Source organism: Variovorax sp. J22R115 (genome assembly GCF_030317005.1).
Taxonomy (GTDB): domain Bacteria; phylum Pseudomonadota; class Gammaproteobacteria; order Burkholderiales; family Burkholderiaceae_C; genus Variovorax.
On the sequence record NZ_JASZYM010000012.1, the window covers coordinates 1 to 57,671 of the forward strand.

Genomic DNA, 57,671 nt, shown 5'->3' on the forward strand with positions numbered 1-57,671 from the left:
CATGCGCGCTGCTGACCATCAGTTCCAGCAGAGCCTCGTCGTCGGCGTCATGGACAAGCAGGGCGCGCCCGGCGTGAAGTTCGACGTCGAAGGCTCCGGCTACGGCTTCCGCGTCGTGAAGACGATCCCGGCCAGCCGCGCAGAAATGCCCACCAGCTGCAGGATGAGCCGTCCGGACTGACGCCGCGAAAAGAGCAACCGGCTCCCTTGCGGAGCCTGGATCAAGTGACGAAGATGCGTCGAATCCCCCCGCCGGCACGGGGCTCGAGGAGACCATCTCATGAGCATCGACGCAGCAGAGAAGCAACGCCTCGACGAAGCGCAGGCGAACGGGGCGGCCTGGAAGAAATGGGGCCCGTACCTCAGCGAGCGGCAATGGGGAACGGTGCGCGAGGACTACAGCGAGAACGGCGACGCCTGGAACTACTTCTCCCACGATCAGGCCCGCTCGCGCGCCTACCGCTGGGGTGAGGACGGCCTGGGTGGCATCAGCGACGACCACCAGGTGCTGTGCTTCGCGCTGGCGCTGTGGAACGGACGCGACCCGATCCTGAAGGAGCGCGCCTTCGGACTGGCCAACAGCGAGGGCAACCACGGCGAGGACGTCAAGGAGTACTACTTCTACCTCGACTCGACGCCCACGCACTCGTACATGAAGTACCTGTACAAGTATCCACAGGCGGCCTATCCCTACGGCGACATCGTCTCCGCCAATCGCAGCCGCGGCAAGCACGATGCGGAGTACGAGTTGCTGGACACCGGCGTGTTCGACGACAACCGCTATTTCGACGTCTTCGTCGAATACGCGAAAGCCGCGCCGGACGACATGCTGGTGCGGATCACGGTCTTCAACCGCGGCCCGGAAGCGGCGTCGCTGCATCTGCTGCCGACGCTGTGGTTCCGCAACACCTGGTCGCAGCCGGGTGGAGGGTCCAAGCCGATCCTGGAGCGCGTGGGTTCCACAGGGGCTTCGGTCCGCGCCCGCCATACCGATCCGCTGTTCCTGGAATCACTGGGCAGCTACGACCTGCATTGCGACGCCGACGTGCCGCTGCTCTTCACCGAGAACGAAACCAACAACGCCCGGCTGTTCGGCGGGACCAACGCCTCCGCCTTCGTGAAGGACGGCATTCACAACTTCATCGTGCACGGCGACAGCGAGGCGATCAACCCGGCGCAGCAAGGCACCAAGGTGGCCGCGCACTACCAGCTCGACGTCTCTGCCGGGCAGTCCCAGATGGTCAGGCTGCGCCTGAAGGCGATCGAGGGCGGCGTCCCGGTCAGCCCCTTCGGGGACTTCGATGCCGTCTTCGCGGCCCGGCTCCAGGAGGCCGACGCGTTCTACGCCTCGGTGACGCCGCCCGCCATCCGCGATGACCCCGACCGCGCGAACGTCATGCGCCAGGCGCTGGCCGGCATGCTGTGGACCAAGCAGTACTTCTACTACGACCTCGACCTCTGGCTCGACGAGCATGGCGCAGGCACCCAACTGCCGCTGTCGGAGCGCCGCCGGGTGCGCAACAGCGAGTGGGGGCACATGTTCAACGACGACATCATCTCGATGCCCGACAAGTGGGAGTACCCCTGGTACGCCGCGTGGGACCTGGCCTTTCACATGATCCCGCTGGGCATGGTCGACCCCGACTTCGCCAAGCAGCAGCTCGACCTGATGCTGCGCAACGACTACCTGCATCCGAACGGCCAGCTTCCCGCCTACGAATGGAACTTCGGCGACGTCAATCCGCCCGTGCACGCCTGGGCGACGATGCAGCTCTACCTCGTCGACAAGGAGCGCCGGGGAGGGCAGGGGGACATCGAGTTCCTCAAGTACGCCTTCTCCAAGCTGCTGGTCAACTTCACCTGGTGGGTCAACCGCAAGGACCGCACCGGCGCCAATGTCTTCGAGGGCGGCTTCCTCGGGCTCGACAACATCGGCGTGTTCGACCGCTCGTCGCCGCTGCCCACGGGCGGCTACCTGGACCAGGCCGACGGGACCGCCTGGATGGTGTTCTTCAGCCAGCAGATGCTGCGCATCGCCGTCGAACTGGCGCTGGAGGAGCCGCTGTACGAGGAATTCGTCGAGAAGTTCTTCCAGCACACGCTGTTCATCGCCGGGGCGATGGACCGCGTCGGTGACCGGCACGACGAGATGTGGGACGAGGAGGATGGATTTTTCTACGACGTGCTGCGTCTCCCTGACGGCAACGCCACGCGCCTGAAGGTGCGCTCCATCGTCGGCCTGCTGCCGCTGGCCGCGGTGGCCGTGTTCGAAGAGGACATCCTCCAGAAGCTGCCGAAGTTCGGCGAACGCGCGCGGCTGTTCCTGGCGCGCCACCCCGAACTCGCGGCCAGCATGCATCTGCCGCAGGAGCCTGGCGTGGCCAACCGCCGCATGCTGGCCATCGTCGACGAGCAGAAGCTGCGACGCATCCTCGCGCGCATGCTCGACGAGAACGAGTTCTTCGGCCCGCATGGCATTCGCGCGCTGTCGCGCATCCATCTGGAGCACCCTTACGTCTTCGAGCACGCAGGGCAGTCGTACCGCGTGGCGTACGTGCCGGGCGATTCCGACTCGGGCATGTTCGGCGGCAATTCCAACTGGCGCGGGCCGGTCTGGATGCCGATCAACTTCCTGCTGTACACCTCGCTGCTGCGCCTGTACGCCTACTTCGGCGAGGACTTCAAGGTCGAGTGCCCCACTGGCTCGGGACAAATGATGACCCTGCTCGAAGTAGCGAGGGAACTCGGCGAGCGCCTGAGCCGGATCTTCCTGCGAGACAGCGGCGGCGGCCGGCCGGCGTACGGCATGGCGTCGAAGTTCCGCGACGACCCTCACTGGCGCGACCTGTTGCAGTTCTTCGAGTACTTCCACGGCGATACCGGGGCCGGTATCGGCGCCAGCCACCAGACCGGCTGGACCGGCTGCGTGGCCCGTGTCATTCAGCTCAACGCCGTGCTGACCCGGGACCTGCTGCTGATGCCGGGCGCAGAGGCCGCGGCAGCGCGGGCGTTGCATGGCAGGCAAGGTCCCGGATTCGAGACCCGGCGGTGATCGCCGTGCCCGAGTCACGCTATCCGGTGCTCTACCAGATCAACACGCGGGTCTGGCTGACCGCGTTGTCGCGTTCGCTCGGGCGTCGGGCGACGCTGGACGACATCGCCGACGCCGAACTGGATCGACTGGCGGAGATGGGTTTCGACTGGATCTGGCTGCTGAGCGTCTGGCAGACGGGGGAGGCCGCGCAACGTATCTCGCGCAGCAATCCGTCGTGGCGGCGCGAATTCGAGCACACGCTGCCCGACTTGCAGGAAGAGGACATCGCGGGCTCGGGCTTCGCGATCACCGGCTACCGCGTGCACGACGACCTGGGTGGCGATGCGGCATTGGCGCGATTGCGCGTGCGCATGCGCGAACGAGGGCTGCGCCTGATGCTCGACTTCGTGCCGAACCACATGGCGCCCGACCATCCGTGGACGGACGCGCACCCTGACTATTTCGTGCACGGCACGGAAGCCGATCTGGCGCGTTCGCCACGGAACTTCACCCGGGTGGAGGCGAGAAACGGACCGCTGCTGCTCGCCTACGGCCGGGACCCGTATTTCGACGGCTGGCCCGACACGCTGCAACTCGACTACGGCAACCCTGCGTTGCAGGCCGCGATGATCGGCGAGCTGGTACGCATCGCCGGCCAGTGCGACGGCGTGCGCTGCGACATGGCCATGCTCGTGCTGCCTGAAGTGTTCGAGCGCACCTGGGGCATTCGGGCTGAACCGTTCTGGCCGAAGGCGATCGGCACGGTGCGGCGCACGCATCCCGCGTTCCTGTTCATGGCCGAGGTCTACTGGGACATGGAATGGACCCTGCAGCAGCAGGGCTTTGACTACACCTACGACAAGCGCCTGTACGACCGCCTGCACGAGCAGCGCGCGCGCCCCGTGCGCGAACATTTGTGCGCGGACATGGCCTATCAGGACAGGCTGGCTCGCTTTCTGGAGAACCACGACGAGCCGCGCGCGGCATCGACCTTCACGCCCGAAATCCATGCCGCCGCCGCGGTGCTGACTTTCCTTTCGCCCGGGCTGCGCTTCTTCCACCAGGGGCAGTTCGAGGGGCGGCGAATCCGGATCTCGCCGCACCTGATCCGCGCGCCGGATGAAGCCGTGGACGCCGCGCTCCAGCAGTTCTACGAGCGGCTGCTCGCCGTGCTGCGCCTGCCGATCGTGCGCAACGGCAGTTGGTCCCTGCTGGGCTGCGCGCCGGCATGGGTCGACAACCCCACGGCGGACAACTTCATCGCTTTCCGTTGGGAAGACGCCGCGCAGCAACGGTTGCTCGTGGCCGTGAACTGTTCACCGCAGCAGTCCCAATGCTTCGTGCACTTGCCCTTCCCGCAGATGGCGGGGCGCAGCTTGCGGCTACGGGATCTGCTCGGCCCGGCGGTCTACGACCGGGCTGGTGATGATTTGTTGGCCCGTGGCCTGTTCCTGGACATGCCGCCGTGGGGCCAACACGTCTTCGACGTGCAATGGATGGCCTGATCGCGGCTCAGGCGCCGGCCATGTGCTCCATCGCCTCGAAATCCCGCGTTTCCAGCAGCACGGGGTGATGCGGCGCCTCGTGGTGGCGCTCCAGAGCGCAGGTGTCGATGATCGCGGCGTTCGCCTTGTAGGCATCCACCAGGGTGTCGCCGCCGCCGTCAGCACCGAACAGGTCGCGCAGCGGATCTTCCGCGATCTCGGCGACGACTCGCTCGCCGCCCGGGCCTTCAGGGTAGATCGCGAACCGCACCGTAGCCGTGTCGAAACAGTAGATTGCTTCGCTCATTTCCTTGCCTCCACGATCAGCGCAGGCACGCCAAGCGGATGCATTGCCATGCCATTGCATGCCACCCAATGATCCGCGCCGGCGCCCCGGACGTCCAATGAAAAAGTGTTTCCTCTTCAGTCAGTGCGGGCACTTTTCTTCGCGTTACGTCTCCAGCACGTATTCCCCGGGTGCGGAGCAAAGCGGGCGATGGAAACGCGAGCCGGATTTGGCGGGTGCGGCCACCTGGGTTCCCGAGCGCTTCTGCATCCACGCGCGCCAGTGCGGCCACCAACTGCCTTCCTGACGCACCGCGGTTCGCGCCCATTCATCCGGGTCGGCGTGGCGGCTTGGCGCGGTCGAAAAGAAGGCCTTGGGCGCCCCCGGCGGGTTGATCAGACTTTGCAGGTGGCCGGCGTTGGCGAGCACGAAGGTCGAATCCTCGCCGAACAATCGCGCCGTGCCATAGCAGCTCTTCCATGGCGTGATGTGGTCGGTGATGCCGCCGATCACGTAGGCGCCGATGTCCACCTTCGACAGATCGATCGGCACGCCCCGGATGGTCATGGCGCCCGGGTGGACGTACGGGTTCTTTTCCATGATGTCCAGCAGGTCGGAATGGAAGCGCGCCGGGAGCCGTGTGGTGTCCGCGTTCCAGGCCAGGATGTCGAAGGCCGGCGGCTTGTTGCCCAGCAGGTAGTTGTTGACCCAGTAGTTCCAGATCAGGTCGTTGGGCCGCAGCCAGGCGAACATGCTCGCCATCTCGGAACCTTCCACCACCCCCTTGCTGCGCGAGCGGGCGCGCGCCGCGCGCACGGCTGCGGGTGAATTGAAGAGGCCCAATGTGGTGTCGGTCATCGCGCGGGCGCCGTCGAGCACGCACACGGCCCATGAGACGTTCGCCACCTTGCGGTCGCCAATGGCCGCGAGCCACCCGAGGTACGCCGCCAGCGTCATGCCGCCCGAGCAGGAGCCCCACATGTTCACGTCGGGGCTGCGGGTGATCCTGCGCGCGACATCGACCGCCTGGTCCACCGCCATCGCGTAGTGCTCGACGCCCCAGTCGCGGTGCTCGGCCGTGGGATTGCGCCAGCTCACCATGAACATCTGCACGCCGCTGTCCACCGCCCATTTCACGAGGCTCTTTTCCGGCGCGAGATCGACGGCGTAGAACTTGTTGACCTGCGGCGGCACCATGACCAGCGGGCGTTGGTACACCTTCGGCGTGGTGGGCGTGTACTGGATCAGCTCGAAGGTTTCGCAGCGATAGACGACCTGGCCGGGCGAGGTCGCCATGTTCTCGCCAATCTTGAACGGCGTGCTGTCCACCTGCATCGGCATCATGTGGTTGTGCCGCATGTCGTGGACGAGGTTCTTGAGGCCGCTCACCACGCTGCCGCCGCCGGTGTCGACGATCTTGCGCACCGCGGCGGGGTTGCCAGCCAGCCAGTTGCTCGGCGCCAGCGCATCGGTCACCAGCGCTGTGAGGAATTGCGCCTGGCCCTTCTCACGGTCTCCCAGCCTGGAGTCCGCGATCAGGCTGTTGAATTCGTTGTGCGTGAGCAGGTAGTTCTGCATCAGACGCTTGTAGAGAAAGTTGCCCTGCCACGCCGGATCGGCAAAGCGCCGGTCCTTCGGGTCCGGTGCCAGTTCGGAGCGCCCCTGCACGATCTGGCCCAGCGACTTGGCATACCGGGCGAGCGACCCGACCGTGGCGCCCGGAGACACCGTTGCCAGCTTGAGCAACGATCGCGTGGCTTTCGCGAAGTCCGCAGGCCGCAGCCCGATGAGCGGGTTCGGCGCCAGGGTGTTCTCGCTCGCCCGCTCGATCAACTCGGTGAGTTCGTTGACCACCGCCATGGGATCGGCGGCGGAGCGCCTGCGCTTCGGCGCCGAAGCGGTCTTCTTCAGGGTGACCGTCTCGGCGGCCGATGATTTCGTCGTCATGTTTGTCTCCTCGTCTCTCGAAGGTCCGGGGTCAGGCGATCAGCATCGCCGTGGCATTCGCTACCAGGGCTGGCTTGTCCTCGCCCTCGATCTCCACGGTGTTCTCCGTGGTGAGCAGGTGGCGGCCGTTGCCCTTGTCCTCCAGCGAGACCACGCTGATGTGGTTGCGAACTCGCTTGCCCGCGCGCACCGGCGCCAGGAAGCGGATTCTGTCCAGGCCGCAGTTCACCGCCTGCTTGAGATGCATGCGCGAGATCAGCACGTCGAAGACTGTCGGCGCCAGCAGCGACAGGGTCAGGAATCCGTGGGCGACGGTGCCGCCGAAGGGGCTGTCCTTCGCGGCGCGCTCCACGTCCACGTGGATCCATTGCGCGTCGTTCGTGCAGTGGGCGAATTCGTCGATGCGAGCCTGGTCGAGGGTGATCCACGATGAGGAGCCGATGCGTTGGCCCGCAAGGCCGGCGAGCGTTTGTAAGGTGATGTCAGGGGTGTTCATGGAATGAAGGATTCAGGAAGGAAGGGGCCTTGGCGCCCCCGATGGGATCAGGGCTTGTCCAGGAATTCGCGGATGGCCGCGACCGACTCGTCGGCTCGGGTCATCAGGAACATGTGCCCGCAATCGAAGACCTTGAGTTCCGATTTGCGGATCAGCCGGTGCATCAGGCGCGCATTGGCGAGCGGCACCAGCGGGTCGTCGGCGCCCGCCATCAGCAGCGTGGGCTGGCGCAGCGCCGGCAGCCAGTGGATGCTGGTCCAGCCCGTAGCGGCCAGCAACTGCAGGTAGTAGCCCAGTCGCGACTTGTATTTGACGTGGCGGAACATTTCGGTCGCGAGTGCCGGGTTCCTGCGGAAATCGCCGCCGTAGATGTCGCCGCCGATGGTGCGCGCGTACTCGGCGTTCATGTAGCGCTTGGGCGTCGCCATCTTCCAGAGAACGCTCGGGCTGGAGGGGATCATCACCACGCCCGGTGCCGTCGCGCAGAGGATGAGCCGGCGGCAGCGCTGGCTGCAGGTGCAGGCAAACGCCTGCGCTGCCGCGCCGCCCCAGGAGACGCCCAGAACGTCGACCTCGTCGATGCCGAAGCGGTCCAGGATGCGTGCGGCCAGCCGCGCGATACCGCCAAGGCGGTAGGGCCAGCGCGGCAGTTCCGACTGGCCGACACCCGGGATGTCGAAGACGACGATCTCGCGCTCGGGCATCTTCTCCGCCAGCGGCGCCAGCAGCTCGATGTTGCCGCCGATGCCGTTGAACAGCAGCAGGGGCACGCCCTGGCCGTCGCCGGCTTGATGGCCGACGCGCACCATCCTGGGGTCGTCGTCCGTGCCGAGATTCATCATCTCGATGACCAACGGGCCTCGCGTTCGTGCGGCTGCCGTCATGAGAATTCCGGCTTCCGCTCGCCGGCCCACGCCTGGATTCCTTCCGCGGCGGCGGCGGTGCCATCCATCAGATTGCGCAGTGCGCACGACAGCGCCATGGCCGACGGCAGGTCCAGATCGCTGCTCTGGAGAATGAGTTGCTTGGCCGCGCTCACACCCTCACCTCAGGCGGGGAAAAGATGGCGCTGTCCGAGGCCCCGAAGGTCGAGCCCGCGCCAGTGACGATGAGCACGCTGAGATCCGGCCTGTCTTGCAGGCTGGTCAGGCAGTCCTCCAGCTCATCCGCCATCGTCGCGTTGATCGCGTTCCGCTGGTCGGGCCGCTTCATCGTCAGCACAGCGATGTGCGGATGCACATCGGTGACCTCGATCGTCGTCCAGGCTTTCAATTGGCGCTCAGCGAGAACCCGTTGCCGGACAGCTGCACCTGGGCCTTGCGCTCGCGCCGGGCGAGGCCGGCCACGAGATCGACCACCGGGTGCTGGAGGCTGAAGCTGTCGTCCGTCGCCGTCGGCCCGAGGCCGTTGATCTTCTCGTCTCCATACATGTAGCGCAGCAGCAGTTCATCGTCGCCGATGCCCTTGTAGCGCTGGCGCAGCCCTGGCAGCACTGGCTCGATGACGGGCGGCACGAGGTCCACATCCTTCGAGCCGTTGGCGATGATCCGGTCCTTCACGTTCGCGTCGACCGGCAACGGCAGTTCGCCGAAATAGCCGCAGACGTACTTCTTCACTTCGTCCGGCACGACCTTGTAGCGTTCGCCGTTGAGCACGTTCATCACCGCCTGCGCCGAGACGATCGCGGGATAGGGCGTGACCATGATCGGCGAGCCGAGCTCCACGCGCACGCGCCCGATCTCTTCCAGCACCGCAGGCAGCCTGTCGGTCATGCCGGCGAGCTTGAGCTGCGACTCCAGGTTGCTCATGGCACCGCCCGCGTACTGCGTGATGTAGTGGCTGGGCTCGTACTCGGCGGGCACGCCGACCGGTTGGCCTTCGCGTTCGGCCAGTGCGCCGAAGTAGTCGCCGACCTCGTCGAGCAGACGGTCGTCGACCGCCACGTCGAAGCCGATCTCGCGCAGGTTGCGCGCAATCATCTGGGATGCCGGCAGCGAGTTGCCGTTGGCCAGGGGGTCGACCGCTGTCAGGATGCTGTCGGCGCCGTGCACCGCGGCCTCGATCGCGAGCAGTGGCCCGAGGCCGGTCAGGCAGTGGGTGTTGAACTCCAGCCTGGCGCGGTCGCCGATGGCGTTCTTGATAGCCGGCACGAGGGTGCGCACCCGTTCGATGGTCAGGACGCCGGCCGCGTCGGCGAGTGCAATGGTCCGGACACCGAAGCGCTCGACGGCTTCGCGCGCCTTGCTGGCGTAGAGCGCATCGTCGTAGCCCGGCGCGATGTTGTAGCCGAGCAGGTAGGTCACGTCGGCGCCGAGGCGATGCGCCGCGGCGATGCTCGGGGCCAGGTTGTCCGAGCACAGCAGGGCGTCGAAGAGGCCGATCTCACGGATGCCGTTGGCGATCTGCCGTTCGATGAAAAGCTCGGTGATGTCGTCGGCCACCGGAAAGAAGCCGCGCATCAGGTTGCCGCGCACGGCCGCGCGCAGCGGCGTGTTGCGCACCCGTTGGCTGAGCAGGCGGATGCGCTCGAAGGGGTCCTGGTTCAGGAACAGCACGCTCGCATCGAACTGGACCAGCGCGATCGCCTGCATCGAGAGGAAGCCGGCGCGGTCCATGCGTTCGGCGATGGGCAGCATGTGCTCGGTGCGCATGCGGGTGGCCCACAGGCATTGCTGCCCGTCGCGCAGCGTGTCGTCGGTCAGGTGGACGGTGCGGCGCTGGCCGGTGCGCGCGGTTTGCGCGGCGACGAGTTTCTTCAGATGGTCGAGCATGGTTCAGCCCTCCGTGCCTTGGAGTTGGATCGAGACGCCGGGCCCCTGCACGCTGAGCTGCGCATAGGGCGCGGCGCGTGCCGTGAGGCCGGCGAGAAGAGCTTCCGCAGGCGTCACGCCCACGTAGCGCAGTGCTTCGGGCGAAGCGGATGCGGGCGGCGCTTGGGGCGCCACGCCGCAGGTCTGCGAGATCACCAGCGCGGCATCGCTCGCCTCGGGGTGGGCCGCGTGCAATGCGTCCACCGACGTTGCGGCCGCCTTCGGCAGCGCGCCGACTCGTCGCGCCAGGCGGGCATCGACGTCTTTCGACGCCGCGCCGTAGACCTGTTGCAGCGCACGTCGCACGCCGGGCCGAATGTCGGCATAGCGGGGCACGCCCTGCAGATGCAGTAGCGCCTGCTCGGCAATCGGCCTTGCAAATGGCGCCAGCATCGGCAGTGCGCCGACCTCGCTGCGCACGCGGGCGCATTCGTTGGCAAAGGCGTGCAACTGGGGTGACAGGCCGGCAGCGGCCAGCTTTCGCATGAACTGCGCGGCGACCTCGCCCGGCAGCTCGTGGGCGTAGGGCGCGAGGTCGAAAACCCAGGCGCGGGCCGGCGCGAAGCCGTGGCAGTCGGCCATCTCGGCAAGAAGCCGGCCGGCCTCGCCGACGGCGTGCAGCAACTGGTCGCCGACGGGAGTGCCCTGCTTCAACAGGCGCAACGATTTCAGCAGCGTGCCGAGCGCCGGCACCGATGCGCCGTTCGCCACCGGCGCGAACGCGGTGTCGAGCCCATCGATGCCGAGGCGCACCGCCTCGAGGGCAACCATGGGCGCAAGCGCCGTCTGGCAGCGCAGGTGCAGGTCGAGCGGCGTCGTGCCGAGACCGCGGCGCAGGGCTGGCAGCAGGGTGGCCAGCCGGTCGGTGGTCAGCAGGCCGGCTTCGTCGCGGAGCATCACGCGGTCGGCGCCTGCATCGCCGAGGGCCGACGCCTTCGCACGCAGGTCATCGTCGCTGCGCGTCGACTCCTGTGCGTACGCCAGGGCGGCAATCGTCGTCAGGCCGAGCGACTTGGCCGCCTTCAGCACCGGCGCCATGCGCTCGATGTCCAGTAGCGGGTCGATCAGCACGATCTCGGACACACCGCGCTGCGCCAGCTCGCGCAGCCACAGCGTTGCGACTTCGGTCGAAATGACGTCGCATCCGCGCTTGCCGTGGTCGGTCAGCAGCGACAGAGCCGCGCGCAGGGGTACGCCGGGACAGCGCTCCCGCAACAGTTCGATGCGCTGCCAGGGGTTCTCGCCGCGCGCCACGCACTGTTGCAGCGTGGCCATGGAGGCGATCTCGACCGCCGCGGGGCGTGTGGCGGCCAGACGCTGGGCGAGGGCGAGCGCCATGGGCGTCGTCATGCCGCCGGCCCAGCGGGCGCTCTGGCCGTCGGTCAGGCTGACGTCGGTGTAACGCAGCACGGCATCGGTCATGGCTGGACTCCGGCTTCGGCTTGCGCCGCCTTGGCGGCCTGGGCTGCGGCCTTCTGCGCGGCCTTGCGTTCCGGCAGGAAGGTTTCCTCCACCCAGCGCGTCGTGACCTTGCCCTTCACGAAATCGTCGTGCGCCAGCACCGAGTCATGGAAGGGCGCCGTCGTCGAAGGCCCTTCGACATGCAGCCCGCCGAGCGCCTGGCGCATGCGCGCGATGGCCTGCTCACGCGTCGGCGCATGGACGATGAGCTTGCCGAGCAGCGAGTCGTAGTAGGGTGGCACGGTATAGCCCGCATAGCAGTGGCTGTCGACGCGAATGCCTTCGCCGGTCGGTACGTCCCAGCGCGAAATCAGTCCGGGGCGTGGGAGGAAGTTGCGGTCCGGGTCCTCGGCGTTGATGCGGCATTCGATCGCATGACCCTGCAAGTGCACGTCAGCCTGGGTGAACGACAGTGGCAGCCCGGCCGCGACGCGGATCTGTTCGGCCACCAGGTCGTAGCCGGTGATCATCTCGGTCACCGGATGCTCCACCTGGATGCGCGTGTTCATCTCCAGGAAGAAGTACCGGTTGTCGCGCTGGTCGACGACGAACTCGATGGTGCCGGCGCCGCAATACTCGGCATTGCGCGTCAGGCTCACGGCGCACTCGCCCATGGCGCGGCGCATTGCCTCGTCGACGGCAGGCGAGGGCGCCTCCTCGATGAGCTTCTGGTGGCGGCGCTGGGTCGAGCATTCGCGCTCACCCAGGTAGACCACGTTGCCATGCATGTCGGCCATGACCTGGATCTCGATGTGGCGCGCGTGCTCGATGAACTTCTCCATGTACAGCGTGGCATCGCCGAAGGCGGATTGCGCTTCGTTGGAAGCGGAACTCATCAGCGATTCGAGTTCGCTCTCGTTCCGCACGATGCGCATGCCGCGGCCACCGCCGCCGGCCGTTGCCTTGATGAGCACGGGGTAGCCGATCTCGGCGCCGACGCGCTGCGCATGCGCCACGTCGGACAGTGCACCCGAACCCGGCACGCGAGGCACGCCGGCCTTCTGGGCCAGGCCCACCGCGGTGATCTTGTCGCCCATCGCATCGATGGCATCGGCCGAGGGGCCGACGAACACCAGCCCGGCGTCGACACAGGCGCGCACGAAGGACGAGCGCTCGGAGAGGAAGCCGTAGCCAGGGTGCACCGCATCGCAGCCGGTCTGCAGGGCCGCCTCGACGATCTTGTCGGCACGCAGGTAGCTTTCGGAGGCGAGCGGGGGGCCGAGCACGACGACTTCGTCGGCCATCCTGGCGGCCATCGTCTCGGTGTCGGCTTCGGACACGCCGACCACGGCTTCGATGCCGAGGGTGCGGCAGGCGCGGATCACGCGCACGGCGATCTCGCCGCGGTTGGCTACGAAGACGCGCCGGATGTCGCGCCTCCCCACGGGGGTGGAAACAGTCTTGCTCATGTCAGGCCTCCTGCGTCGGCTTGATCAGCATCACGATCTGGTCGTGCTGCACCGGTTTGCCGTTCTCGATCACGATGCGCTCGACCGTGCCCGTGACGCCGGCCTTGACCGTGTTGAACATCTTCATGACCTCGACCAGGCAGACCGTGTCATCGGCCTGCACGGTGCTGCCGACGGCGACGAAGGGCGGTTGATCGGGGCTCGGCCGCAGATAGAAGCTGCCGACCATCGGAGAGCGCACCGCGATCAGGCCTTCGGGTACTTCCGTCAAGGCTTCCGGCGCGGCGGCGGAGGAAGTGCCGGCCGGGGATTCGGCCGACCGGGCCGAATCTGCAAGGCGGTTTGCCGTGCTCTGCGGTGTCCGCTCGACCAGGGCCGACGAGGCGCCGGGCTTGCGGGCGTGAAGTTCGAAATCACCCACGGTGACGTCGAGGGATTCGAGGTGCGCGGCGCTGTCGAGGATTTCGAGGATGCGACGTACGTCGGTATGGGATAGGGGCATGGCCTTTGTCTCCAGTACGGCGGGAGTGTCCGCCTTTCGTTGCGCAGCTGTGTTGCTGCAATGCCTCGATTAAAGCATGGGTACATTCAGCTTGTCAACAATCCTAATGTCGAGTAAAGTTCGTTCATCGGCGCTCCGCCGCCACAACACGAGGCACCCGCACATGACCACGCAGACAAAGATTCGCTCCGAGATCACCGGCACCGTATGGAAGATCCTGGTGAAGCCGGGCGACGTTCTTCAGGCCGACGACACCCTGATGGTTCTCGAGTCCATGAAGATGGAAATCCCCGTGGTGGCCCCCGAGGCTGGCCGCGTGGTCGAGATCCTCATCGCCGAGGGCGCTCCTGTGCGCGAAGGCCAGGAAATCGCAATCTTCGAAGAGGAATGAGCGCCATGAAGAAGTCAGTGGCGGACGATCACGCGACGTATGGCGCGGAAGCCGAAGCGACGCCGACGCGCGCCGGATCGGCGGGCCGTCAGTTGATGTCGCTGGCCGAGCAGATCGCGGAGCGCATCTTCACGTCCATCGCGAGCGGCGAGTACGCGCCGGGCGATCGCATTCGTGAAGAGACGATTGCCGAGCAGCTCGACGTCAGCCGCGGCCCGGTGCGAGAAGCGTTGCGAATCCTGGAGAAAGATTCCGTGGTGCGCATCCAGCCGAATCGCGGAGCGCACGTCACGCAGCTCACCATCAAGGAAGTGGGCGATCTGTTCGAGATTCGTCGCGACCTGATCGGCGCGATGGTCCGGCGTCTGGCACCTCACAACGACGACTTGATTGCCGCGATCGACGCCGGCGTGTGCGAGCTCGAGTCGGTGGGTCAAGGCGGTGGCGGTGCCGAAGCCTATCTCGTTGTCAGCAACCGGCTCGGCCGTCTGCTCGCCGACGCTTCCCGCAATGAACGGCTCGCGGAAATCGTCGGATCCCTGGCGCGGCAGACGCGGCGCTATTCGATGCTCGGATTGGCAAGCGCCGCCCGGCGCAAGGAATCGGCACGCACTTGGCGGGCCATGGTGGGCGCGCTCAAGGCCGGCGATGCCAACGCCGCGGCCGACGCCGTCGAAGACCTCATCGACGCCTTACGGCGCGAAGCCATCCGGCAGCTGGCACTGCCTCTTCCCACCCGCACAAAGGATTGAATCTCATGAGTTCCGAACGAATCGCAGGGCACGCCCTGTCCTGGGCGGCGGCGCAGTTCCGCGACCGACCGGCCGTTGTCTTCCGCGACCGCAGCTACAGCTACACGCACATCGAGCGCCGCAGCAACCGGCTAGCCAACACGCTCATCGGCCTGGGCCTGACGCCCGGCGAACGGCTCGCGGTGCTGCTCAACAACTCGGTGGAGAGCATCGAGGCCCAGTTCGGCGCCGAAAAGGCTGCGCAGGGCTACGTGGCCCTGAACGCACGCCACACGGTGCGCGAGCAGGCCGGCATCCTCAATGACGCGGGCGCGTCGGTGCTCATCGCCGGGGCCGAGTTCCGCGAGTCGGTGCAGCAGGTGCGGATGATGGTGCCCTCGCTGCGCGTCGTGATCGGCGTGGGCTGGCATGACGCCAACGTACTCGACTACGACATGCTGCTGGCCCGCGCCTCGGACGGGGCGCCGTGGCTCAAGGTGCCCGCGAATCTGCTGCTGCGCATCGCCTACACCTCGGGCACCACGGGCCAGCCCAAAGGCGTGGCCTACAGCATCGAGCGCTTCGAGGCACGTCTGGCGAACCATTTCGGCGCGATGGAGTACGGCCTGGGCATCGACGACGCCATGCTTCACGTGGGTCCGCTCACCCACGCCGCCGGCGTGCATCTGATGCCTTGCTACTTGCGTGGGGCACGCAACATCGTGGCCGACCGCTTCGATGCCGAACAGGTGATTGCGCAGATTGCGAGCGATCGCATCACGCAGCTGATGGTGGTCCCCACCATGATGACCCGCCTGCTCGAAGTGCTGGCCGCAAACCCCGACGCGGATGTGTCCGCACTGAATCGCGTTCACTACGGCACCGCGCCTACACCGACGAGCACGGTGCACGAGGCCCTGGAACGTCTCGGGCCGATCCTGCGCCAGCAGTACGGCATGACCGAGGCCGTCCAGCCCCTGTGCGTGCTCTATCCGCACGATCATCTGCAGGACGGCCGGCCCTCGGAGCGCATCGCTTCGTGCGGCCGCCCGACGATGAACGTCGACATCACCGTGCGGGACGCCCATGGCAATCCCCTGAAAGCAGGCGAGGTCGGCGAGATCGCGATCGCGCATCGCGGCATCGGCGAAGTGGCCTTCTGGCGTCGTCCCGACCTGGAGCGCGAGTCCATCCGCGACGGCTGGTACTACAGCGGCGACCTCGGACGCTTCGACGACGAAGGCTTTCTCTACATCGTCGGCCGCAACAAGGACATGATGATCAGCGGCGGCTTCAACGTCTACGCCCGCGAGGTCGAGGACGCTCTGCACACCCACCCGGCCGTGGCCGAAGTGGCGGTGCTCGGCCTTCCCGATGCGGAGTGGGGCGAGGTGATCGCGGCCTTCGTGGTCCGCCGCCCCGGAGATACGAGCGACGCCGGCACGCTCGCCCGGCACTGCGCCGAGCAGATCGCCGGCTACAAGAAACCGCGCGTCATCGAGTTCGTCGATGCGCTGCCGCGCAACCACGCCGGCAAGGTGACCAAGAACGACCTTCGCGACGCCTGGCTGGCTCGCCATTCCCAAGGAGCAACTTCCAAATGAACACGACACTGACAACGAAGCCCGCAGCGGGCGAATGGGCTGAAGACCTCGACGAGCTGGCGCAGCGCCGCGCCATCGCGCGCGAGCTGGGCGGCGAAGAGCAGGTGGCGCGCCACCATGCGGCGGGCAAGCTCACGGCACGCGAGCGCATCGATCACCTGCTCGACGCCGGCAGCTTCAAGGAGATCGGCACGCTGGCGGGTTCCGTGAAGTACGGCGCGGACCGCAAGCGCGAGAGCTTCACGCCCAGCAATGCCGTCGTCGGCGTCGGCAAGATCGCCGAACGGCGGACGGTCGTCTCGTCCGACGACTTCACGATCCGCGCCGGCTCGTCGGAGGGCTCGGTGTCGGAGAAGTGGATCTTTGCCGACCGCTACGCCTTCGAGTACAAGCTCCCGATCGTGCGCATGGTCGACAGCGCCGGCGGCAGCGTGAAGCTGCTCGACAAGCTCGGCCACACCAAGATCCCTGGCTACGCCATGCTGCCGATGACGCAGCTGCTCGGCGCCGTGCCCGTGGTCGGCATCGCGCTCGGTGCCTGCGCCGGCCTGGGCGCGTTGCGGGTCGCTTCGTCCCACCTGGCCATCATGATTCGCGGCAAGAGCCAGATCTTCGCCGGTGGCCCGCCCGTCGTGAAGCAGGCGCTGGGCCTCGACGTCGACAAGGAAACGCTCGGCGGCTATGACGCGATGCATCGCTACAGCGGCACCGTGCAACTGGCTGTCGACACCGAGGAAGAGGCGCTGCAGGCGACGCGTCGCTTTCTTTCCTATCTTCCGGGCAATGTGTGGGAACAGTCGCAGCGTGTGGCCTGCGACGATCCGGTCGATCGCTGCGACCCGTGGCTCAACCAGGCGATCCCCGCCGACAAGCGCAAGGTCTTCCAGCCGCGCAAGATCCTGAAGGCGATCTTCGACCAAGGCTCGGTGTTCGAACTGTCGCCGGACTTCGGCGGCTCGACCATCACCTGCCTGGCCCGGCTGAACGGCCATGCGGTGGGCGTGATGACGAACAACCCGATGGTGATGGGCGGTGCGCTGACGCGTGCCGCGGCGCTGAAGATGGCACGCTTCGTCGACCTGTGCGACACCTTTCACCTGCCTATCGTCAACCTGGCCGACCAGCCGGGCGTGATGACCGGCCCCGACGCGGAACGCGAAGGCACGCTCGCGGCCGCGATGCAGACCTTGCACGCCATCGAGCAGTCGGGCGTTCCGTGGCTGGCGATCGTCTTGCGGCGCTGCGTGGGTCTCGCCGGCGCGATGCTGAGCCCGTGGCACGGGCCCTCGGGAACCGCACTGCCCAATCGCTACGCCTGGCCGTCGGCCCGCTGGGGTTCGATCCCGGTCGAAGGTGGTGTTGCCGCAGCGTACAAGAAGGACATCGCTGCTGCCGAGGACCCCGTCGCGCACCGGCTGGAACTCGAAGCGCACTACCACGCCATCTCGTCGCCGATGCGCACGGCCGAGCGCTTCGGCGTGCTCGACATCATCGAGCCTGAGACGACGCGGCCGCTGCTGTGCGCGTGGGTGGAGGACGCCTACCAGGCGGCGAGCCGGCGCCTCGGCCCGGTCGGTCGTACGATGCGCTGATCAAATCCTTTGCGCAAAGGCGCCCCGGCCGTTACATTCGTTTTCGATCAGGAGGAGATCAGAGATGCTTCAGCCTAGTGAGCGTTCGACGAAGTGGCGCGCCGGTTGTTTCCGCGCCTGCCTGTGGACAGCGGCAGTGCTGTCATGCGGGTGGGCCTCGCGGGCACAAGCATCCTTCCTGGAAGGCGATGCGCTCGATACGGCGGCGGATGTCATGTCCTGGGTCGTGCTGGCTCTGGTTCCCTGCCTGGCGATCGCGCTGTTCTGGATCGTGCATGTGCTGCCCGAGAAGATCGCCGAGAAGCGCCATCATCCGCAAAAGGACGCGATCCACACCTTGTGCCTGCTGTCCCTCGTCTTCGGTGGGTTGCTCTGGCCGCTCGCCTGGCTCTGGGCCTATACGCGGCCCATCGGCTACAAGATGGCCTTCGGCACCGAGAAGCATGAGGACTTCTTCGTCGAACACGGCGAGAAGGCCCATCGCGACGAACTGGAGAGCGAGCACCTCGACCATCTGCTCGATGAGCTCAACATGCTCGGGCGGCGCGGCAGCCTGACACCCGAACTCCAACTGGTTCGCGAGCGCGTGCTGGCCGCGCGAGAGCGACGGAGCGCGGCCGTGGCAACGCCGGAAGGGGGGGCCGTGTAAATGGAAGCGATCCTGCTCGGCATCTATGCCTTCTTCGTCTGGCTGATCTTCTTCAAGTTCAAATTGCTGCCCTGGAACACCATCTCGATGGTGATCGTCATCACCATCCCGGTGGTCGCGCTGACGATGCTGGTCCTGCTGCTCAACATCTTCGCGCCGTCCACTGCCGACGTGCGGGTGTTCAAGTACGTGGTGAACATCGTGCCCCAGGTGAGAGGGCGCGTGATCGAGGTGCCGATCGAGCCGAACAAGCTGATCAAGCGTGGCGACGTGCTGTTCAAGATCGATCCGACGCCGTACCAGTTGCAGGTCAAGGCGCTCGAGGCGCAGCTCGCGAATGCTGAGGGCGGCACGCGCAAGATGCGCGAAGAGCTGACGGCGGCGACTTCGAAATCGGGCGCGGTACGGGCGCAACTCGAACTCGCGCGCCGCAGGGTCGAACAGAACCGCCAACTGGTCGCGACAGGGGCAGGTGACCGTTTTGCGCTCGAACAGGCGCAAGCGAACGTCGCGGAACTGCAGGCGCAGCTCGCGGCATCAATCGCCGGTGAGGCGCAGGTTCGTGCCACCCTGTCGGCGACCGTTGACGACGATCAGGCGGAAATCGCGCAGATCAAGGCGCAGCTCGAGAACTCGCGATGGGAGTTGTTGCAGACCACCATCATCGCGCCTTCCGACGGCTATGCGATCAACCTCCAATTGCGCGTCGGCTCGATGACCGCGGCGTTCCCGGTCACACCGGTGATGACCTTCGTCGAGAACGAGTACCAGGTCATCGCGCTCTATCAGCAGAACGAGCTGCACCAGGTCGCGCCGGGCGACGAAGCGGAATTCACATTGAAGACGCGGCCGGGCACGATCTTCAAGGCCAAGGTCGAGTCCATTATCTGGGCGCAAGGCCAGGGACAACTGGCGAATGCGACCCAGTTGCCCACGACCGGCATGGCGCCGATCCCGCCGGGGCGTTTCGGCGTCAGGCTCGACGTGGACTCGCGGCACCAGGACGAATTCTTCGCGGCCGGCGCGATGGGCGAGGGCGCCATCTACACCCAGCATCTCGCGCTGATCCACATCATTCGCAAGATCATCCTGCGTGTGGGCTCCAAGCTCGACGTGCTGATCCTCAAGCTGCATTGAGAGTCGATCATGCGCACGCACTCCATCCGCTTCTGGTCGACGATCGCGCTTGCGGCACTCGGCGCGGCGGGGTGCGCGCTGAAGTCCCCGCCGGACCGCGCTTCGCTCGCGAGCGAGGCGCTGCCCAACGCGCCGGCGCCGGCGGCATGGAAGGCCGGCGCGGCGCCCGGCAGCGTTGGTGACGACTGGATCGCAGGCTTCGGCGACCCGGTGCTCAACCAGCTGGTCGCTGAAGCGCTCGCCTACAACAACGATCTTCGCGCATCGGCCGCGCGAGTCGAGCAGGCAGCTGCGGGTGTCAAGGCCGCGGGCGCGCAGATATGGCCCGCCATCGACGTCATCGGCCGGCGCGGCGGCAAGATGGGCGGCGATGGTTCGGGCCTCAACGGCTGGGTGATCTCGGCCTCATGGGAGATCGACCTGTGGGGCCGCGTGCGTTACGCCCGGCGTTCCGCCGAAGACCAATACGCATCGACGCAGGCCGACCTGGCGGCGGCGCGGCAATCGATCGCGGCGCTCGTCGCGAAGTCGTGGTTCCTCGCGACCGAGGCGGCACTGCAGCGCCAGCTCGCGCGCCAGATGATCGATACCAGCAATCAGTCGGTCAAGCTCGCGGATCAGCGCTGGCGCATCGGTGCGTCGAGCGAGGTCGATGTCGTGCAGGCGCAGGCGAACCTGAAGACCTTCGTCGATGCGGAGCGGCAGCTCGACCTGGCCTACTCGAAGTCGCTGCGTTCGCTCGAACTGCTGCTCGGCCGCTATCCGGGCGCGGACGTGAAACCGGCTGCCTCGTGGCCGCGCATCGACATGCCGGTCGGCGCGGGCGTGCCGTCCGAACTGCTCGAACGACGGCCGGACATCGTCGCCGCCGAGCGCCGGGTCGCGGCGGCTTTCGATCGCACCCAGGAGGCGCAGGCCGCGCGGCTTCCACGCGTGTCGCTCTCAGCGGGAATCTCGTCGATCACGAGCGAGATGTTCGTGCTGAAGGATCGCGACAACCCGAGCGCGAGCATCGGCGCGGGCCTGATCGCGCCGCTGTTCCACGGCGGCGCGCTGCTGGCGCAGGTCGAGGCGCGCAAGGCCGAGCAGCAGCAGGCCGTGGCCGCCTGGGCGCAGACCGCGCTCAAGGCCTTCAACGAAGTCGAGACGGCACTGGCGGAGGAAGCCACGCTGCGCGAGCGCGAGCCGATCCTCGATGCGCAAGCGAGGGATGCGCAGAAAGTGCTCGACATCGAGAACTCCCGCTACCGCATTGGCTCGCGCGACCTGCGGACCGTGACCCAGCAGGAGATGAGTGTGTACGCCGCGCGTTCGACACTCCTGCGCGTCCAGGCCGAACGCCGCGTGCAGCGTGTCAATCTCCTGCTGGCACTCGGCGGTGGCTTCGGTCCTGGCACTGAAATCGAATCGGCCCTGCAGGGCCAGGAGAAGCGGCCATGACCACGACCCGATCGAGCATTGCCCTGAGGTGCCTTGGCGCTTGTCTCTTGCTGCTGTGGGGGTGTGCTACCCGCCCGATCAACCCACCGATCGGCCAGGCGAATCCGAGCAGCGGTTACCGTTTCGAGACGCGGCAGGCCGAGGTCAAGGACAAGGACGCGCTGGTCATCCTCGCCTTCTCCGGCGGCGGCACTCGCGCCGCCGCTTTCTCATACGGCGTCCTCGAATACCTGCGCCGCACCGAGATCGTCACTCCGAAGGGCAGGGGCCGCCTGATCGACCAGGTGGACATCATCACCGGCGTATCGGGCGGCAGCTTCACCGCGCTGGCCTATGGCCTCTACGGCGACAAGCTGTTCGACGACTACGAGCAGCGCTTTCTCAAGCGCGACGTGCAGGGCGCGATCATTTCCCGTTCGCTGAACCCCGGCAACTGGGTCAAGCTGTCGTCGTTGGGATGGGGGCGCTCCGAACTGGCGTCGCAGCTTTACGACGAGGTTCTTTTCAACAACGCCACCTTCGGCGACCTGAACCGCGGCAAGGGGCCGCTGATCCTCGCATCGGCGACCGACATTTCGAGCGGCGCCCGCGTGGTGTTCCAGCAGGGCGTGTTCGACGTCCTTTGCTCAGATCTGAACGCCGTGCCCTTGTCGCGTGCCGCCGCCGCCTCGTCGGCGGTGCCGGTGGTCCTGTCGCCGGTCACCCTCAACAACTACGGCGGCACCTGCAGCATGACGCCTCCCGCCTGGGTGAAGCGCTTTACCGACACCGACAACCCGCCGCGGCCCGCTGCGCGGGCCATACGCTCCCTGAGGTCGCTCGGGGACTTCGAAGACAGCAAGAAGCGACCCTACCTCCATCTGGTGGACGGCGGCGTGTCGGACAACGTGGGCATGCGTGGCGTGCTCGATTCGCTGGAGATCCTGGAGGCGATGCAGGAAGCCGGCATGCCGACGCAACTCGACAGTGCGAAGCGGATCGTCGTCTTCATCGTCAACTCGCTGTCCGTGCCGCCGACCCAATGGGACGAATCGGAGTCGCCTCCCGGCAGCGTGCAGATCCTGCTGAAGTCGAGCGGCGTTCCGATCGATCGCTATTCGTTTGAAGCCGTCGAACTGCTCAGGGACATGGCGGCACGTTGGAACACGATGGGCAAGATCCGCAAGTCGCCGGCGATGGCGGACAACAAGGACCCGGCGCTTGCGGCAGCGATACGCGGGCCGGACGCCGAGATCTATGCCATCGACGTCTCGTTCGCCGCGCTGAAGGACGAGGCGGAACTGGCCTATCTCAACCAGCAACCGACGACCTTCGTCCTGCCCGACGAGGCAGTCGATCGCCTGCGCGCTGCGGCGGGCACGATCATCTCCGGTTCGACCGAGTTCAAGCGCCTGCTGAAGGACGTGGACGGTACCTTGGTTGCCGAGCCGAGACCGGCACCCCGTTCAACCTCGAAGGACTAGGCTGGCCCTTTTCCGAAGCAGAATCCAGATGCTTCAACGTGGACTCCGGTCCAGGAAGGGAAACGATGGAACTGGAAGAAGTCAACGCGCGCCTCCGTTCGCTGGAGCTCCGAGCTGTCGCCCAGACTGCGGCGATCGCGGTCCTGCTCCAGGAGCAGCCCAATGCCGCGGCCAAGCTGCACCTGGTCTCCGAGCACCTTGTGGACGCCCCGCCGATCCCGATGTCCGACGAGGACCTGGTGAAAGTCGCGGCGTATATACAAGCCATGCTGGGGGGACCCTGGGTCGACTGATTTCGGCCAAAGGGGCTCCGACGTGCGTCGCCCTTTCATGACTCAGAAGTTGAATCGCGCGGAGCGACACCGATGTAGGACTGCACCTCGTCGCTTTTCACCTGCTGCGATTCATAATGTTCCGCACCAGGAACACCCCGACCCAGTGGAACACCCCTCGCCACTCACGACCAGGTTCAGCACCGAAGAGCGATACCGTCTGCTTGTGGAGGCGGTCGCTGACTACGCCATCTACATGCTCGACAGCGAAGGCTTCGTTGTCAGCTGGAATCCAGGTGCGCAGCGGCTCAAGGGTTACTCCGAAGGGGAGATCGTAGGCCGGCACTTTTCCGTGTTCTACGAGCCCGACGACGTTCGCGACGGCCTGCCGACGCGGGCCCTGGCCACCGCTGCCCGGGAGGGACGCTACGAAGCGGAAGGCTGGCGCCGCAAGAAGGACGGCGGGCGGTTCTGGGCGCAGGTCATGGTGAATCCCATCGTGTCTCATGGCGGGGAGCTTCTGGGCTTTGCGAAGGTGACCCGCGACCTCACCGAGCGGCGTGCCGCTGAAGAGGCCCTGCGCCGCAGCGAGGAGCAGTTCACGCTCCTGGTGCAGGCCGTGACCGACTACGCGATCTACATGCTCGACGTCGATGGCGTCATCACCAACTGGAACGCCGGTGCGCAGCGAACCAAGGGTTATGCGCCGCACGAGGTCGTGGGGACCTCTTTCTCGCGCTTCTACCGGCAGCAGGATCGGGAGCGCGGCCTTCCTGCCAAGGCGCTCGCGACGGCTGCGGCCGAAGGCCGCTTCGAGGGAGAGGGCTGGCGGGTGCGGAAGGACGGCACCGAGTTCTGGGCCAACGTCGTCATCGATCCCATCTTCGACGCGAAGGGGGTCCTCATCGGGTTTGCCAAGGTCACCCGCGACATCACTGAAAAACGCGAGGCGCAGCTCGCCCTCGAGCAGGCCAGGGAAGCACTGTTCCAGTCCCAGAAACTGGACGCGATCGGGCAGCTCACCGGCGGCGTCGCCCACGACTTCAACAACCTGCTGATGGTCGTCCTCACCAGTCTGGAACTCTTGCGCCGGGGCCTGCCGGAAGACCAGCGGCTGCACCGCCTCCTTGACAACGCGGTTGAGGGAGCGAAGCGCGGGGTGTCGCTCACGCAGCGGATGCTCGCGTTCGCGCGCCGGCAGGAGTTGTGCCCCGTGAATGTCGATGTTCCTTCGCTGATCAGCGGCATGCGGGAAATGCTCGAACGCACGCTGGGCCCGACGATTCGCATTGACGCGAATTTCCCGGCCGGCCTGAGCCCCGTCAGGGTGGATCACAACCAACTCGAACTGGCCATCCTGAATCTCGCCGTGAACGCGCGCGACGCGATGCCCAACGGTGGCTCGCTCACCTTCGAGGCGAGCGAGGTCGAGGGCACGCCGGCCGACAAGCTCGCGAAAGGCGGGTACCTTCGCCTCTCTTTCGCCGACAGTGGCAGCGGGATGAATGCCGCGACGCTCGCGCGAGCCATGGAGCCGTTCTTCACGACCAAGGGCGTCGGAAGGGGAACGGGCCTGGGCCTGCCCATGGTTCACGGCCTGGCGATCCAATCAGGCGGCAAGTTCGTACTGGAGAGTTCCGAAGGCGCCGGGACACGCGCCTTGCTCTGGTTGCCGGTCTCGACCGAGGCAAGCCCACCGGCGCCCGCCCCGACGCCTGTGCCGGAAGCTCGTGAGAGAGTTGCCGCGCACCTGGTCGTGGCCGTCGACGATGACGCCCTGGTGCTCGCGGGCACGGCATCCATGCTGGAGGACCTCGGTCATAAGGTGCTGTGTGCCGGCAGTGCGAAGGAGGCACTGGAACTGGTCCGGGGCACGCCGGGCGTCGGCATCGTCATCTCCGACCAGGTGATGCCGGGCATGACTGGAGCCCAGCTGTTCGAGGTCTTGCGTGCCGAGCGGCCCGATTTGTTGCTGATCCTCGCATCCGGCTATGCGGATCTGCCCGCCGACCTGGGCCCGCTGACGTTGCGGCTCTCCAAGCCTTTCGACCAGGCCCAACTCGCCGAAGCGATTTTCCGGGCGACGAGGGACTGAGCCATAGCCTTTCATGAACGAGAGTGATCAATGAACGACGACCTGGACGCACGAATCCGCTCGGGCCAAGCGCTGAGCGAATCGATGGGCAATTTCCACGTGACCGGATGGGACCCTGACCGCAAGGCCCTCAAGGCCGCATTCACGGTACGGCGCGAGTATTGCCACACGAACGGCACGATCGCCCAGGGCGGCTTCATCACGGCCTGGCTCGACGCGGCGATGGCGCATGCGGTGATTCACGACACCGGGCATGCGCAGACGGTCTTCAGCCTGGAAATCAAGGTCAGCTTCTACGAGAAGGTGGGCCCGGGCGAGGGTTGGGTCGAGGGGCGGGTGATCCGGCGCGGCAAGCGCGTGACCTTTCTCGAGGCTGCGCTCTACAACCCCGAAGGCAAGCTCGCGGCGGAAGCCACATCGACCGGGATACTCGCGGATCTCTAGACGCCTCAGTGCGAAAACATGCTTCGATGCAAGCGCCGCAGCGACAACCAGACGCTGGCTCCCACCAGCGGAATTGCCAATGCGGTGGTGGATTCGACAGAAAACGGCCAGCCGATGCCTTGGGCACCCTTGGCCAGATAGCTCACCAGCCCGACGATGTAGTAGGTGATGGCGGCCACCGACAAGCCCTCGACCGTCGCCTGGAGCTTCAACTGCAGATCCTGGCGCTTGTTCAGCGCTTCCAGCAATGCCTGGCTGCTCTGCTGTTGTTCGATCTCGACTCTTGTGCGCAAGAGGTTGCTCACGCGGGAAACGCGCCCTGACAGCGCGTCCTGGCGCCGTGCCGCCCACTCGCAGGTCTTGCGCGCCGGCGTCAGGCGCCGCTCGATGAATTCGCCGATGGTCTGCAGGCCTTCCAGTGGTGCCTCGTCGATCTGCGTGATGCGTTGATCCATCAGCTCGAAATAGGCCGTGCTCGCCGAGAATCGGGAGTGTGTCGCCGCGTATTGGCTTTCCACGTGTGCGGCCAGCCGGGTAAGCCGATCGAGCAGCTTGGGTTCCTCGTGCCGCTCGGCGCTCCGGATGGCGAGCGCGATCTCTGCCAGATCGCCCTCGGCGCTCGACAAGGCAGCGGCGGCCTTTCGCGCCGCCGGCAATCCCAGCATCGCGGCCATCCTGTAGGTCTCGATCTCCAGCAGGCGCTGCACCAGCCTGCCCAACCTGCGCGGCGGCAGCGCATCTGCATACACCAGGAAGCGAGAAGAGCCGTTCGGCTGAATGACGAAGTCGGCAAAGACTTCGGCCTGGTAATTCGCCACGGCCGAACCCAACAGGGCGTCTTCTCTCAGAACCTGTTGGCGCCAGGTGTCTCCGGAGGTTCGAGACCCGGGAAGGACCCACATATTGATGCTGCTGAGGCATTGGCCGGGCAGACCGCTCAGCCATTCTTGCGGCACCGCCTCGATCGCGTTGGCGAGTTGCTTGGCCGCCAGTTCGTTGTCCTTGAGGCGCACCGTGAATGTCCAGGTGACGAACTCCGTGTGCAATTCCCACCGAAGCCGAAAGGCTCCCAGGTCGACGCGCAGATGGGAAGTGTGCTCGTCAGGTGGCGGTACATGATGATCGCGCAAGAGCACGCCCAGGTGATGGCGACTCTCGACCCGCTGCGTTGAATCGGCGAGCATGACCAGATGCGCAATCCCCAATGGCGCCGCCATGGCCTCGGGCGGGCGGGCGTGAACTTCGTTGTGAAGCGATGCTCGTTCAGGGTGGGGAACCAGGTGCATGACGGGCCTGTCGTACTAGTCGTGAAAGTTGGTGCGCAGTGTGTCATGCCTCCCCGTCAATGCAGCTTCAGGCCCGGCACCTCCAGCGTCGTGCGCAGGATCGTCCCGGTCGCGGATTCGGTGCAGTGGAGCACTTTGCGTGCCGGTCCCCCGTAGGCCATATTGGTCAGGGACATGCCTTCGATGCTCCGCAGGACGATCACCGGCTCCGCGCGATGGTTCAGCACCCACACGTAGCCGAGGCCGGGGTTCGCCACGAGCAGGCGACCTTCTTCATCCATGGCAAGCCCGTCGGGGCCGCTCGGTCCGTAGGAGGTGAAGAACTGACCGACCTTCGCCACGCTGCCGTCCTGCATCAGCGGCACCCGCCAGACGCAGTTGCCCCGCGTCGCGGCGACATGAAGCACGCGTTCATCCGGCGAGAGCACCACGCCGTTCGGGCTCGGGACGTTATGCAGCAGCAGGTCGAGGCGGCCGTCCGGAGCGAGCCGGTAGACACGACCCGTAGGCTCGTGCATTCCGCTCTGCCCCTGGTCCGTGAAGTAGAGGTTGCCGCGCGAATCGAAGATCAGGTCGTTCAAGCCCCTGAAGCGCTCGCTGTTGCGTCGCTCCAGGTAGGGCTTGACCACGCCGCTGACCACGTCGAGCGCCATCAGGCCGTTCTTGTAGTCGGTGATGACGAGCGTGCGTTCGTCGGCGAACTTCATGCCGTTGGGCTCGCCGTCGAACTCGGCGACCAGTTCCCAGTGGCCAGCGGGGTCGATGCGGAAGATGCGTCCCCACGGGATGTCGGTCACGTACAGATTGCCGGCGGCGTCGAAGACCGGTCCTTCGAGGAAGCTGTCGACGGGTGCCCCGCCGCGGTTCGCGTCGGCCCATGCCGAGCGCTGGCCGGTTCGTCGCCAGCGCTCCGGCATGCGGGTGAAGACGTCGAGATCGCGGACTTCGGGCGGCTGCAGCAGCATGCGAATCTCCTGGTGGATCAGAGGGCCGACTATTGTTTCTCGACCTTGGCGGCTGCAGCCACCGCGCTCCACAACTGCGTGTTGTCGCGCAGCATCTTCGTGAAGGCATCGCCCGACACCACCGAAGGCACCGAACCGAGATCGGCGGAGAACTTCTGCACGTCCGGGCTCGCCATGGCCGCTGCGACTTCCTTCTGCAAGCGCTGCATCACCGCCGCAGGCGTTCCCTTGGGTGCCCAGAGCCCCGTGAAGTTGATGACGCTGTAGTCCTTGATGCCAGCCTCGGCGAAGGTCGGAACATTCGGCAATGCCGCCAGGCGTTTGTCGCCGCTGATGCCCAGCAGCCGCACCTTGCCACCCTTGACCTGGCCCATCACGCCGGGTGTCGACGCGATCTGGAAATCGATGGTGCCGGACAGCAGGGCCAGCGTGGCCTCGCCTGCGCCCTTGAACGGAACGTGCGTGACATCGATCTTCGCTGCGCTGGCCAGGGCCTCGGTAGAGAAGTGCGGCGTCGTTCCGGCGCCGCCGGTTCCGTAGTTGAGCTTGCCAGGGTTCGCCCTGGCGTAGCCGAGCAGGTCCGACAGAGTCTTGAAGCGGGACTCTGCGCCGACCACCAAGGCCATCGGGGCGAAGTTGAAGGCGGCAACCGGGAGCAGGTCGCGCTCGTGATCGAACGGAAGCTTGCTGAAGACGTGCGGCAGGATCGAGTAGGTCGTGTCGTTCGCCATCAAGGTGTAGCCGTCCGGCGCGGCCTTGGCGACCTGCTGCGCGCCGATCGTGCCGGTGGCGCCTGCCTTGTTCTCCACGAAGAAGCTCTGCCCGGTCTGTTCGGTGAGCTTCTGCGCGATGCGACGCGTGACCTGATCGACCGCGCCTCCGGGCGGATACGGCACGACGATGCGGACCGGCTTCGAGGGGTAGTCACCCTGCGCGAAGGCGGCACCGCCGGCAGCACAGAGCGCCACCGTACACAGCGCGACCCGCATGGCCTTGCTTGAAATGCTCATTGAATGTCTCCTGATGGATTGCGAACAGGGCTGTCAGGCGGTCGCCCGCTGCTTCGCCAGGACCTCCAGCGCGTTCTTCGCTGCGGCAACCCCCATGTTCACGTAGGCGTCGCTGGTCACGCCACCGATGTGCGGGCTCAGGACGAATCCCTTTTCACCCTGGAAGGGATGCCCGGCGACCATCGGCTCGACCGCAAAGCTGTCCAGGCCCGCGGCCATCACCTGGCCCGATCGCACGGCGGCAAGGAGTGCGTCTTCGTCGATCAGGCCACCTCGCGCGGTGTTGATCAGGATCACGCCGCGACGAGTCTTCGCCAGCGTTTCCGCATTCACCATCTTGCGGTTTTCCTCGGTCAGCGGGCAATGCAGGGAGATCACCTCGGCTTCACGCCAGATCGTCGGCATGTCGACCAGTTGCAGACCGTCGGGCACGTTCCTGGCAAACGGATCGAAGCCGATCACACGCATGCCGAGGGCATTGGCCATCCGCGCAAAGCGCAGACCGATCGCGCCCAGCCCGACCAGCCCCACGGTGCGACCATTCAGTTCGAGGCTCTTGTGCGTGGCCTTGTCCCAATGTCCGCCGTGCATGCGCTCATCGAGCGATACGACGGACTTTGCGCAGGCGAGCATCAGCGCCAGCGCCTGCTCGGCGACGGCCGCGGCATTGGCGCCAGCCGCGGCGACGACTTCGATGCCGCGTTCTCCGGCTGCGGCCTTGTCGATCGTGTCGGTCCCGCTGCCGTGCTTGGAGATCACGCGCAGAGAGGGCGCCGCATCCATCGCCGTCGCGCCGACCTTGCTGTAGCGAACGATGATCGCGGCGGGATCGTGCCGCGCGCAGAGCGCCACCACGTCGTCTTCGCTCGGTGTCTTGCCGGCGAAGATCACCTCGTGCCCTCGCAGGAGTTCGAGTGCTTGCGGCGCCAGGTCCGCGCCGGTGACGAGAATGGTGCTCACAGCGTCTCTCCTTCCTTGAGGACGCCGGCGGCCCGCAGCGCGCCGTCGAGCCACGAGGCGGAGGTGTTGCCTTCCTTGATCGCTGCGATGCGCTTCGCTTCGTCCTGCACTTTCTTGCGCGCCGCGCCGACCAGCGATTCGATCTTCTCGCGCTCGACGACCATCACGCCGTCGCCGTCGCCGATGACGAAGTCCCCGGCGCGCACCGTCACGCCGCCGACGGTCACCGGATGTCCGATGCGGCCACCGATGTTCTTGGTCGGGCCGTTCGGATTCGTGCCGACCGAAAACACCGGGTAGTCCATCTCGTCGATCTCCAGGCTGTCGCGCACCGCGCCGTCCACGACGACGCCGGCTATGCCGCGCTGGCGGCACGCGGTCATCATGATGGTGCCCATGAGGGCCGAGGTCTGGTCCGCCTTGCCATCGATGACGAGGACGTCACCAGGCTTCGCCAGCGCAATCGCTGCATGGATCATGAGGTTGTCACCCGGCCGCACCTCGACGGTCAGGGCCGGGCCGGCGACCTTCATTCGGCTGCGCAGGGGCTTGATCCGGCCATGCAGCGCGCCGCGGCGGCCGGCCACGTCGGCAAGGATCGCCGGCTGGAATTCGGAGGCTTGCTTGACGATGTCGGCGGGAACGCGCTCGAAGTCGCGAATGATCTCGGGGAGTGGGTGGCTCATGATGGGTCTTTCGATGAAGGGAGGCAAAAGGGAGATGAAGGGCAGGGCATGGCTGCGCCATGCCGGGTCGCACATGCGGTGCCGACTGGGTTTCCGGCGCGCCGGTGATCAGGTGGAGTGGTAGGTCAGTCGACCTTGGCGCCGGAGTCCTTGACGACCTTCCCCCAGCGGACGATGTCGTCCTGGATCAACTTGCCGAATTGCTCGGGCGTGCCGCCGAGCACATCCGCGCCCTGGCCTTCGAGCTTCTTTCTCACGTCGGCGTCCTGCAAAGCCTTGTTGAAGGCAGCGTTGAGCTTGGCCACGGCGTCCTTCGGCATGGAGGCTGGCCCGGCAATGCCGAACCAGGTCACCGCCTCGAAGCCCTTGAAGCCGGACTCCGCAACGGTGGGCACATTGGGCAGGTCGTTGACGCGCTTGTCCGACGTGACCGCGATCGCGCGCATCTTGCCGCTGCGGATGTGGCCGATCAGGGTCGGGACCGATGACATGTAGAGCTGGATCTGCCCGCCGATCAGATCGGTCGCGCCCTGCGCCGCTCCCTTGTAGGGCACATGCGTGAACTTCACGCCCGCGACCTTCTGGAACTGCTCGACCGCCAGGTGGGCGACCGTGCCGCTGCCCGAGCTTGCGTAGTTGATTGCATCGGGCTTGGCCTTGCCGGCGGCAATGACGTCGGCCAGCGTCTTGTAGGGAGAGTCTGCCGCGACGACGAGAACCAACGGCGAACTGGCGACCAGCCCGACCGGCGCCAGATCCTTCTGCGGGCTGTAGGGCAGCTTCGAGTACAGCGTGGGATTGATGGCCAGGTTGCTGGTCTGCCCGAGCACGATGGTGTATCCGTCCGGCGCCGACTTGGCGGCAGCATCGACGCCAAGGTTGCCGCCAGAACCCGGCTTGTTGTCGACGATCAGCGTCCAGCCCTGCTGGGTCGCGACCTTGGTCGCGACTTCACGGGCGATGGCGTCGGTGCCGCCGCCGGCCGGAAAGGGCACGATGAGCTTGATCGGCCGCGAGGGATAGGCCTGCGCGAATGCAGCGCAACTGGCGAAGGATGCGACGACGAGCAGTGCGGCGCGGCGGGAAAGTTCGAGCTTCGAGATAGGCAAGGTTGTCTCCGGTTCGTGATCTGGTTCGGGGCCTCTTCAGGCATGGACGGACTGTAGATTTGCGTTCCGATACGTACAATGGGGTTGCACCAGACGGACCATGACCCATGCAGCGAAACAATGTCCAAGAGAAGAAAACCAGCGGATCCGTCGATGCGGAAGTAGCGACCGAGGGCCAGGAATCCGGAGGAGTCACTGCCGTTTTACGGGCTCTTCAGTTGCTGGAGGCGTTCGGCATGCAAGACCAGCGCCTCTCCCTCGCGGAGCTGACGCGCCGCAGCGGCCAGCACAAGACCACGGCCTTGAGGCTTCTCCGAACGCTGGCCCACAGCGGCTACGTCGTCCAGCGCGAGGATGGCGAATGGCGGCTGGGGCCGGCCGCTGGCTGGCTTGGAGCGCGCTATCAGGCAGCCTTCGACGTCAACAACGTCGTCGAGCCGATGCTGCGTGAGCTGACGCAGGCGACCGGCGAGAGCGCGGCCTTCTATGTGCGCGAAGGAAACATCCGCACGTGCATCGTGCGGGTCGAGGGGCCGCAGCCCATCCGCCACCATGCGCGAATGGGCTCGGCCCTTCCGCTCGACAAGGGCTCGCCGGGCCGGGTCATCCTCGCCTTTTCAGGCGAGCCTGGCGCCCTGTACGAAGAGATCAGGCAGCGCGGCTACCACTTCTCCATTGGCGAGAGAGAGGAGGGCGTGGCGACGGTGTCCGCGCCGGTCTTCGGCCTGAACTGGCGGCTGCTCGGTTCGGTGTGCATCTCGGGGCCTGCCGATCGCTTGCCGAAGAACAAGTTGCTGCGGCACGCGAAGACGATTATCAAGGCCGCCAATCAACTGTCCTACGCGCTCGCCGGAAGCTCGACGCCGCAGACGCCGAAGGTGGTGTCCGCCTGGCACCCCTAGCCCGCGGTGAGAATGTTCGCCGTACGAGCCCCGCGGCGGGCTTGATCGACACACGGAGTCCTGCATGCAATGGACAGAAATCTTCGGGTATCTCGGCGCGCTGATGACGCTGACCACCTTCTCGATGAAGACGATGCTGCACCTGCGCATGGCAGGGATCCTGTCGAACCTGGTCTTCATCACCTATGGGGGCCTGGGTCACGTCTATCCGGTGCTGCTGCTCCACCTGGCGCTGCTGCCCTTGAACGTGTGGCGCCTTCGGCAGTTGCAGCAGCTGACCCGTGAAATGAAGCTCATCACTTCGAGTCGACTCTCGATGGAGTGGCTCAAGCCCTTCTCCCGCCGCAAGTCGGTTCAGGCTGGGGACACGCTTTTTCGCGCGGGCGACGCGGCTGCGGAGGTCCTGTTCGTACTCAGCGGGCGCTTTCGCGCGCTCGAAGCGGATGTTGCCCTGGAACCGGGAGAACTCATCGGCGAGCTGGGACTGATCAACAGGGCGCACCAACGGACTCAGACCGTCGTATGCGAACAGGCCGGATCGCTCCTGGTGGTGACCTACGACGAGGTCAGGCAGATGTACTTTCAGAACCCCAAGTTCGGCTTCTTCTTTCTGGAACTGGTGGCGGAGCGGTTGATGCGGGACGCGAAGCGAACGACGCTGGCGCCGGATGTGGACCCCCGTCGTGACGCAGGCAACCCGAGCGCAGCCTGAATTCCATCTTGATGCCGATCCCTTCGGGCGTATAAACCGTCCCGGAGAACACCACTTGAAAATCATCATCCTCGGCGCAGGCCGAATCGGCGAGAGCGTGGCCGGCACGCTCGTCTCGGAGCGCAACGACATCACCGTCATCGACACCGACGGCGCGCGCCTGCGAGAACTCGAAGAACGCTTCGAACTGCGTGGTGTGGTGGGCAGCGGCATCGAGCCCGATGTACTGGTCGAAGCCGGCGCGCGCGATGCCGACATGCTGATCGCCTGCGCCGCGCAGGACGAGACGAACCTGGTCTGCTGCAAGGTCGCCTACCAGATGTTCGGCATTCCGACGCGCATCGCCCGAGTGCGTTCCAACGCCTACAAGGAAGACAGCCCGCTCCTCGGCAAGGAAGGCTTTGCGGTCGATTGCGTGATCTGCCCGGAGGAATCGCTGACCCGCTACATCGGCAAGCTGGTCGAGTACCCCGAGGCGCTGCAGGTGCGCGAATTCGCCAACGGGCTGGCCTGCCTGGTGTCGGTGCGCGCGGTGGCGGGCGCGCCGATGGTGCGTCACAGCATCGCCGAACTGCGCGAAACCGTACCCGATGCCGACATGCGCATCGTCGGCATCTATCGCCGGCTCGAGAACGAGCCCGACCGATTCATCGTCTGCGAAGGCCCGACGCTCATCGAGCCCGGCGACGAGGTCTTCGTGCTGTCGGCGCGCGAGCACCTGCAATCGGTGCTATCGGCGCTGCACCGCTACGACCAGGCCGACCATCGCGAGGTCGAACGAATCATGATCGCGGGCGGCGGCCGCGTGGGGCTGCGGCTCGCAAAGCAGCTCGTCGAGACCGGCCGCAAGTACCAGATCAAGGTGCTGGAGCGCGACCACGCGCGTTGCGTGCAACTCGCCTCCGAACTTCCGCACGACGTGCTGGTGCTGCACGGCGACGGCACCGACGAAGACTTGCTGGAAGACGAGGGGATCGAGAACATCGACCTGTTCCTCTCGCTCACCAGCGACGACGAGGACAACATCATGGCCAGCCTGCTGGCCAAGCGCCTGGGTGCGACGCGCGTGCTGGCGCTGATCAACCGGCGCAGCTACGCCGACCTGATGCACGGCACGCAAATCGACATTGCGCTGTCGCCCGCGCAGACCATGCTCGGCGAGCTGCTGGCCTATGTGCGGCAGGGCGACGTGCAGGCGGTGCACAGCCTGCGCCGCGGCGTGGCCGAGGCGCTGGAGATCGTGGCGCGCGGCGACCGCAAGACATCGCGCGTGGTCGGACGCAGGATCTCGGAGATCCAGTTGCCCAAGGGCGCGCAGTTCGGCCTGGTCATGCGCGGGCTGCCGGACATCGGCGAGGGCATGATCCCGGCAGGCGAGGCGCCGCCGACACCGGCGAAAGTGATCATCGCGCGCGGCGACACCGTGATCGAGAGCAACGACCACGTCGTGATCTTCGTGCCGCGCAAGCGCCTGGTGCGCGACGTGGAAAAGTTGTTCCGCGTGAGCGCCACCTTCTTCTGACCCCCCGGGCCTCGTTCATGAGCGACTTCTTTCCGGTGTTGCGCGTGCTCGGCGCGCTCCTGACCTTCTTTTCGTTCGGCATGTTCGTACCGTGGGTCATCTCGCAGACGCACGCCGACGGCCTGCGCCACGTGTGGGCCATCTCCGCCGGGATCTCCTTCGTCTGCGGCGCCGCGCTGTGGGGCGGCCTGCGCCGCTACAAGCGCGAGCTGCAAGCGCGCCACGGCATTTTCCTGGTGTCGTTCACGTGGGTGCTGCTGCCGCTGTTCGCCACACTGCCCATGATGTGGGCGCTCGACAGCATCGGGCGGCCGGTCAACTTCACGCACGGGTATTTCGAGGCGGTGTCGGGCCTCACGACCACGGGCGCGACGGTGCTCGTCAAGCTGGACGAGTTGCCCGTGTCGATCAACGTTTGGCGCACCTTCCTGCAATGGCTTGGCGGCATGGGCATCCTGGTGCTGGCGGTGGCCATCCTGCCGCTGCTGGGCGTGGGCGGCAGCCAGCTCTTCAAGGCCGAGGTGGCCGGGCCCATCAAGGACAGCAAGATCACGCCGCGCGTGAAGGACACCGCCAAGGGGCTCTGGGGCATCTACGCGACCTTCTCGACGGTCTGCTTTCTCGCGTACTGGGCCGGCGGCATGACGGCCATGGACGCGATGATGCACATGTTCACCACCGTGAGCCTAGGCGGGCTCTCGTCGCACGACGCGAGCTTCGCGCACTTCGGGTCGCCTCTGCTCGAAGGCGTGGCAGTGGTCTTCATGCTCGCGGCGAGCTGCAACTTCGCGCTGTACTTCGTCGCGATGCGAAAGGGTCACTGGCGTGGCTTCTGGCGTGACCCGGAGTTGCGCGCCACGCTCACCGCGCTGATCGGCGGCGGCCTGATCGTGGCGATCGTGCTGTGGGTGAAAGGCGTCTACGGGCCGGTGGATGCGCTGCGCTACGGCTTGTTCCACACCATCTCGGTCGGCAGCACGACCGGGTTTGCCACCGTCGACTACCTGGCCTGGCCGGTGTTCGCGCCGCTCTTCATGCTGCTGCTCTCGGGCGTGGCGACCAGCGCAGGCTCGGCCGGCTGCGGCATCAAGATGGTGCGGGTTCTCATCCTGGTGAAGCAGGCGCGGCGCGAGATGACGCGCCTCGTGCATCCGCGCGCAGTGCAGCCGGTGACGCTCGGCAACATGGTGGTCGACCACCGTGTGATCTTCTCCGTGCTGGCCTTCATGCTGGTCTACGGCGTGACCACGATCTCGCTGAGCATGCTGCTGGTGCTGACCGATCTCGATCCGGTCACGGCCTTCAGCGCCGTGCTTGCCAGCGTGAACTGCACCGGCCCGGGGCTCGGCACCGTCGGTCCGGCCGGCAACTTCAGCGGCCTGACGAATTTCCAGGTGTGGGTCTGCACCTTCGCCATGGTGCTCGGCCGCCTGGAGATGCTGAGTTTCATCGCGCTGCTGACCCCCTCGTTCTGGCGCAAGTAATCAGCTGCGGTCGCATGTCGGCCGACTCCGTTCGCTCTGCGGGAAGACCTGCGTTGTTGCGCTGGTGCCGATCGGGTAATGTCCCCCGCCATCAATGTCCCAAGGATCAGATGGTGACTCGACGCAATCCGAACACTGTCCAATGAATCTCGACGAGATCACTCAGGCCGTCATCGCTTTCATTCGGGCACATGAGGGATGGGCAGTTCCGATCGTGCTGGTCCTCGCGTTCGGGGAATCGCTGGCATTCATTTCCCTGCTGGTGCCCGCGACCGTGATCCTGTTTGGCGTGGGTTTTCTCATCGCGGGCAGCGGAATTTCGTTCTGGCCGATCTGGTGTGCCGCTGCGGCCGGAGCCTTTCTGGGGGACTGGTTGTCCTTCTGGATCGGCGCACGACTGAAGAGCGATGTCGGCAACTATTGGCCGTTATCCCGCCGTCCTGACCTGATCCCGCGAGGGCATCGGTTCTTCGAGCGCTGGGGAGTAGCCGGTGTGTTTTTCGGACGCTTCTTCGGCCCCCTGCGCGCATCCGTGCCGCTGGCAGCGGGCATCTGCGACATGTCCGTCACAACATTCCAGATCGCCAACATCGCCTCGGCGATGGTGTGGGCCACTGGCATCCTGGCGCCCGGTGCGTTCGGAATTCAGTGGCTGCAGACGTGGCAGTGAGTCGCCCCGCGAGACTTCGCGAAGCTACGACGCCTCGCATGCGGTACCGAGAAATCGAGTCGCTTGCCCTTTGGGGCAATACGGTTGCCCGCTGGCCCTATTTGAGGCTCCCAACGTGCCTGTCAGGATGCGAAACAGCGAACAAGGCGAAAGTCCACCATGAAATCCAACACCAGGCCCAGGGCGCCCGTGAGGCAGCGGGTGATCGACGAGCTCGTGGAAGTCGCGATCCTCACTGCCTACCTCTTTGTCACCATCGGCGCGATGAACCTGATGAAGGCCGCGGTACTTGAAGATCATGGCATCCACCTCGCGTACTGGGGTGTTGCCATCGTGAAGGCCTTGTTGCTCGCCAAGTTCATGATGGTGGGCAAGGCACTGAGGATCGGAGAGCACAACCCCGAAAGCCCGCTCATCTGGCCGACGCTGCGAAAGGCGTTCGTCTTCGTGCTGCTGTTGTTCTTCCTGACGGTCGTCGAGGAGGTCCTGGTCGGCTGGTTTCACCGGCGCTCCCTGGGCGACTCGCTGGGCGAACTGTTCGGCGCGCGCTTGCCCGAAGTGCTGGCCGGGACGCTCATCCTGTTGCTGGTGCTCATTCCCTATTTCGCGTTCCAGGTGCTCGCCGAAGCGCTTGGCGAACGCAGGCTGGTCGCGATGTTCCTTTGGGACCGGCATGCGGGCGAAAGCAGACCGCACGCCACGGATCGCGACGGTTAGCCAGCGTCACGAAGTTGCAGAACGAAACTCAAGGCGACTACCATTTTGCGAACATCATTGTTGCAAGCGCCGCCCATCGACGCCGCTTTGGAGACCTGATTGGCATCATTCCCTGGCTCCGCAGGCACCGCCGACGAGCTGTTGCTCAAGGTGTCGCCGCCGCGCGTCCCGCGCCATCTCGTCGCTCGCGCGCGCTTGCTCTCGGGTGAGGGCGGCCAGCTGGACTGCCCGGTGATCCTGGTGCAGGCGCCTGCCGGTTTCGGAAAGACCTCTCTGCTCGCGCAGTGGCGGCGTGAGCATCTGGCGCAAGGGGCCGTTGTTGCGTGGCTGTCCGCGCAAGAGGGGGACGAACCACGAAGGCTCTCGCAAGGCCTTGCGCTGGCAGTGCGCCAGGCAGCGGGGCGTCCCACCTTTGGCCACACGCTGCTCGAAGGATCCTCCGGTCTCGGCGAACTCGAGGGCATCACCGTCTGGCTCGCGGAAGTGGCACAGACTGCATTGAACGTCGTGCTGATGGTCGACGAAGCCGACCGCTTGCCGGCCGGCTCGCGCAGCGCCCTGGCTTACCTGATGCGTAATGCGCCGCCCAACTTGCGCACGGTCGTGGCAACGCGTGTCGATTGCAACCTCGACATCGATGACCTCATCGCCTACGGACAGTGCGCCGTCGTCGGGCAGGACGTGCTGCGCTTTCGGCTCGAAGAAACTCTCGAACTGGTTCGGGCTCGCTTCGCTGCGCAGGTCGACAGCGACACGGCGGCACGTCTTCACGAGTTGACAGAGGGATGGCCGCTAGGCCTCCAACTCGCATTGACGGTCGTCGAACGGGCCGCCGATCCTCGCGCCGAAGTGCAGGCGATGGCCACACATGGCGGCAAGCCGCGCGATCAACTCGTCGGCACGCTGCTGGCGAACCTGGACCCGAACGACCTCGGCTTCCTTACGCGCATCTCCATCCTCGACAGCCTGCATGGCGACTTGTGCCGCTCTGTCGCGCTGATGGACGACGCCGCCGAGCGGCTGGAGCGCATGTGCAACGACACCCCGGTGTTCATCACGAGCGAGCAGGGCGAATGGCTGCGGGTCCACAACCTGGCGCGCGATGCATTGCGCCAGCGTTTCGCGATGCTCCCCACCGATGAGCAGGCCCAGTTGCATGCACGCGCCGTGCCGTGGCTGGCCGAGCGTGGCCGGCTCGAGGCGGCCGCCGGCCATGCGCTGCTCGCCGGCCAGCACGATCTGGCCTACGAACTCGCCGAGCGCAGCCTGTACGAATCGACCATGCATGGCCGCACGGACGCGGTGGTCGAGTGGCTGGAGCGCCTGCCTGCGGCGGAGCTGGATCGGCGTCCGCGCCTCCTGCTTGCCATTGCGTGGGCCTTGGTGAGCGGCGAGCGGCACGAGGAAGCGGGGCGTCAGGTCGATCGCATGCTCGTGTTGCCCGGGGCCGATGAGGCGCTGCGTTGCGAATGCGCGCTCATCGTCAGCGGCGCAGCGGTGTTCGCGGACGAGCCCGATCGCTTCGCCCGCTTGCACGACCCTTGGGCCGAGGCGCCGCCGCTGGACGATCCGCTGCTGAAGCAGATCCATGCCAACCGCACTGCCTTTCGCACGCTGCTGGACGGCGATCCGGCGCTCGCACGGCTGAGGCAGCAGCAGGCGCCTCGGGCGCCCGGTGGTCGCACACCCGACTACGTGAAGCGGTGGGGCGAGTTCATCATCGCCATGAGCTACGTATGGGAAGGCCAGGTGCTGCTGGCCGACAATCTGCTGCGGCCGTCTCTGGCGGGCTCCGAGGCAACCCTCGGCCGGCGCAGTTCCTTCGTGGTGATGCAGGCCGCGCTGCTGGCTTCCGCCGTGTGGGAGCGCGACCGCCCGGACGAGGCTGTCGCCTTGCTGGCCAACCGTCTCGACGTGGTCGAGCGCACCGGACTGCCGGAAGTGCTGCTCCTGAGTTACCGGACCTTGGCACGCATCGCCGTGGCGGAGGGTGCGGAGCATCGCGCGATCGAGTTGCTCGAAGCGCTGCACGCAGTCGGCGTCTCGCGCCGACTGCCGCGGCTGCGCATCGCCAGCCTCTCCGAGCAGGTGCGCCTGCATGCGCGGCGCTACCGGGCCCAGACCTGCCGGGACCTGTGCGACAGGATCGATGCAGTCCTGGCCGAGGCGGGCTTGCCCGAAGGACCCCTCTGGCGACGCAGCGTCGGTCCGCTGCGGGAATTGGCGCTGGGCCTTGCGGCCATCGCGGCGCAGGACTGGCGCGGCGCGCTCGAACCACTGGCGCGCGCCGACGAAGTGGCGCAACAGGTCAAGCAGGGCCGCCTTCATATCGAGATCGTTGGACTTCGGGCGTTCGCGCTCGATCGTTGTGGCGAGAAGGCGGCGAAGCTGCTGTTGCGAGAGGTGGCCGGCCTGGCGCGTGCCTATGGACTTCTGCGTGTGTTCGAGGACGCCCATCCCGATCTCGGCACCTGGGCACGGGAGATCGAAGGGACCGAGGCGCGCATGCCTGCCAGCGGCATGATGCCCGGGACGCTGCCCCGCCCGGAGGCGGTGCGTGAACCGGCGCAACTGCCTGCGACGCCGAGCACCGCCCTCACGCCGAAGGAGCGCGAGGTGCTGGCGCTGTTGACGCGCAATCTGTCGAACAAGGAAATCGCCCTGGCGATGCAGGTCGGCGAAGAAACGATCAAGTGGCACATGAAAAACCTTTTCGCCAAGCTGGATGCGGGATCGCGCAAGCAGGTGGTGCTGCGCGCGCGCATCCTCGGCCTGCTGCAGTAGGCCCCGACTTGTAACGGTCCAGCGACACAAATGAGGCCACCCCCCTCTGCAATGGGGGGGAGTGCGGGCTTGTCTCTCCTTAATCTTCGCTGACTCGGGCGCCGCCGCACAGGGCAGGCGCCATCCGCGACACACGAGGCCGATCCGGCCCCCAAAGGAGACAAGCAGCATGACCCCGTCCAGCTCCGCGAATTCGCTTCAAGGTGCACCCGCCATCGTCCGCGCTTCGGCGCTGAAGACATCCCTCCGCGTGGAGCCATTGACCTGCACGATCGGCGCCGAGATCGGCAATGTCGACCTGGGTGCCGCGTCGCGCGACGCATCGCTCATGGAGGAAATCCGCCGCCTGCTGCTGAAGCACCGGGTGATCTTCTTCCGCGACCAGGACATCACGCGCGCCGAGCACGTGGCCTTCGCGCGCCACTTTGGCGAACTCGAGGAACACCCGGTCGCCGGCAGCGACCCGGATCACCCGGGACTGGTGCGCATCTACAAGTCGCCCGACACCCCGAACGACCGCTACGAGAACGCCTGGCACACCGACGCGACCTGGCGCGAGAAGCCGCCGTTCGGTTGCGTGCTGCATTGCGTCGAATGCCCGCCCGTGGGCGGCGACACGGTGTGGGCCAACATGGTCGAGGCCTACGCGCATCTTCCCGAGGAGATCAAGACCAAGATCGCCGACCTCCGCGCGCGCCACAGCATCGAGGCCAGCTTCGGCGCGGCGATGCCGATCGAAAAACGCCTGGCGCTGCGGGCCCAGTTTCCCGATGCCGAGCACCCGGTGGTGCGCACCCATCCGGAAACCGGCGAGAAGGTGCTGTTCGTCAACGCTTTCACGACGCACTTCACCAACTACCACACGCCGGCGAACGTGCGCTTCGGCCAGGACGCCAACCCCGGCGCGAACCTGCTACTGAACTACCTCGTGAGCCAAGCCAATGTGCCGGAATTCCAGGTGCGCTTCCGCTGGACGAAGAACACCGTCGCCTTCTGGGACAACCGCTCCACCCAGCACTACGCGGTCATGGACTACCCGCCCTGCCATCGAAAGATGGAGCGCGCCGGGATCATGGGCGAAGCGACGTTCTGAACCGCACGCCTGTTCTCGTTTCACCCTCAACACACAGAAAGACAAACCATGAATTTCCTCGACGGATCGCTGTTCCCCGAAAACCAGGACAAGCTGGTCATCACTGCCGCACCTTATGGCCCCGAGTGGATTCCGTCCGATTTCCCGCAGGACATCCCGGTCACGATGGAAGAGCAGGTGCAGAAGGCGGTCGATTGCTACAACGCCGGCGCCTCGGTGCTGCACCTGCATGTGCGCGAGTTGGACGGCAGGGGCTCCAAGCGGCTGTCGATGTTCAACGAGCTGATCGCCGGCGTTCGCAAGGCCGTGCCCGACATGGTCATCCAGGTCGGCGGTTCGATCTCCTTTGCGCCGGAAACCGACGGCGCCTCCGCGAAGTGGCTGAAGGACGACACGCGCCACATGCTCGCCGAGCTCGATCCGAAGCCGGACCAGGTCACGGTCACCGTCAACACGACGCAGATGAACGTGCTGGAGCACATGGAAGCCGAAGACATCGCGGGCACGTCCCTGGCCGACCCGGAGATCAACGCGGCCTACCGCGAGATGATCGTCCCCTCCGGCCCCGGCTTCATCGACGAGCATGTGCGCCGCCTGAGCGCCGCCGGCATCCAGAGCGCGTTCCAGTTCTACAACATCAACAGCTACGAGACGGTCGAGCGCCTGATTCGCCGCGGTGTTTACAAGGGTCCGCTGGTGATGAACTGGGTGGCGATCAGCGGCGGCATGGACGCGCCGAACATCTACAACCTGGCCAACTTCCTGCGTGCCATCCCCGACGGCGCCATGCTGACGGTGGAAAGCAGCATGCGCAATGTGTTGCCCATCAACATGATCGGCATGGCCATGGGCCTGCACGTGCGCTGCGGCATCGAGGACAACCTCTGGAACCAGTCGCGCACGGAGAAGATGACGTCGGTGCAACAGATCGAGCAGCTCGTGCGCATGTCGCGCGAGTTCGGCCGCGAGGTCGCCAATGGCAAGGAAGCCCGCGAGATCCTGAAGATCGGCGTGTTCTACGAGACCGTCGAGGAGACTCTGGCCGCCAACGGCTTCGCACCCAACCCCAAGGGACGCCAGCAGGGCTACCTGCGCAAGGTGGCGTGAGCATGACGGCCGCTCTTTCCATGCCGACGGTCCTCATCGTCCCCGGGCTGCGCGACCACGTGGACACGCACTGGCAGACGTTTCTGGCCGCGGACCTGGAGGCCCGCGGCCGCAGGGTGCGCACGGTGCCGCCCATGGGGCGCGACGATCTCGACTGCGCGGCCAGAGTCGATGCCATCGAGCGTACCGCCAACCTCATCTCGGGACCGCTGGTCGTCGTCGCCCACAGCGGCGGCACCTTGATGGTCGCGCACTGGGCGCGGCGGACGCGGCGCCCGGTGCAGGGAGCACTGTTGGCGACGCCGCCGGATTTCGAGCGTCCCATGCCGGAGGGCTATCCGACGGTCGAGGCTTTGCTCGACGCCGGCTGGCTGCCCGTGCCACGCAGGACGCTGCCCTTCCGCAGCATCGTCGCGGCGAGCCGCAACGATCCGCTCGCGGCCTTCGACCGTGTCGCCACGCTCGCCCGCGATTGGGGGAGCGAACTGGTCGACATGGGCGAGGTCGGCCATCTCAACCCGGCCTCGGGATACGGACCCTGGCCGCTCGCCGAGTACCTCATTCGCGACCTTTCCACGCCGCTCGCCGTGGCCGACTGACGCTGCCGCGATTCAACACACATCCAAGGAAACCCCATCATGTCCAAAGCCATACGTCTGCACCAGACGGGCGGGATCGAAGTGCTCCAGCTCGAGAACGTCGAGGTCGGCAATCCCGGCCCCGGCCAGGTTCGCATCCGGCACACCTACGTCGCGGTCAATTTCATCGACATCTATTTCCGCACCGGCCGGTATCCGATGCCACTGCCCAACGGCCTCGGCTCCGACGCCGTCGGCGTCATCGAGGCCGTGGGCGAGGGCGTGACCGACCTGCACGCCGGCCAGCGCGTGGGCTACCTCATGGGCCCGCAGGGCGCCTATTCGGATGTGCGCGTGATGCCTGCCGAGTGGCTCATCCCGCTGCCCGACGGCATCTCCGACCGCACGGCCTCGACGCTGATGATGAAGGGCATGACGGCGCAGTACCTGTTCCGCCAGGTCTACCCGCTCAAGGGTGGCGAGACCATCCTCTACCACGCCGCCGCCGGTGGCGTGGGCCTGATCGCCTGCCAGTGGGCGCGCGCGCTGGGCGTCACCATGATCGGCACCGTCTCCTCGGACGAAAAGGCCGCCGTTGCCAGGGAAAATGGCTGCACGCACACCATCGTGACCACGCGCGAGAACATCGCCGCGCGCGTGCGCGAAATTACCGACGGCAAGGGCGTGCCGGTGGTCTATGACTCGGTTGGCAAGGACACCTTGCAGGCCTCGCTCGACAGCCTGCAGCCGCGCGGTGCACTGGTAAGCAACGGCACCTCTTCAGGGCCGGTCGTGATCGACACGATGCAGCTGGCGGTCAAGGGGTCGATCTGGGTCACGCGCCCGGCGATGGTCCACTACGCGGCGCCGCGTCCGCACATGCTCGACATGGCCACGGAGCTCTTCGACCTGGTGCTGGCCGGCAAGATCCGCGGCGAGCCAAAGCAAATGTTCGCGCTCGCCGATGCCGCCGAGGCGCACCGCGCGCTGGAGTCGCGCCGCACCACCGGCGCCACGGTGCTGGTGCCCTGAGGCCCGCCCACCCGGTGCAGACTGCCATGACGCCCACACTCCAAGCCCGCCCTGGCGACGCCGAGGGCTACCTGATCGGCCGGCGCCAGGCCTGGTTCGCGTTCGCGATGACCCTCGGCCTGATGATGGTCGACTACATCGACCGCCAGGTCATCGTCTCGCTGTTCCCCTACCTCAAGGCCGATTGGGGCCTGTCCGACAAGCAACTCGGCGGTCTCGTCTCGGTCGTGTCGGTCACTGTCGCGCTGGGCGCGCTGCCAGTCGCGCTGATCGCCGACCGCTCCAGCCGCGTGCGCAGCATCGTCGCCATGGCCACGATCTGGAGCATGGCCACCATCTCCTGCATGTTCACGCGCAACTACGGGCAGCTGCTCGCGGCGCGTTCGCTGGTCGGGCTCGGCGAGGCCGGCTACGGCTCGGTGGGTGCGGCGCTGATCGCGAGCCACTTTCCGGCGCGGCTGCGCGGCGCGCTCCTGGCCGGTTTCTTCGCCTCCGCATCGATCGGTTCGGTGCTCGGCGTGATGCTCGGCGGACTCATCGCAGCGCGCTGGGGCTGGCAGGCGGCATTCGGCGTTGTCGGATTGCCCGGCCTGATGCTGGCGCTGCTCTATCTCAAGGTCCGCGACTACCGCACCGTCGAACTCACCCCCCGGCTCGAACGGGCGGCGCGCTCCACGCGCAGCGCAGCCATCGCAGTGGCGCAAGGCCTGTTCCGCTCGCGCACGCTGCCCTGGGTGTGCGTGGGCGGCGCAGCGCAGCTCATCGTCGTCTCGGCAGTGTGGTCGTGGTTGCCGAGCTTCCTGAATCGCGTGCACGGACTCGCGCCCGAGCAGGCCGCCGTGCGCGCGGCGCTCGTGGTGCTGTGCGGCGCGGTCGGCAGCGTGCTGTGGGGTGCGGTGATCGACCGCGCCGGCACACGCCGTCCGCATGCCAAGCTGCATGCGATGGCATTCCTATGCGTCGCATCGCTGCTGGTGCTGGGCACGGCCTTCGGCGCGCAGCGCTTCGGCATCGCGTTGTCGGCGCAGGCCCAGTTCGCGCTGATCGCGTTCGGCGGCTTCCTCATGACCTGCACCGTGGGGCCGGTCTCCGCCGTCGTGATCGACGTCATCCATCCAGGCGTGCGCGCCACCGGCTCGTCGGTGCTGGCGCTGTTCCAGAACCTCTTCGGGCTGGCCGCCGGCCCCTTCCTTGCGGGCGTGCTTTCCGACGCGTGGGGCCTCGAAACCACGCTCGCCGTGATGCCGGCCTTCGGCATCCTGGCGGCGCTGGCCTTCATGGCCGCGGCGCGCAGCTACGGCGGCGATCTGCTGCGTGCCAGCGAAGCGCCCGCCGACGATGCATCGGACAGCTCGCCCATCCCCGCGCGCAAGGCCATGGCCTGAGCGCCCGCCACCAACCTTTCATCTTCCAGGACAAGACACCATGAACGGCCTCATGCAGCACCAGCCGCTGCTGATCTCCACGCTCCTCACCCATGCCGAGCGCCACCACGGTTCGCAGGAAATCGTCTCCCGCCGCGTCGAGGGCGACCTGCACCGCTACACGTTCCGCGATCTCGCGCAGCGCGCGCGCCGCATGGCCGGTGCGCTCGCGGCGATGGGCATCGAGCCCGGCCAGCGCGTCGCCACGCTGGCTTGGAACGGCTACCGCCACCTGGAGCTGTACTACGCGGCCTCGGGCTCGGGCGCCGTCCTGCACACGCTCAACCCGCGCCTGCACGCCGACCAGGTGACATGGCTGGCCGACCACGCGGAAGACCAGGTCCTGTTCTTCGACCTGACCTTCCTGCCACTCATCGAAGCCGTCGCCTCGCGCGTGAAGACCATCAAGGCCTTCGTCGCGATGACCGATCGCGCCCACATGCCGGTGTCGCCGAGCCTGCCGGGCCTGCTGTGCTACGAGGACCTGATCGATGCGAATGAGCCGGACTTCGTCTGGCCGCGCTTCGACGAGAACGCCGCCTCGTCGCTCTGCTACACCTCGGGCACCACGGGCCATCCGAAGGGCGCGCTCTACAGCCATCGCTCGACCATGCTGCACACCTTCGCCGCGGCCATGCCGGATGCGCTGAACTGCTCGGCGCGCGACGTCATCCTGCCGGTCGTGCCCATGTTCCATGTCAACGCCTGGGGCCTGCCTTACGTGGCGTGCATGGTGGGCGCCAAGCTCGTGCTGCCGGGCCCGTGGCTCGATGGCAAGTCGCTCTACGACCTGTTCGAGAGCGAGCGCGTGACCATGTCGGCTGGCGTGCCGACCGTGTGGCAGGGGCTGCTTGCGCATGTCGAATCCAACCGCCTGCGCTTCAGCACCATGCGCCGTACCGTCATCGGCGGCTCGGCCTGCCCACGCGAGATGCTGCAGACCTTCCAGGAGCGCTACGACGTGCACGTGCTGCACGCCTGGGGCATGACCGAGACCAGCCCCGTGGGGACGGTGTGTGCGCTGAAGCCCACGCAGATGGCGCTCGAAGGCGATGCGCGGCTCGCGGTGCAGGCCAAGCAGGGCAGGGCGGTGTTCGGTGTCGACATCAAGGTGGTGGGCGACGACGGCCGCGAACTGCCGCGCGACGGCGCAAGCGCCGGCGAGTTGATGGTGCGCGGGCCATGGGTCATCGCGGAGTATTTCCACCACGACGGTGGCGACCCGCTGGTGCGCGATGCCGAGGGCACCGGCTGGTTCCCCACCGGCGACATCGCGACCATCGACGCCGACGGCTTCATGCAGATCACCGACCGCAGCAAGGACGTCATCAAGTCCGGCGGCGAGTGGATCGGCTCGATCGATCTCGAGAACATCGCCATGGACCATCCGGACGTGCACATGGCGGCCTGCATCGCCGCGCGGCATCCCAAGTGGGACGAGCGTCCGCTGCTGGTGGTCGTGAAGAAGCCCGGTGCTCAACTCACCCGCACCGAACTGCTCGGCTTCTACGAAGGCCGCATCGCCCGCTGGTGGACTCCGGACGACGTGGTCTTCGTTGACGAGATCCCGCTCGGTGCCACCGGCAAGATGCAGAAGAACAAGCTGCGGGATCTGTTCCGGGACCACCGGCTGCCCACGGCCTGACGCACGATGTCCACCCTGTCCATCGCCGCCTGGCCGGCGCGCGGCCGCCTGCTTTTTCCTGGCGTGCTTGCGAGCGCCGTGGTGGCCGCCGCCGCCACCTTCCTGTCGCGGCACTACGGTGCGCCGGTCATGCTGTTCGCGCTGCTGCTCGGAATGGCCATGAACTTCCTGTCGAGCGACGGCCCCTGCGCGCCCGGCATCGAACTCGTGGCGCGGCAGGTGCTGCGCGTGGGCGTGGCCTTGCTGGGCCTGCGCATCACGGCCGCGCAGGTCGTGGCATTGGGCTGGCAGCCGGTGCTGCTGGTGCTGCTCTCGGTGGCACTGACCATCGGCCTGTCGATGCTCGCCGCGCGCCTCATGGGGTTCCAGCGGGTGTTCGGCCTGCTCACCGGCGGGGCGACGGCGATCTGCGGCGCATCGGCGGCGCTCGCGCTCGCGGCGGCGCTGCCGGCGCATCCCCTGAAGGAGCGCGCCACGCTCTTCACAGTGGTGGGCGTTTCGGCCCTGTCGACGCTGGCCATGATCGTCTACCCGATGCTGGCCCACCTGCTGGGACTCGATGACCACCAGGCCGGCGTGTTTCTCGGCGCCACCATCCATGACGTGGCGCAGGTGGTCGGCGCGGGTTACGGCATGTCGCGCGATACCGGCGATGTCGCCACGCTGGTGAAGCTGATGCGTGTGGCGATGCTGCTGCCGGTGATCGTGTTCGCCGTCGCATTCGGCCGCGCCGCCGCGCGCTCGGGCCAGGTCATGGGCAAGCGGCCACCGCTGCTGCCGTGGTTCGCCGTCGCCTTCGCGGCGCTGGTCGCGGTCAACAGCGCAGGCTGGATTGCCGGGCCCATCGTCTCGCTCGGCGGCGACCTGTCCCGCTGGTGCCTGGTGTCCGCCATCGCCGCCATCGGCATGAAGACCCATCTGCGCGATCTCGCCTCGGTCGGCCTCAAGCCCGTGATGCTGATGCTGGGCGAAACCATCTTCCTCGCGTTGCTCGTGCTTGCATTGCTGCGCTGGGCATCCTGAAATCACACAATCCAGAGTTCAAGCATGACCTTCGATTCCAAAGCCCGCCGCACCCTGTGCGCCGCAATGTTCATCGGCGCGAGCCTGTTCGCGCCCGGCGCGCAGGCGCAGGCTCCGGCAAAGTGGCCGGAGAAGCCCTTGCGCATCGTCGTGGCCGGTCCGGCCGGCGGCTCCGCAGACGTCATTGCGCGCGTGGTGGCCGACGGCCTGTCGCGCGAGATCGGCCAGCCGGTGATCGTCGATCCCAAGCCCGGTGCTGCCGGCGTGCTCGCGGTCAACGAACTGTCGCAGGCGCCGCATGACGGGCACACGCTGCTGGTCGGCGTCAACTCGCTCGTGAGCGAGATTCCGCACATCGTCAACCTCAAGGTCGACATGGCGACCGAGATCAAGCCGGTGGCCGAGCTGGCGCGCGGCGGCCTCGTCATGGTGGGCACGCCCTCGCTGCCCGCACGGAATTTCGGCGAGCTCATGGCCTGGGTCAAGGCCCAGCCCGGCAAGGTCAACTACGCGTCGTACACGGCCGGCACGGTGTCGCACGTCCTGGGCCTGCAGCTCAACAAGGCGGCCGGCATCGACATGGCGCATGTGGGCTACAAGGGGTCGACACCGGCTCTCACCGACGTGATGGGCGGCCATGTGCAGCTCATGTTCGATGGCATGGCGACCTCACTGCCGCTCATCAAGGCCGGCAAGCTCAAGGCCTTCGCGGTGAGCACGCCGAAGCGCAACGCGGCGCTTCCGGACGTGCCGACCTTCGCCGAACTCGGCTATCCGCAGCTCGAAGCCATCGGATGGATGGGCTTGTGGATCAAGCCCGATGTGCCAGCGCCAGTGCAGGCGCGCCTGCGCGACGCAGTGCTCAAGGTGCTCGCACAGCCCGCAGTGCGCGAGCGCATCGAAGGCACCGGCCTCGAGGCCGGCCAGCCGCGCAGTCCCGAGCAGATGTCGAAATCTCTGCAAGCTGACTACGCCCGCATGGGCGAAGTGCTCAAGTCGATCAACTTCAAGCCGGAGTGACGCAGGCTGCCGAGCCCCGCGTCCGGGACATCCAGCCTTTCTCGCACTCCGCGCCCTCGTGGTTCACCACGAGGTTCATCACACCCGATTCTCCGTAGCGCTCGCTGCCGCGCCAGCATCGAGCGCCGCGAGCGCTTCGACCATCGCACCACAGGTGGATGGCACGGCGCATCGGAAGGGGACTGGCGATTGCGAGCACCCCCGTCCCCCCAATCAAGAGGGGGAGCCGCAACCCCTCCAAAACCCAGAATTCCCAGCGTGAACCGAGTGGCCGTGCGCTGCCGCCGGCTCGCACCATCGCAACAACACCTGGAGTTTTCTTGAACCATCCGAGACCCCTCGCAGGGGCCACCCTTGGTCGTCCCTCTGCCCGACTCAGCGCGGTCGGCATCGCTGTACTCGCCGCCGTGTTCGCCACGGATGCCGCCCACGGCTTCGAGATCAACACCGGCAATCCCGACCTCGAGGTGCGTTGGGACAACACGGTGCGCCTGAACTACGGCAACCGTGTCGAAAGCCGCGATCCCAAGATCGGCAACAACGTCGTGTCCGACGAAGGCACCTACAGCTTCGATCGCGGCGACGCCGTGACCAAGCGCCTGGACCTGCTGACGGAACTCGACGTCGTCTACAAGAAGAACTTCGGCGCGCGCGTCAGCGCCGCCGGCTGGTACGACGGCGCCTATGGCGACAACAGCCAGACCAACCCGCTGCCGCCGCTGTCGAACATCCCGAGCTACATCAACAAGCGCTACAGCGACTACACCTCGCGCTTCTACCAGGGGCCTTCGGGCGAAGTGCTCGACGCCTTCGTGTTCGGCGGCACCGACATCGGCAACGTGCCGGTGCGCGGCAAGCTCGGCCGCCAGACCCTCTACTGGGGCGAGTCGCTGTTCCTCGGCGGCAACCTCCACGGCGTGGCCTATGCGCAGAACCCGCTCGACCTGCAGAAGGGCTTCGCCACGCCCGGCGTGGAGGCCAAGGAGCTGTTCCGTCCGCTGAACCAGGTGTCGGGCTCCGCGCAGATCACCGACACGCTGTCGGTGGGCGCGCAGTACATGTTGCAGTGGGAATCCTTCCGCTACCCCGAAGGCGGCACCTACCTGGGCCCGGTGGACTTCGCCTTCAACGGCCCCGATCGCCAGTTCCTCTCGCAGGCCCTTGGCTTCGCGGCCCGCGGCAACCCGTCCGAGCCCCGGAATAGCGGTGAAGGCGGCCTGTCGGCGCGTTGGAGCCCGGCGTGGCTCGACGGCACGATGGGCTTCTACTGGCGCAACTTCGCCGACAAGCTGCCGCAGACCTTCCTGACGCGCGTCGGGCCCGGCATCAGCCGCTACAACCTGATCTACGCCGACAACATCGACATGTACGGCGTGAGCCTGGCGAAGAACATCGCCGGCATCAGCGTCGGCGCGGAACTCTCCTATCGCCACGACACGCCGCTGAACAGCACCGTGCTGGGCATCGCGCCGGGGCTGCCCGCGCAAGGCGACACCAAGGGGCCGCGCGGCGACACCTACCACGGCCTCGTCAACGCCGTGGGCGTGATTCCGAAGACGGCCCTGTTCGACACCGCCTCCTGGGCGGTCGAACTGGTCTGGTCGCAATGGTCCAAGGTGCGCAGCGGCGCCAACCTCTTCTTCGCCGAAGGCTTTGCTCCCTGCCTCGGCAAGAACAAGTGGGACGGCTGCACGACCAAGAACTATCTCGGCACGGGCATCGCCTTCACGCCCACGTGGTTCCAGGTGTGGCCTGGCGTGGACCTGTCGATGCCGGTCAGCTACGCCGTCGGCTTGAGCGGCAATGCCGCCACGGTCTTCGGCGGCAACCAGGACAACGGCAACTACAGCATCGGCCTGGGCGCGGACGTGTACCAGAAGTACCGCTTCGACCTGAAGTACATCGACTATGTCGGCCGCTACCGCGCCAACGCCACACAGGTGATCGCGCAGAACGGCTTCACGACGCTGCTGAAGGACCGCGGCTTCATCAGCCTGACCTTCAAGACCACTTTCTGAGTATTTCCGGGCCGCTCGCGCGGCCATCCAACCACCCCGGGGGCATCAAGGAGCCCCGGGGGCGGACCTTCTTTTTCCTTGTACGGAAACGATGATGAACATTTCAAGACAACTCCTCGCCGGCCTGGTCGCCGCATCCACGGGGCTCGCGGCGCATGCCGCGCTGAGCGCCGACGAAGCCAAGACCCTCGGTGCCACGCTCACGCCGGTCGGCGCCGAGAAGGGCGCCAACAAGGACGGCACCATCCCCGCCTACACCGGCGGGCTGACGTCCGCGCCCGCCGGCTTCAAGGCCGGCGACGGCGTGCGGCCCAACCCGTTCGCGGGCGAGAAGCCCCGCCTCGTCGTCGACGCCAAGAACATGGCCGAGCACGCGGACCGCCTCACCGAAGGCACCAAGGCGCTGCTGCAGAAGTACCCGAGCTTCCGCGTCGACGTCTATCCCACGCACCGCAGCGTGGCCTTCCCGAAGTTCGTGACCGACAACACCGCGAAGGGCGCCGTCAACGCCAAGACCACCAACGACGGCCGCTCCATCGAGGGCGTGCATGCGGGCTTTCCGTTCCCGATCCCCAAGGACGGCTACGAAGCGATGTGGAACCACCTCGTGCGCTTCAACGGCCAGAGCTACGAAGCCAAGTACCGCAACCTCAACGTCGACGCCAACGGCCGGCCCGTGCTCGCCACCGAAGGCGTGAGCGTGCAGGACTATCCGTTCTGGGACACCGCCAAGCAGGATGCCGACACCTTCTGGCGCATCAAGCTCTCCTACACCGGCCCGGCCCGCCGCGCCGGCGAGGCGCTGATGATCGTCGACCCGCTCGACATCGGCCAGAAGGACCGCCGCGCCTGGAGCTACCTGCCCGGCCAGCGCCGCGTCAAGGTCGCGCCCGATCTCTCCTACGACACGCCGAACCCCGGTACCGCCGGCGCCACCACTTTCGACGACACCTTCATCTTCAACGGCTCGATGGATCGCTTCGACTTCAAGCTCGTGGGCAAGAAGGAGATGTACGTGCCCTACAACGCCTACGAGGCGGTGTACCAGGCCAAGCAGGACGACCTGCTCAAGCCCAACCACCTGAACCCGGATCTGGTGCGCTGGGAGCTGCACCGCGTGTGGGTCGTTGAGGCGAAGCTGCGCGACGGCAAGCGCCACGTCTACGGCAAGCGCACCTTCTACCTCGACGAGGACTCGTGGGCGGCCCTGGCTTCGGACAACTACGACGCACGCGGCCAGATGTACCGCGCGGGCTTCGCCTACATGGCGCCGAGCTATGACCTGCCGGCACCGTACACGGACATGTTCGGCCACTACGACCTGGTCGCCCGCGTCTATTCGCTGACAGGCTTCATCGCCGAGACCGGCGGCATGCGCTACACGAAGCCGATGTCCGACCGCGACTGGACGCCCGACTCGCTGGCCGGCTCCGGCATCCGCTGAGCGGACCCGGAAGGCATGAGGGAGCAGGGAACATGACATTCGATCCATCGCGGCGCTCGCTCATCGGGGCGCTGACACTGGCCTGCGGCGGGGCCGCCGTCGCGGCCTTGGCAGCGACAGCCGCCCCCGGCAAGGAATGGCGCGACGTGCTCGACACCCCGGCCGTGCGCAGCCCACTGGGCGCTCGCTCGCTCATCAACGGGCTGGCCCGTGCGGGACATCGCATCGTCGCCGTCGGCCAGCGCGGGCATGTCCTGCTGTCCGATGACGGCGGCGCGAGCTGGCGGCAGGCCGAAGTGCCGGTCAGCTCGGACCTGGTGGCGGTCTGCTTTCCGACGGAAAGACAGGGCTGGGCCGTGGGCCACGACGGCGTGATCCTGCGCAGCACGGACGCGGGCCAGAGCTGGACCCTCCAACTCGACGGCAGGCGCATGGGCGGTCTCATGGTCGACTACTACGAGCAGCGCGTGGGCGCAGCGCAGGGGCTCGAGGCCCTGCGCGCCGCGGCCCTCCTCGACGAAGCCAAACGCTTCGCGGCCCAGGGTGCGGAGAACCCTTTGCTCGATGTCTGGTTCAAGGACGCACAAACCGGCTATGCGGTGGGCGCCTTCGGCTTGGCCTTGCGCACCAACGACGGCGGTGCGCGCTGGGAGCCGCTGATGCATGCGCTGGACAACCCCAAGAGCCTGCACCTCTATGCGGTCCGGTCCGTCGCCGACGACGTCTTTGTCGTGGGCGAACAGGGGCTGGCGTTGCAGCTCGAAAGCGCCACGGACCGCTTCGTCATCCGTGAGACGCCCTACAAGGGCACTCTGTTCGGCATCGTTGCCGGCACGCGTGCGTTGATCGCCTTCGGCCTGCGCGGCAGCGTGGTGCGCAGCACCGACGGCGGCCGGAGCTGGTCCCAGGTCACCACCGGCGTGCAGACCGGCCTGACCGCGGGCCTGCGCCGGAGCGACGGCCGCATCGTGCTGGTCAGCCAGGCCGGCCACGTCCTCGTCAGCCAGGATGACGGCGCGAGCTTCCAGTCATTGCGCGTCGATCAGCCCATGCCCGCAGCCGCCGTGGCCGAAGCCGCCGGCGGCGCCCTCGTCATCGCCGGGCCACGCGGCGCGGCGCGCCCATTGCCGCTGTCCTGAACGCGGCCGGAGTTCCCTCATGCACACCCCCCTCGATTCCGAGAAGGATCACGAGCACACGACGCTCGACACCTTCGACCCCCGCTCCGGTTCCATCCTCGAGCGGCTGGTCTTCAATCACCGTCTCGTGGTGATGCTCATCTGCGCGTTCGTCACAGTGGTGCTGGCGGCGCTCGCTGTGAGCCGGCTGTCGCTCAACGCCAGCTTCGAAAAGATGATCCCGCACGGTCATCCCTACATCCAGAACTACCTGGAGCACAAGAACGACCTGCGTGGCCTTGGCAACTCGCTGCGCATCGTGGTCGAGAACAAGCGCGGCGACGTCTACGACGCGGGCTATCTCGACACGCTTCGCAAGATCAACGACGAGCTGTTCCTGATGCCAGGCGTGGACCGCGCCTGGCTCAAGTCGCTGTGGACGCCTTCCGTGCGATGGACGGAGGTCACGGAGGAGGGCTTGCGCGGCGGCCCCGTGATGCCGGACGGCTACGACGGCTCGGCACGAGCCACCGAACAACTGCGGGGCAACATCGCGCGCTCCGGACTGGTCGGAAGTCTTGTCGCGAGCGACTTCAGGTCCAGCATGATCGTGGTGCCCCTGCTCGACAAGGACGCGACCACCGGCCAGCGCATCGACTACCGTGCGCTGTCGCATGCCATCGAGCAGCTTCGAACCCGCTACGAGGCCACGCCGGCCGGCGAATCCCCGGCCGTTCGCATGCACGTGGTCGGCTTCGCCAAGCTCGTCGGCGACCTGATCGACGGGCTGCACCTGATGGCGCTCTACTTCGCCGTGGCCGCGCTGATCGCCGCGGCCATCATCTACCTCTACACGCGCTGCGTGCGCAGCACCGGACTGGTGATTGCGTGTTCGCTGATCGCGGTCGTGTGGCAACTCGGGCTGGTCGCGGCCTTCGGCCTCGAACTCGATCCCTACTCGATCCTCGTGCCTTTCCTGGTGTTCGCGATCGGCGTCTCGCACGGCGCGCAGAAGATGAACGGCATCATGCAGGACATCGGGCGCGGCGCGCACCGGCTGGTCGCGGCGCGCTTCACCTTTCGCCGGCTGTTCCTGGCCGGCCTGACCGCATTGCTCGCGGACGTCGTCGGCTTCGCCGTGCTGATGGTGATCGACATCCCGGTCATCCAGGAGCTGGCGCTGACCGCCAGCGTCGGCGTGGCGGTGCTCATCTTCACCAACCTGATCCTGCTCCCGGTGCTGCTTTCCTATGTCGGCGTGAGCCCCGCAGCGGCGGCGCGCAGCCTGCACGCGGAAGAGGGCGCGGGCAAGGCACGCGGCTTCGAGCGCCTGTGGAACTGGCTCGGGCATTTCGTCGAACGGCGCTGGGCCTTGCGCGCGGTCGTGGCGAGCGCCGCGCTTGCAGTGCTCGGCTTCGGCGTCAGCCAGGGCTTGAAGATCGGCGATCTCGATCCCGGCGCACCGGAGCTTCGGCCCGACTCGCGCTACAACCGCGACAACGCCTACATCACGGACCACTACGCGCTGTCGAGCGACACCTTCGCCGTGATCGTCAAGACCGCGAAGGAAGGCTGCCTGAAGTACCCCACGCTGGTTGAGGCCGATCGCCTTGCCTGGACGCTGCAGCAGCTTCCCGGCGTGCAGACCACGGTGGCGCTGACCGGCGCGGTGCGCCAGATCACCGCGGGCAGCAACGAGGGCAGCCCGAAGTGGCTCACCATCGCGCGCAACCAGGACGTGCTGAACTACGGCGCACAGCAGGCGAGCGTCAACAATCCGGACCTCTTCAACACCGAGTGTTCGGTGATGCCCGTGATTGCCTACCTGTCGGATCATCGGGCCGAGACGCTCGACGGCGTGGTGCGCGCGAGCGCCGAGTTCGCGCAGACCCATGACAGCGAGGACCGCAAGTTCCTGCTGGCCGCCGGCAGCGCCGGCATCGAGGCCGCCACCAACATCGTGGTGCGCAAGGCCTGGGGCCAGATGCTGCTGCTCGTCTATGCAGCGGTCATCGTGCTGTGCTTCATCACCTTCCGCAGCTGGCGCGCGGTGGTGGTCGCCGTGGTCCCGCTGGTCATCACCTCCGTGCTGTGCGAGGCGCTCATGGTGGCGCTGGGCATCGGCGTCAAGGTCGCCACCTTGCCGGTCATCGCGCTCGGCGTGGGCATCGGCGTGGACTATGCGCTGTACCTCCTGAGCGTGCAGCTTGCCTTCCAGCGCAAGGGCGAATCACTTGGGCAGGCCTACCGCCGAGCGCTGCAGTTCACGGGCAAGGTGGTGGTGCTGGTCGGCATCACGCTGGCGGCGGGCGTGGTCACCTGGGCGTTCTCGCCGATCAAGTTCCAGGCCGACATGGGCATCCTGCTGGCCTTCATGTTCGTGTGGAACATGGTGGGCGCGGTCGTGCTGATTCCGGCGCTGTCGCACTTCCTGCTGCCGGGGCGCGATGTGAGCCAAGAAGCAAAGAAGTCTCTGGAGCCAAAGGGAGGACGCCAGCCGCGTGTCGTGATCCAGGAGTCATAGATGTGCAATTCGAGCCATTCGATCTACTATCGATGGCCGCTGCGGCAGCCCGCCGTGCGAAGGATGGAGGCACACATGAGGATCTGGATCATCCCGCGGGTCGCGATGCTCGCCGCCGTGCTGGCACTGTGCGGCTGCACCTACTACGCGCCACCCGCCTATCCAGTGATGGCCCCGGCCAACTTCGATCGCTCCTTCGACGCAGCGGCGGCTGCGATGCGCGACCAAGGGCTCGCGATCCACACCGAGGACCGCGCCAGCGGCATGATCATCGGCACGCTCGGCGGAGGCACCGTGTCGACCAGCGTGCGCCGGCAGGCGGATGGCAGCGTGCGCGTGCAGTTCGACGCCACGGGACCGCGTGATCCCGCGCTGATCGATCGGATCTCGCGAGGCTACGACAGCCGCATGGGGCGCTGACCTTCCACCGCATGCTCCCGGCCAATGACGCTTCGACTGCGATTCACGGCCCGGATGCGCTGGAGGTGCGTCGGAATAGCCGGGATTGCCGCATGCAGCGGTACGGCAGGACAGACCCCACCGCCGTTCGACCCGGCCATGCCGGCGCCCGGCCTGGCTGAAGCCGCCCGCGCGCAATCCGGGGCCGACAAGCGGTCCGATGCCGGGACGGACGCGTCGGCGCTGCTCGAGCGCGGCCGCGCCTCCCTGCGAGCCGGCGATCGCTACGCGGCCCTCGCCGCCATCGCGCAGGCCCGGCGCCTTCAACCCGACAACGCCGAGATTGCGCAGGCCCTGGCCGATGTGCTGATGGAACTGGGCGCCCCGAGTGCCGCGGCCCATGCGCTGGGCGCGCGCGCTGATGCGGGCGTGCGCAGCCGCGTGGCCGGCCAACGCCTGCGCTGGGCCATCGACATCCCCCCGCTTTCGCCGGATCCGCGGCGGCGCTTCGACGATGTGGATCCGGCACTGGCCCGCCTGGACGAGTTGCTCGCCGAGGCGCGTGCCGCCGCCCCGCCGGACGCAGGGCTCATCACTCGCCTGCAGCGCGACCGTGCGGTGGCCCTGCGCCATCGCGAGCGCTGGAAGGAGGCGGTGGACCAGGTGGGCTTGCTGCGCGCGACGGGCGACGCCGTTCCGGCCTATGTCCTCCAGGCGGAGGCGGACGCGCTGCTCGCACTGCGCCGCCCCGTGGATGCGCGCCGCGTCTACGAAGAGGCCCTGCAGCGCCTGTCGCAGGCAGAGCGCAAGGACGAGGACGGTCCGTGGCGGTCGATGATGACCGGGCGCGCCTACGCGGAGACGGAGAGCGAGGACTTCGACGCCGCCTTCGCCACCGTCGACGCCCTGCTGGCCGCGGCAGGGCCGCCGTGGCGCAGTGCCGGCGAGCTGCAGACGCCGCGCGGGAACGACACCTGGCTCGAAGCGCAAGCGCTCGACGCCGCCATGCGCAGCTATGCCGACATGCCCGCCGCCGCCTGGGCGCGCATCGCACCGCTGGAGCGCGGCGCGCCGGCCCTCCCATGGCTGCGCGCGCAGGCGGCCGATGTCGCTGCACAGCAGGGCTGGCCCCGTCAGGCCGAGGACGGCATCGACATCGCCGCGGCCCTCGCACCCGAAGACTTCGGCATCC

50 protein-coding genes and 1 pseudogene (1 of these 51 running past the window's edge) are annotated in these 57,671 nt (G+C 66.8%); 35 read left to right on the plus strand and 16 right to left on the minus strand.

All coding sequences use genetic code 11. From position 1 onward, the window contains the following. From QTI04_RS21025 to QTI04_RS21035, 3 genes and pseudogenes are all read left to right on the plus strand, one after another. Positions 1 to 181: pseudogene (locus QTI04_RS21025) on the plus strand (branched-chain amino acid ABC transporter substrate-binding protein); the annotation flags it as partial. A gap of 99 nt (positions 182 to 280) precedes the next feature. Then, a complete protein-coding gene (locus tag QTI04_RS21030) occupies positions 281 to 3,052 on the plus strand; it encodes a glucosidase (RefSeq protein WP_286617422.1) in 2,772 nt (923 codons plus the stop codon). After that, a complete protein-coding gene (locus QTI04_RS21035; protein ID WP_286617424.1) occupies positions 3,049 to 4,539 on the plus strand; it encodes an alpha-amylase family glycosyl hydrolase in 1,491 nt (496 codons plus the stop codon). Before QTI04_RS21030 ends, QTI04_RS21035 begins: the two co-directional genes overlap by 4 nt. 7 nt (positions 4,540 to 4,546) lie before the next feature. Here QTI04_RS21035 and QTI04_RS21040 read toward each other — a convergent pair whose 3' ends face one another. The 10 genes from QTI04_RS21040 to accB form a co-directional block, all read right to left on the minus strand. Continuing rightward, positions 4,547 to 4,825: a hypothetical protein gene (locus QTI04_RS21040; protein WP_286617426.1), complete on the minus strand. Its 279-nt coding sequence runs from the start codon at positions 4,823 to 4,825 to the stop codon at positions 4,547 to 4,549. A 144-nt stretch (positions 4,826 to 4,969) separates the two neighbouring features. Then, positions 4,970 to 6,751 (minus strand): alpha/beta fold hydrolase, encoded by a 1,782-nt coding sequence (locus QTI04_RS21045; RefSeq protein ID WP_286617428.1) that lies wholly within the window; start codon positions 6,749 to 6,751, stop codon positions 4,970 to 4,972. Between the two features lie 31 nt (positions 6,752 to 6,782). Next, positions 6,783 to 7,247, minus strand: a complete 465-nt coding sequence (locus QTI04_RS21050) for a MaoC family dehydratase (protein ID WP_286617430.1) — start codon at positions 7,245 to 7,247, stop codon at positions 6,783 to 6,785. A 47-nt stretch (positions 7,248 to 7,294) separates the two neighbouring features. Then, on the minus strand, positions 7,295 to 8,131 hold the full coding sequence (phaZ, locus tag QTI04_RS21055) for a poly(3-hydroxyalkanoate) depolymerase (protein ID WP_286617432.1): 837 nt from the start codon (positions 8,129 to 8,131) through the stop codon (positions 7,295 to 7,297). Continuing rightward, the gene (locus QTI04_RS21060; protein WP_286617434.1) at positions 8,128 to 8,286 is read right to left on the minus strand and encodes a hypothetical protein; all 159 of its coding nucleotides are present in this window, start codon (positions 8,284 to 8,286) and stop codon (positions 8,128 to 8,130) included. Before QTI04_RS21060 ends, phaZ begins: the two co-directional genes overlap by 4 nt. Next, a complete protein-coding gene (locus QTI04_RS21065) occupies positions 8,283 to 8,519 on the minus strand; it encodes an enoyl-CoA hydratase/isomerase family protein (RefSeq protein WP_286617436.1) in 237 nt (78 codons plus the stop codon). Before QTI04_RS21065 ends, QTI04_RS21060 begins: the two co-directional genes overlap by 4 nt. After that, the gene (locus QTI04_RS21070) at positions 8,516 to 10,018 is read right to left on the minus strand and encodes a carboxylase (RefSeq protein ID WP_286617438.1); all 1,503 of its coding nucleotides are present in this window, start codon (positions 10,016 to 10,018) and stop codon (positions 8,516 to 8,518) included. The genes QTI04_RS21065 and QTI04_RS21070 overlap by 4 nt, the downstream gene beginning before the upstream one ends. A gap of 3 nt (positions 10,019 to 10,021) precedes the next feature. After that, the gene (locus QTI04_RS21075; protein WP_286617440.1) at positions 10,022 to 11,479 is read right to left on the minus strand and encodes a hypothetical protein; all 1,458 of its coding nucleotides are present in this window, start codon (positions 11,477 to 11,479) and stop codon (positions 10,022 to 10,024) included. After that, a complete protein-coding gene (gene accC / locus QTI04_RS21080) occupies positions 11,476 to 12,927 on the minus strand; it encodes an acetyl-CoA carboxylase biotin carboxylase subunit (RefSeq protein WP_286617442.1) in 1,452 nt (483 codons plus the stop codon). Before accC ends, QTI04_RS21075 begins: the two co-directional genes overlap by 4 nt. Before the next feature lies 1 nt (position 12,928). After that, positions 12,929 to 13,429: an acetyl-CoA carboxylase biotin carboxyl carrier protein gene (gene accB / locus QTI04_RS21085; protein ID WP_286617443.1), complete on the minus strand. Its 501-nt coding sequence runs from the start codon at positions 13,427 to 13,429 to the stop codon at positions 12,929 to 12,931. 163 nt (positions 13,430 to 13,592) lie between these two features. Here accB and QTI04_RS21090 point away from each other — a divergent pair, with 163 nt between their 5' ends. From QTI04_RS21090 to QTI04_RS21140, 11 genes are all read left to right on the plus strand, one after another. Beyond that, a complete protein-coding gene (locus tag QTI04_RS21090) occupies positions 13,593 to 13,820 on the plus strand; it encodes a biotin/lipoyl-binding carrier protein (protein WP_286617445.1) in 228 nt (75 codons plus the stop codon). 5 nt (positions 13,821 to 13,825) lie between these two features. Then, positions 13,826 to 14,572, plus strand: a complete 747-nt coding sequence (locus QTI04_RS21095) for a GntR family transcriptional regulator (protein ID WP_286617446.1) — start codon at positions 13,826 to 13,828, stop codon at positions 14,570 to 14,572. A 5-nt stretch (positions 14,573 to 14,577) separates the two neighbouring features. Next, positions 14,578 to 16,155 (plus strand): class I adenylate-forming enzyme family protein, encoded by a 1,578-nt coding sequence (locus QTI04_RS21100; RefSeq protein ID WP_286617447.1) that lies wholly within the window; start codon positions 14,578 to 14,580, stop codon positions 16,153 to 16,155. Continuing rightward, positions 16,152 to 17,747 (plus strand): acyl-CoA carboxylase subunit beta, encoded by a 1,596-nt coding sequence (locus QTI04_RS21105; protein ID WP_286617449.1) that lies wholly within the window; start codon positions 16,152 to 16,154, stop codon positions 17,745 to 17,747. The genes QTI04_RS21100 and QTI04_RS21105 overlap by 4 nt, the downstream gene beginning before the upstream one ends. A gap of 64 nt (positions 17,748 to 17,811) precedes the next feature. Next, positions 17,812 to 18,396, plus strand: a complete 585-nt coding sequence (locus QTI04_RS21110; protein ID WP_286617451.1) for a DUF3302 domain-containing protein — start codon at positions 17,812 to 17,814, stop codon at positions 18,394 to 18,396. Then, the gene (locus tag QTI04_RS21115; protein ID WP_286617452.1) at positions 18,397 to 19,533 is read left to right on the plus strand and encodes an HlyD family secretion protein; all 1,137 of its coding nucleotides are present in this window, start codon (positions 18,397 to 18,399) and stop codon (positions 19,531 to 19,533) included. A 9-nt stretch (positions 19,534 to 19,542) separates the two neighbouring features. Further along, positions 19,543 to 20,973: a TolC family protein gene (locus QTI04_RS21120; protein WP_286617454.1), complete on the plus strand. Its 1,431-nt coding sequence runs from the start codon at positions 19,543 to 19,545 to the stop codon at positions 20,971 to 20,973. Further along, complete coding sequence (locus QTI04_RS21125; protein WP_286617455.1) at positions 20,970 to 22,436, plus strand: patatin-like phospholipase family protein; 1,467 nt, start codon at positions 20,970 to 20,972, stop codon at positions 22,434 to 22,436. The genes QTI04_RS21120 and QTI04_RS21125 overlap by 4 nt, the downstream gene beginning before the upstream one ends. A gap of 65 nt (positions 22,437 to 22,501) precedes the next feature. Then, a complete protein-coding gene (locus tag QTI04_RS21130; RefSeq protein ID WP_286598128.1) occupies positions 22,502 to 22,729 on the plus strand; it encodes a hypothetical protein in 228 nt (75 codons plus the stop codon). A gap of 37 nt (positions 22,730 to 22,766) precedes the next feature. Next, complete coding sequence (locus tag QTI04_RS21135) at positions 22,767 to 24,803, plus strand: PAS domain-containing sensor histidine kinase (RefSeq protein ID WP_286617458.1); 2,037 nt, start codon at positions 22,767 to 22,769, stop codon at positions 24,801 to 24,803. 30 nt (positions 24,804 to 24,833) lie between these two features. Next, complete coding sequence (locus QTI04_RS21140) at positions 24,834 to 25,247, plus strand: PaaI family thioesterase (RefSeq protein ID WP_286617460.1); 414 nt, start codon at positions 24,834 to 24,836, stop codon at positions 25,245 to 25,247. A gap of 5 nt (positions 25,248 to 25,252) precedes the next feature. On the opposite strand, the gene QTI04_RS21145 is transcribed toward QTI04_RS21140, so the two are convergent. The 6 genes from QTI04_RS21145 to QTI04_RS21170 form a co-directional block, all read right to left on the minus strand. Then, complete coding sequence (locus QTI04_RS21145) at positions 25,253 to 26,533, minus strand: DUF3422 family protein (RefSeq protein WP_286617462.1); 1,281 nt, start codon at positions 26,531 to 26,533, stop codon at positions 25,253 to 25,255. 56 nt (positions 26,534 to 26,589) lie between these two features. Next, complete coding sequence (locus QTI04_RS21150; protein WP_286598135.1) at positions 26,590 to 27,498, minus strand: SMP-30/gluconolactonase/LRE family protein; 909 nt, start codon at positions 27,496 to 27,498, stop codon at positions 26,590 to 26,592. A gap of 29 nt (positions 27,499 to 27,527) precedes the next feature. Then, a complete protein-coding gene (locus QTI04_RS21155) occupies positions 27,528 to 28,508 on the minus strand; it encodes a tripartite tricarboxylate transporter substrate binding protein (protein ID WP_286598136.1) in 981 nt (326 codons plus the stop codon). A 33-nt stretch (positions 28,509 to 28,541) separates the two neighbouring features. After that, entirely contained in the window at positions 28,542 to 29,468 is a 927-nt protein-coding gene (locus tag QTI04_RS21160) for an NAD(P)-dependent oxidoreductase (protein ID WP_286617463.1), read from the minus strand. Continuing rightward, positions 29,465 to 30,154: an RraA family protein gene (locus QTI04_RS21165; protein WP_286598138.1), complete on the minus strand. Its 690-nt coding sequence runs from the start codon at positions 30,152 to 30,154 to the stop codon at positions 29,465 to 29,467. Before QTI04_RS21165 ends, QTI04_RS21160 begins: the two co-directional genes overlap by 4 nt. Positions 30,155 to 30,279: 125 nt before the next feature. Continuing rightward, complete coding sequence (locus QTI04_RS21170; protein WP_286617608.1) at positions 30,280 to 31,224, minus strand: tripartite tricarboxylate transporter substrate binding protein; 945 nt, start codon at positions 31,222 to 31,224, stop codon at positions 30,280 to 30,282. Between the two features lie 146 nt (positions 31,225 to 31,370). Here QTI04_RS21170 and QTI04_RS21175 point away from each other — a divergent pair, with 146 nt between their 5' ends. The 21 genes from QTI04_RS21175 to pgaA all read left to right on the plus strand — a co-directional run. Then, complete coding sequence (locus tag QTI04_RS21175) at positions 31,371 to 32,165, plus strand: IclR family transcriptional regulator (protein ID WP_286617466.1); 795 nt, start codon at positions 31,371 to 31,373, stop codon at positions 32,163 to 32,165. A gap of 64 nt (positions 32,166 to 32,229) precedes the next feature. Next, positions 32,230 to 32,877 (plus strand): Crp/Fnr family transcriptional regulator, encoded by a 648-nt coding sequence (locus QTI04_RS21180; RefSeq protein ID WP_286617468.1) that lies wholly within the window; start codon positions 32,230 to 32,232, stop codon positions 32,875 to 32,877. 55 nt (positions 32,878 to 32,932) lie between these two features. Next, positions 32,933 to 34,399 carry a Trk system potassium transporter TrkA gene (gene trkA, locus QTI04_RS21185; RefSeq protein ID WP_286598143.1) on the plus strand — a complete coding sequence of 489 codons (1,467 nt, stop codon included), beginning with the start codon at positions 32,933 to 32,935 and terminating at the stop codon, positions 34,397 to 34,399. Positions 34,400 to 34,416: 17 nt separating this feature from the next. Beyond that, on the plus strand, positions 34,417 to 35,883 hold the full coding sequence (locus tag QTI04_RS21190; RefSeq protein ID WP_286617469.1) for a TrkH family potassium uptake protein: 1,467 nt from the start codon (positions 34,417 to 34,419) through the stop codon (positions 35,881 to 35,883). Positions 35,884 to 36,025: 142 nt separating this feature from the next. Next, entirely contained in the window at positions 36,026 to 36,553 is a 528-nt protein-coding gene (locus QTI04_RS21195; protein WP_286598147.1) for a DedA family protein, read from the plus strand. 159 nt (positions 36,554 to 36,712) lie between these two features. Continuing rightward, positions 36,713 to 37,270 (plus strand): hypothetical protein, encoded by a 558-nt coding sequence (locus tag QTI04_RS21200; RefSeq protein WP_286598148.1) that lies wholly within the window; start codon positions 36,713 to 36,715, stop codon positions 37,268 to 37,270. 99 nt (positions 37,271 to 37,369) lie between these two features. Continuing rightward, the gene (locus QTI04_RS21205; protein ID WP_286617471.1) at positions 37,370 to 40,054 is read left to right on the plus strand and encodes a LuxR C-terminal-related transcriptional regulator; all 2,685 of its coding nucleotides are present in this window, start codon (positions 37,370 to 37,372) and stop codon (positions 40,052 to 40,054) included. A gap of 169 nt (positions 40,055 to 40,223) precedes the next feature. Further along, positions 40,224 to 41,147 (plus strand): TauD/TfdA family dioxygenase, encoded by a 924-nt coding sequence (locus tag QTI04_RS21210; protein WP_286617472.1) that lies wholly within the window; start codon positions 40,224 to 40,226, stop codon positions 41,145 to 41,147. Positions 41,148 to 41,195: 48 nt separating this feature from the next. Further along, positions 41,196 to 42,254, plus strand: a complete 1,059-nt coding sequence (locus QTI04_RS21215) for a 3-keto-5-aminohexanoate cleavage protein (RefSeq protein WP_286598152.1) — start codon at positions 41,196 to 41,198, stop codon at positions 42,252 to 42,254. 2 nt (positions 42,255 to 42,256) lie between these two features. Next, on the plus strand, positions 42,257 to 42,853 hold the full coding sequence (locus QTI04_RS21220) for an alpha/beta hydrolase (RefSeq protein ID WP_286617473.1): 597 nt from the start codon (positions 42,257 to 42,259) through the stop codon (positions 42,851 to 42,853). Positions 42,854 to 42,892: 39 nt separating this feature from the next. Further along, entirely contained in the window at positions 42,893 to 43,864 is a 972-nt protein-coding gene (locus QTI04_RS21225; protein WP_286617474.1) for a quinone oxidoreductase, read from the plus strand. Positions 43,865 to 43,890: 26 nt separating this feature from the next. Next, on the plus strand, positions 43,891 to 45,249 hold the full coding sequence (locus QTI04_RS21230) for an MFS transporter (protein WP_286617475.1): 1,359 nt from the start codon (positions 43,891 to 43,893) through the stop codon (positions 45,247 to 45,249). Positions 45,250 to 45,289: 40 nt separating this feature from the next. Continuing rightward, on the plus strand, positions 45,290 to 46,933 hold the full coding sequence (locus QTI04_RS21235; RefSeq protein WP_286617476.1) for a 3-(methylthio)propionyl-CoA ligase: 1,644 nt from the start codon (positions 45,290 to 45,292) through the stop codon (positions 46,931 to 46,933). 6 nt (positions 46,934 to 46,939) lie between these two features. Then, complete coding sequence (locus tag QTI04_RS21240) at positions 46,940 to 47,956, plus strand: YeiH family protein (RefSeq protein ID WP_286617477.1); 1,017 nt, start codon at positions 46,940 to 46,942, stop codon at positions 47,954 to 47,956. A 24-nt stretch (positions 47,957 to 47,980) separates the two neighbouring features. Further along, a complete protein-coding gene (locus QTI04_RS21245; protein ID WP_286598159.1) occupies positions 47,981 to 48,976 on the plus strand; it encodes a tripartite tricarboxylate transporter substrate binding protein in 996 nt (331 codons plus the stop codon). Between the two features lie 320 nt (positions 48,977 to 49,296). Next, the gene (locus QTI04_RS21250) at positions 49,297 to 50,994 is read left to right on the plus strand and encodes a DUF1302 domain-containing protein (protein ID WP_286598161.1); all 1,698 of its coding nucleotides are present in this window, start codon (positions 49,297 to 49,299) and stop codon (positions 50,992 to 50,994) included. Positions 50,995 to 51,088: 94 nt separating this feature from the next. Further along, positions 51,089 to 52,438 (plus strand): DUF1329 domain-containing protein, encoded by a 1,350-nt coding sequence (locus tag QTI04_RS21255; protein WP_286598162.1) that lies wholly within the window; start codon positions 51,089 to 51,091, stop codon positions 52,436 to 52,438. A gap of 32 nt (positions 52,439 to 52,470) precedes the next feature. After that, positions 52,471 to 53,577, plus strand: coding sequence for a YCF48-related protein (locus QTI04_RS21260; protein WP_286617478.1), 1,107 nt, complete (start codon positions 52,471 to 52,473; stop codon positions 53,575 to 53,577). Positions 53,578 to 53,596: 19 nt separating this feature from the next. Further along, positions 53,597 to 56,080, plus strand: coding sequence for an RND family transporter (locus QTI04_RS21265; RefSeq protein WP_286617479.1), 2,484 nt, complete (start codon positions 53,597 to 53,599; stop codon positions 56,078 to 56,080). A gap of 75 nt (positions 56,081 to 56,155) precedes the next feature. Further along, the gene (locus QTI04_RS21270; protein ID WP_286617480.1) at positions 56,156 to 56,500 is read left to right on the plus strand and encodes a hypothetical protein; all 345 of its coding nucleotides are present in this window, start codon (positions 56,156 to 56,158) and stop codon (positions 56,498 to 56,500) included. Between the two features lie 138 nt (positions 56,501 to 56,638). Continuing rightward, positions 56,639 to 57,671: the 5' portion of a poly-beta-1,6 N-acetyl-D-glucosamine export porin PgaA gene (pgaA, locus tag QTI04_RS21275; protein WP_286617481.1), read on the plus strand. The gene runs 1,016 nt beyond the window's last position; 1,033 of the gene's 2,049 nt are visible here — the first part of the coding sequence; its start codon is at positions 56,639 to 56,641; the stop codon falls past the right edge of the window.

Excerpts from the sequence above, each read along its gene's own strand:
- QTI04_RS21165 (WP_286598138.1), bottom strand. The coding sequence starts at position 30,154 with ATGAGCCACCCACTCCCCGAGATCATTCGCGACTTCGAGCGCGTTCCC.
- QTI04_RS21270 (WP_286617480.1), top strand. The coding sequence starts at position 56,156 with ATGAGGATCTGGATCATCCCGCGGGTCGCGATGCTCGCCGCCGTGCTG.
- QTI04_RS21110 (WP_286617451.1), top strand. The coding sequence starts at position 17,812 with ATGCTTCAGCCTAGTGAGCGTTCGACGAAGTGGCGCGCCGGTTGTTTC.
- QTI04_RS21245 (WP_286598159.1), top strand. The coding sequence starts at position 47,981 with ATGACCTTCGATTCCAAAGCCCGCCGCACCCTGTGCGCCGCAATGTTC.
- QTI04_RS21260 (WP_286617478.1), top strand. The coding sequence starts at position 52,471 with ATGACATTCGATCCATCGCGGCGCTCGCTCATCGGGGCGCTGACACTG.
- QTI04_RS21150 (WP_286598135.1), bottom strand. The coding sequence starts at position 27,498 with ATGCTGCTGCAGCCGCCCGAAGTCCGCGATCTCGACGTCTTCACCCGC.
- QTI04_RS21045 (WP_286617428.1), bottom strand. The coding sequence starts at position 6,751 with ATGACGACGAAATCATCGGCCGCCGAGACGGTCACCCTGAAGAAGACC.
- QTI04_RS21180 (WP_286617468.1), top strand. The coding sequence starts at position 32,230 with ATGCAATGGACAGAAATCTTCGGGTATCTCGGCGCGCTGATGACGCTG.
- QTI04_RS21050 (WP_286617430.1), bottom strand. The coding sequence starts at position 7,247 with ATGAACACCCCTGACATCACCTTACAAACGCTCGCCGGCCTTGCGGGC.
- QTI04_RS21190 (WP_286617469.1), top strand. The coding sequence starts at position 34,417 with ATGAGCGACTTCTTTCCGGTGTTGCGCGTGCTCGGCGCGCTCCTGACC.
- QTI04_RS21120 (WP_286617454.1), top strand. The coding sequence starts at position 19,543 with ATGCGCACGCACTCCATCCGCTTCTGGTCGACGATCGCGCTTGCGGCA.
- QTI04_RS21090 (WP_286617445.1), top strand. The coding sequence starts at position 13,593 with ATGACCACGCAGACAAAGATTCGCTCCGAGATCACCGGCACCGTATGG.
- QTI04_RS21255 (WP_286598162.1), top strand. The coding sequence starts at position 51,089 with ATGAACATTTCAAGACAACTCCTCGCCGGCCTGGTCGCCGCATCCACG.
- QTI04_RS21210 (WP_286617472.1), top strand. The coding sequence starts at position 40,224 with ATGACCCCGTCCAGCTCCGCGAATTCGCTTCAAGGTGCACCCGCCATC.
- QTI04_RS21075 (WP_286617440.1), bottom strand. The coding sequence starts at position 11,479 with ATGACCGATGCCGTGCTGCGTTACACCGACGTCAGCCTGACCGACGGC.
- QTI04_RS21200 (WP_286598148.1), top strand. The coding sequence starts at position 36,713 with ATGAAATCCAACACCAGGCCCAGGGCGCCCGTGAGGCAGCGGGTGATC.
- QTI04_RS21135 (WP_286617458.1), top strand. The coding sequence starts at position 22,767 with ATGACTCAGAAGTTGAATCGCGCGGAGCGACACCGATGTAGGACTGCA.
- QTI04_RS21040 (WP_286617426.1), bottom strand. The coding sequence starts at position 4,825 with ATGAGCGAAGCAATCTACTGTTTCGACACGGCTACGGTGCGGTTCGCG.
- QTI04_RS21215 (WP_286598152.1), top strand. The coding sequence starts at position 41,196 with ATGAATTTCCTCGACGGATCGCTGTTCCCCGAAAACCAGGACAAGCTG.
- QTI04_RS21220 (WP_286617473.1), top strand. The coding sequence starts at position 42,257 with ATGACGGCCGCTCTTTCCATGCCGACGGTCCTCATCGTCCCCGGGCTG.
- phaZ (WP_286617432.1), bottom strand. The coding sequence starts at position 8,131 with ATGACGGCAGCCGCACGAACGCGAGGCCCGTTGGTCATCGAGATGATG.
- QTI04_RS21235 (WP_286617476.1), top strand. The coding sequence starts at position 45,290 with ATGAACGGCCTCATGCAGCACCAGCCGCTGCTGATCTCCACGCTCCTC.
- QTI04_RS21100 (WP_286617447.1), top strand. The coding sequence starts at position 14,578 with ATGAGTTCCGAACGAATCGCAGGGCACGCCCTGTCCTGGGCGGCGGCG.
- QTI04_RS21070 (WP_286617438.1), bottom strand. The coding sequence starts at position 10,018 with ATGCTCGACCATCTGAAGAAACTCGTCGCCGCGCAAACCGCGCGCACC.
- QTI04_RS21155 (WP_286598136.1), bottom strand. The coding sequence starts at position 28,508 with ATGAGCATTTCAAGCAAGGCCATGCGGGTCGCGCTGTGTACGGTGGCG.
- QTI04_RS21105 (WP_286617449.1), top strand. The coding sequence starts at position 16,152 with ATGAACACGACACTGACAACGAAGCCCGCAGCGGGCGAATGGGCTGAA.
- QTI04_RS21140 (WP_286617460.1), top strand. The coding sequence starts at position 24,834 with ATGAACGACGACCTGGACGCACGAATCCGCTCGGGCCAAGCGCTGAGC.
- QTI04_RS21145 (WP_286617462.1), bottom strand. The coding sequence starts at position 26,533 with ATGCACCTGGTTCCCCACCCTGAACGAGCATCGCTTCACAACGAAGTT.
- QTI04_RS21195 (WP_286598147.1), top strand. The coding sequence starts at position 36,026 with ATGAATCTCGACGAGATCACTCAGGCCGTCATCGCTTTCATTCGGGCA.
- accC (WP_286617442.1), bottom strand. The coding sequence starts at position 12,927 with ATGAGCAAGACTGTTTCCACCCCCGTGGGGAGGCGCGACATCCGGCGC.
- QTI04_RS21115 (WP_286617452.1), top strand. The coding sequence starts at position 18,397 with ATGGAAGCGATCCTGCTCGGCATCTATGCCTTCTTCGTCTGGCTGATC.
- QTI04_RS21095 (WP_286617446.1), top strand. The coding sequence starts at position 13,826 with ATGAAGAAGTCAGTGGCGGACGATCACGCGACGTATGGCGCGGAAGCC.
- accB (WP_286617443.1), bottom strand. The coding sequence starts at position 13,429 with ATGCCCCTATCCCATACCGACGTACGTCGCATCCTCGAAATCCTCGAC.
- QTI04_RS21125 (WP_286617455.1), top strand. The coding sequence starts at position 20,970 with ATGACCACGACCCGATCGAGCATTGCCCTGAGGTGCCTTGGCGCTTGT.
- QTI04_RS21265 (WP_286617479.1), top strand. The coding sequence starts at position 53,597 with ATGCACACCCCCCTCGATTCCGAGAAGGATCACGAGCACACGACGCTC.
- QTI04_RS21230 (WP_286617475.1), top strand. The coding sequence starts at position 43,891 with ATGACGCCCACACTCCAAGCCCGCCCTGGCGACGCCGAGGGCTACCTG.
- QTI04_RS21240 (WP_286617477.1), top strand. The coding sequence starts at position 46,940 with ATGTCCACCCTGTCCATCGCCGCCTGGCCGGCGCGCGGCCGCCTGCTT.
- QTI04_RS21225 (WP_286617474.1), top strand. The coding sequence starts at position 42,893 with ATGTCCAAAGCCATACGTCTGCACCAGACGGGCGGGATCGAAGTGCTC.
- QTI04_RS21030 (WP_286617422.1), top strand. The coding sequence starts at position 281 with ATGAGCATCGACGCAGCAGAGAAGCAACGCCTCGACGAAGCGCAGGCG.
- QTI04_RS21175 (WP_286617466.1), top strand. The coding sequence starts at position 31,371 with ATGCAGCGAAACAATGTCCAAGAGAAGAAAACCAGCGGATCCGTCGAT.
- QTI04_RS21130 (WP_286598128.1), top strand. The coding sequence starts at position 22,502 with ATGGAACTGGAAGAAGTCAACGCGCGCCTCCGTTCGCTGGAGCTCCGA.